Origin of the sequence: Pseudomonas sp. ML96 (assembly GCF_000761545.1) — a bacterium.
GTDB lineage: Bacteria > Pseudomonadota > Gammaproteobacteria > Pseudomonadales > Pseudomonadaceae > Aquipseudomonas.
Genome location: NZ_JPMY01000028.1, coordinates 1 through 53,919, shown reverse-complemented (window position 1 = coordinate 53,919; position 53,919 = coordinate 1). Strand labels below are relative to the sequence as shown.

The 53,919-nt window shown below is 64.5% G+C and carries 66 protein-coding genes, 1 pseudogene and 1 riboswitch (1 of these 68 only partly in view); of the genes and pseudogenes, 18 read left to right on the top strand and 49 right to left on the bottom strand.

Going from position 1 to position 53,919, the window contains the following annotated elements:
* From IP89_RS14845 to nrdR, 3 genes are all read right to left on the bottom strand, one after another.
* Positions 1-8, bottom strand: partial view of a riboflavin synthase gene (locus IP89_RS14845; protein WP_043310361.1) — the start only. Its footprint begins 655 nt before the window's first position; the window shows 8 of its 663 coding nt (coding positions 1-8); it begins with the start codon at positions 6-8; its stop codon lies off the left edge, out of view.
* Positions 9-128: 120 nt separating this feature from the next.
* Positions 129-279, bottom strand: a riboswitch (FMN riboswitch).
* A gap of 87 nt (positions 280-366) precedes the next feature.
* Entirely contained in the window at positions 367-1,458 is a 1,092-nt protein-coding gene (gene ribD / locus IP89_RS14840) for a bifunctional diaminohydroxyphosphoribosylaminopyrimidine deaminase/5-amino-6-(5-phosphoribosylamino)uracil reductase RibD (protein ID WP_156115063.1), read from the bottom strand.
* A gap of 20 nt (positions 1,459-1,478) precedes the next feature.
* The gene (gene nrdR, locus IP89_RS14835) at positions 1,479-1,943 is read right to left on the bottom strand and encodes a transcriptional regulator NrdR (RefSeq protein ID WP_043310359.1); all 465 of its coding nucleotides are present in this window, start codon (positions 1,941-1,943) and stop codon (positions 1,479-1,481) included.
* A gap of 133 nt (positions 1,944-2,076) precedes the next feature.
* Here nrdR and IP89_RS14830 point away from each other — a divergent pair, with 133 nt between their 5' ends.
* The 4 genes from IP89_RS14830 to IP89_RS14815 all read left to right on the top strand — a co-directional run bounded on the left by IP89_RS14830 (position 2,077) and on the right by IP89_RS14815 (position 4,579).
* A complete protein-coding gene (locus IP89_RS14830; RefSeq protein WP_052081093.1) occupies positions 2,077-2,532 on the top strand; it encodes a YbaY family lipoprotein in 456 nt (151 codons plus the stop codon).
* The gene (locus IP89_RS14825; protein ID WP_043310358.1) at positions 2,529-3,182 is read left to right on the top strand and encodes a methyltransferase; all 654 of its coding nucleotides are present in this window, start codon (positions 2,529-2,531) and stop codon (positions 3,180-3,182) included. Before IP89_RS14830 ends, IP89_RS14825 begins: the two co-directional genes overlap by 4 nt.
* A gap of 90 nt (positions 3,183-3,272) precedes the next feature.
* Positions 3,273-4,145, top strand: a complete 873-nt coding sequence (trxA, locus tag IP89_RS14820) for a thioredoxin (protein WP_043310357.1) — start codon at positions 3,273-3,275, stop codon at positions 4,143-4,145.
* Positions 4,145-4,579, top strand: a complete 435-nt coding sequence (locus tag IP89_RS14815; protein ID WP_043310356.1) for a thioesterase family protein — start codon at positions 4,145-4,147, stop codon at positions 4,577-4,579. The genes trxA and IP89_RS14815 overlap by 1 nt, the downstream gene beginning before the upstream one ends.
* Here the strand turns inward: IP89_RS14815 and IP89_RS14810 are convergent, their stop codons facing one another.
* A complete protein-coding gene (locus IP89_RS14810; protein WP_043310355.1) occupies positions 4,580-4,924 on the bottom strand; it encodes a hypothetical protein in 345 nt (114 codons plus the stop codon).
* A 113-nt stretch (positions 4,925-5,037) separates the two neighbouring features.
* Between IP89_RS14810 and IP89_RS14805 the strand changes: the two genes are divergently transcribed.
* From IP89_RS14805 to IP89_RS14785, 5 genes are all read left to right on the top strand, one after another.
* Entirely contained in the window at positions 5,038-5,622 is a 585-nt protein-coding gene (locus IP89_RS14805) for a DUF2796 domain-containing protein (RefSeq protein WP_043310354.1), read from the top strand.
* Between the two features lie 80 nt (positions 5,623-5,702).
* Entirely contained in the window at positions 5,703-6,410 is a 708-nt protein-coding gene (locus IP89_RS14800) for an ABC transporter ATP-binding protein (RefSeq protein WP_043310353.1), read from the top strand.
* A 1-nt stretch (position 6,411) separates the two neighbouring features.
* Positions 6,412-7,674: an ABC transporter permease gene (locus IP89_RS14795; protein WP_043310352.1), complete on the top strand. Its 1,263-nt coding sequence runs from the start codon at positions 6,412-6,414 to the stop codon at positions 7,672-7,674.
* An 8-nt stretch (positions 7,675-7,682) separates the two neighbouring features.
* Complete coding sequence (locus IP89_RS14790) at positions 7,683-8,195, top strand: DUF3299 domain-containing protein (RefSeq protein WP_043310351.1); 513 nt, start codon at positions 7,683-7,685, stop codon at positions 8,193-8,195.
* A 120-nt stretch (positions 8,196-8,315) separates the two neighbouring features.
* The gene (locus IP89_RS14785) at positions 8,316-9,002 is read left to right on the top strand and encodes an OmpW family protein (protein ID WP_043310350.1); all 687 of its coding nucleotides are present in this window, start codon (positions 8,316-8,318) and stop codon (positions 9,000-9,002) included.
* Between the two features lie 68 nt (positions 9,003-9,070).
* Here the strand turns inward: IP89_RS14785 and IP89_RS14780 are convergent, their stop codons facing one another.
* From IP89_RS14780 to IP89_RS14760, 5 genes are all read right to left on the bottom strand, one after another.
* Positions 9,071-10,000 carry an NAD-dependent epimerase/dehydratase family protein gene (locus tag IP89_RS14780; protein ID WP_043310349.1) on the bottom strand — a complete coding sequence of 310 codons (930 nt, stop codon included), beginning with the start codon at positions 9,998-10,000 and terminating at the stop codon, positions 9,071-9,073.
* Between the two features lie 18 nt (positions 10,001-10,018).
* Positions 10,019-10,903 carry a sugar nucleotide-binding protein gene (locus IP89_RS14775; protein WP_043310348.1) on the bottom strand — a complete coding sequence of 295 codons (885 nt, stop codon included), beginning with the start codon at positions 10,901-10,903 and terminating at the stop codon, positions 10,019-10,021.
* Between the two features lie 103 nt (positions 10,904-11,006).
* The gene (locus IP89_RS14770) at positions 11,007-12,365 is read right to left on the bottom strand and encodes a DUF1329 domain-containing protein (RefSeq protein WP_043310347.1); all 1,359 of its coding nucleotides are present in this window, start codon (positions 12,363-12,365) and stop codon (positions 11,007-11,009) included.
* Between the two features lie 15 nt (positions 12,366-12,380).
* Positions 12,381-14,195, bottom strand: coding sequence for a DUF1302 domain-containing protein (locus tag IP89_RS14765; RefSeq protein ID WP_043310346.1), 1,815 nt, complete (start codon positions 14,193-14,195; stop codon positions 12,381-12,383).
* A gap of 141 nt (positions 14,196-14,336) precedes the next feature.
* On the bottom strand, positions 14,337-14,993 hold the full coding sequence (locus IP89_RS14760; RefSeq protein WP_177326884.1) for a TetR/AcrR family transcriptional regulator: 657 nt from the start codon (positions 14,991-14,993) through the stop codon (positions 14,337-14,339).
* Positions 14,994-15,094: 101 nt separating this feature from the next.
* Between IP89_RS14760 and IP89_RS14755 the strand changes: the two genes are divergently transcribed.
* The 5 genes from IP89_RS14755 (at position 15,095) to IP89_RS14735 (ending at position 20,675) form a co-directional block, all read left to right on the top strand.
* The gene (locus tag IP89_RS14755) at positions 15,095-16,675 is read left to right on the top strand and encodes an FGGY-family carbohydrate kinase (RefSeq protein ID WP_043310344.1); all 1,581 of its coding nucleotides are present in this window, start codon (positions 15,095-15,097) and stop codon (positions 16,673-16,675) included.
* The gene (locus IP89_RS14750) at positions 16,672-17,301 is read left to right on the top strand and encodes a class II aldolase/adducin family protein (RefSeq protein ID WP_043310343.1); all 630 of its coding nucleotides are present in this window, start codon (positions 16,672-16,674) and stop codon (positions 17,299-17,301) included. The genes IP89_RS14755 and IP89_RS14750 overlap by 4 nt, the downstream gene beginning before the upstream one ends.
* A gap of 146 nt (positions 17,302-17,447) precedes the next feature.
* Positions 17,448-18,908, top strand: coding sequence for an aspartate aminotransferase family protein (locus IP89_RS14745; protein WP_043310342.1), 1,461 nt, complete (start codon positions 17,448-17,450; stop codon positions 18,906-18,908).
* Positions 18,905-19,522, top strand: coding sequence for a hypothetical protein (locus IP89_RS14740; protein ID WP_043310341.1), 618 nt, complete (start codon positions 18,905-18,907; stop codon positions 19,520-19,522). Before IP89_RS14745 ends, IP89_RS14740 begins: the two co-directional genes overlap by 4 nt.
* A gap of 115 nt (positions 19,523-19,637) precedes the next feature.
* Positions 19,638-20,675: an AraC family transcriptional regulator gene (locus tag IP89_RS14735; RefSeq protein WP_043310340.1), complete on the top strand. Its 1,038-nt coding sequence runs from the start codon at positions 19,638-19,640 to the stop codon at positions 20,673-20,675.
* Positions 20,676-20,798: 123 nt separating this feature from the next.
* On the opposite strand, the gene IP89_RS14730 is transcribed toward IP89_RS14735, so the two are convergent.
* From IP89_RS14730 to IP89_RS14720, 3 genes are all read right to left on the bottom strand, one after another.
* Positions 20,799-22,010: a DSD1 family PLP-dependent enzyme gene (locus IP89_RS14730; RefSeq protein WP_177326885.1), complete on the bottom strand. Its 1,212-nt coding sequence runs from the start codon at positions 22,008-22,010 to the stop codon at positions 20,799-20,801.
* Positions 22,011-22,082: 72 nt separating this feature from the next.
* Positions 22,083-23,468, bottom strand: a complete 1,386-nt coding sequence (locus IP89_RS14725) for a D-arabinono-1,4-lactone oxidase (protein WP_043310338.1) — start codon at positions 23,466-23,468, stop codon at positions 22,083-22,085.
* 1 nt (position 23,469) lies between these two features.
* Positions 23,470-23,850: a cytochrome c5 family protein gene (locus tag IP89_RS14720; RefSeq protein ID WP_043310337.1), complete on the bottom strand. Its 381-nt coding sequence runs from the start codon at positions 23,848-23,850 to the stop codon at positions 23,470-23,472.
* Positions 23,851-24,068: 218 nt separating this feature from the next.
* On the opposite strand from IP89_RS14720, the gene IP89_RS14715 reads away from it, so the two are divergent.
* Positions 24,069-25,466 carry an NAD(P)/FAD-dependent oxidoreductase gene (locus IP89_RS14715; RefSeq protein ID WP_043310399.1) on the top strand — a complete coding sequence of 466 codons (1,398 nt, stop codon included), beginning with the start codon at positions 24,069-24,071 and terminating at the stop codon, positions 25,464-25,466.
* A gap of 50 nt (positions 25,467-25,516) precedes the next feature.
* On the opposite strand, the gene IP89_RS14710 is transcribed toward IP89_RS14715, so the two are convergent.
* The 4 genes from IP89_RS14710 to IP89_RS14695 form a co-directional block, all read right to left on the bottom strand.
* Positions 25,517-27,157, bottom strand: coding sequence for a methyl-accepting chemotaxis protein (locus IP89_RS14710; protein ID WP_043310336.1), 1,641 nt, complete (start codon positions 27,155-27,157; stop codon positions 25,517-25,519).
* A 137-nt stretch (positions 27,158-27,294) separates the two neighbouring features.
* The gene (locus tag IP89_RS14705; protein ID WP_043310334.1) at positions 27,295-27,660 is read right to left on the bottom strand and encodes a DUF3509 domain-containing protein; all 366 of its coding nucleotides are present in this window, start codon (positions 27,658-27,660) and stop codon (positions 27,295-27,297) included.
* A 232-nt stretch (positions 27,661-27,892) separates the two neighbouring features.
* A complete protein-coding gene (locus tag IP89_RS14700; protein WP_043310333.1) occupies positions 27,893-29,983 on the bottom strand; it encodes a TonB-dependent copper receptor in 2,091 nt (696 codons plus the stop codon).
* A gap of 60 nt (positions 29,984-30,043) precedes the next feature.
* Positions 30,044-30,412, bottom strand: coding sequence for a DUF2946 family protein (locus tag IP89_RS14695; protein WP_043310332.1), 369 nt, complete (start codon positions 30,410-30,412; stop codon positions 30,044-30,046).
* A 156-nt stretch (positions 30,413-30,568) separates the two neighbouring features.
* Here IP89_RS14695 and IP89_RS14690 point away from each other — a divergent pair, with 156 nt between their 5' ends.
* Entirely contained in the window at positions 30,569-31,777 is a 1,209-nt protein-coding gene (locus tag IP89_RS14690; RefSeq protein WP_052081092.1) for a nitrogen regulation protein NR(II), read from the top strand.
* A 7-nt stretch (positions 31,778-31,784) separates the two neighbouring features.
* Entirely contained in the window at positions 31,785-32,150 is a 366-nt protein-coding gene (locus IP89_RS14685; RefSeq protein ID WP_043310331.1) for a response regulator transcription factor, read from the top strand.
* Between the two features lie 119 nt (positions 32,151-32,269).
* On the opposite strand, the gene IP89_RS23060 is transcribed toward IP89_RS14685, so the two are convergent.
* The 3 genes from IP89_RS23060 to IP89_RS14670 all read right to left on the bottom strand — a co-directional run bounded on the left by IP89_RS23060 (position 32,270) and on the right by IP89_RS14670 (position 34,486).
* Complete coding sequence (locus IP89_RS23060; RefSeq protein WP_043310330.1) at positions 32,270-32,428, bottom strand: DUF3309 family protein; 159 nt, start codon at positions 32,426-32,428, stop codon at positions 32,270-32,272.
* 156 nt (positions 32,429-32,584) lie between these two features.
* On the bottom strand, positions 32,585-33,082 hold the full coding sequence (locus tag IP89_RS14675; RefSeq protein WP_043310329.1) for a single-stranded DNA-binding protein: 498 nt from the start codon (positions 33,080-33,082) through the stop codon (positions 32,585-32,587).
* Between the two features lie 9 nt (positions 33,083-33,091).
* A complete protein-coding gene (locus tag IP89_RS14670; protein ID WP_043310328.1) occupies positions 33,092-34,486 on the bottom strand; it encodes an MFS transporter in 1,395 nt (464 codons plus the stop codon).
* Positions 34,487-34,676: 190 nt separating this feature from the next.
* Here IP89_RS14670 and uvrA point away from each other — a divergent pair, with 190 nt between their 5' ends.
* A complete protein-coding gene (gene uvrA / locus IP89_RS14665; RefSeq protein ID WP_043310327.1) occupies positions 34,677-37,511 on the top strand; it encodes an excinuclease ABC subunit UvrA in 2,835 nt (944 codons plus the stop codon).
* Between the two features lie 57 nt (positions 37,512-37,568).
* Here uvrA and katG read toward each other — a convergent pair whose 3' ends face one another.
* The 30 genes and pseudogenes from katG to IP89_RS23055 form a co-directional block, all read right to left on the bottom strand.
* Positions 37,569-39,716, bottom strand: coding sequence for a catalase/peroxidase HPI (gene katG, locus IP89_RS14660; RefSeq protein WP_043310326.1), 2,148 nt, complete (start codon positions 39,714-39,716; stop codon positions 37,569-37,571).
* Between the two features lie 239 nt (positions 39,717-39,955).
* Positions 39,956-40,345: a 50S ribosomal protein L17 gene (rplQ, locus tag IP89_RS14655; RefSeq protein ID WP_021702687.1), complete on the bottom strand. Its 390-nt coding sequence runs from the start codon at positions 40,343-40,345 to the stop codon at positions 39,956-39,958.
* Positions 40,346-40,390: 45 nt separating this feature from the next.
* Positions 40,391-41,392, bottom strand: a complete 1,002-nt coding sequence (gene rpoA, locus IP89_RS14650; RefSeq protein ID WP_043310325.1) for a DNA-directed RNA polymerase subunit alpha — start codon at positions 41,390-41,392, stop codon at positions 40,391-40,393.
* Between the two features lie 22 nt (positions 41,393-41,414).
* Entirely contained in the window at positions 41,415-42,035 is a 621-nt protein-coding gene (gene rpsD / locus IP89_RS14645) for a 30S ribosomal protein S4 (RefSeq protein ID WP_043310324.1), read from the bottom strand.
* Positions 42,036-42,051: 16 nt separating this feature from the next.
* A complete protein-coding gene (rpsK, locus tag IP89_RS14640) occupies positions 42,052-42,441 on the bottom strand; it encodes a 30S ribosomal protein S11 (RefSeq protein WP_021702690.1) in 390 nt (129 codons plus the stop codon).
* A 30-nt stretch (positions 42,442-42,471) separates the two neighbouring features.
* Entirely contained in the window at positions 42,472-42,828 is a 357-nt protein-coding gene (gene rpsM, locus IP89_RS14635) for a 30S ribosomal protein S13 (protein ID WP_021702691.1), read from the bottom strand.
* 133 nt (positions 42,829-42,961) lie between these two features.
* A complete protein-coding gene (gene rpmJ / locus IP89_RS14630; RefSeq protein ID WP_043217073.1) occupies positions 42,962-43,078 on the bottom strand; it encodes a 50S ribosomal protein L36 in 117 nt (38 codons plus the stop codon).
* Between the two features lie 31 nt (positions 43,079-43,109).
* Positions 43,110-44,438, bottom strand: a complete 1,329-nt coding sequence (gene secY, locus IP89_RS14625) for a preprotein translocase subunit SecY (protein WP_043310322.1) — start codon at positions 44,436-44,438, stop codon at positions 43,110-43,112.
* A complete protein-coding gene (rplO, locus tag IP89_RS14620; protein ID WP_043310321.1) occupies positions 44,439-44,873 on the bottom strand; it encodes a 50S ribosomal protein L15 in 435 nt (144 codons plus the stop codon).
* 2 nt (positions 44,874-44,875) lie between these two features.
* Entirely contained in the window at positions 44,876-45,052 is a 177-nt protein-coding gene (gene rpmD / locus IP89_RS14615) for a 50S ribosomal protein L30 (protein ID WP_043310318.1), read from the bottom strand.
* Positions 45,053-45,054: 2 nt separating this feature from the next.
* Positions 45,055-45,582, bottom strand: coding sequence for a 30S ribosomal protein S5 (gene rpsE / locus IP89_RS14610; protein WP_052081091.1), 528 nt, complete (start codon positions 45,580-45,582; stop codon positions 45,055-45,057).
* 3 nt (positions 45,583-45,585) lie between these two features.
* A complete protein-coding gene (rplR, locus tag IP89_RS14605; protein WP_043310316.1) occupies positions 45,586-45,936 on the bottom strand; it encodes a 50S ribosomal protein L18 in 351 nt (116 codons plus the stop codon).
* Between the two features lie 10 nt (positions 45,937-45,946).
* Positions 45,947-46,480, bottom strand: a complete 534-nt coding sequence (rplF, locus tag IP89_RS14600; protein WP_043310315.1) for a 50S ribosomal protein L6 — start codon at positions 46,478-46,480, stop codon at positions 45,947-45,949.
* A 12-nt stretch (positions 46,481-46,492) separates the two neighbouring features.
* Entirely contained in the window at positions 46,493-46,885 is a 393-nt protein-coding gene (gene rpsH, locus IP89_RS14595; RefSeq protein ID WP_043310314.1) for a 30S ribosomal protein S8, read from the bottom strand.
* A gap of 175 nt (positions 46,886-47,060) precedes the next feature.
* Positions 47,061-47,366 (bottom strand): 30S ribosomal protein S14, encoded by a 306-nt coding sequence (rpsN, locus tag IP89_RS14590; protein WP_043310313.1) that lies wholly within the window; start codon positions 47,364-47,366, stop codon positions 47,061-47,063.
* A gap of 14 nt (positions 47,367-47,380) precedes the next feature.
* Complete coding sequence (gene rplE / locus IP89_RS14585) at positions 47,381-47,920, bottom strand: 50S ribosomal protein L5 (RefSeq protein ID WP_043310312.1); 540 nt, start codon at positions 47,918-47,920, stop codon at positions 47,381-47,383.
* A 19-nt stretch (positions 47,921-47,939) separates the two neighbouring features.
* Positions 47,940-48,254: a 50S ribosomal protein L24 gene (rplX, locus tag IP89_RS14580; protein ID WP_043310311.1), complete on the bottom strand. Its 315-nt coding sequence runs from the start codon at positions 48,252-48,254 to the stop codon at positions 47,940-47,942.
* Positions 48,255-48,266: 12 nt separating this feature from the next.
* Complete coding sequence (gene rplN, locus IP89_RS14575; RefSeq protein ID WP_003243907.1) at positions 48,267-48,635, bottom strand: 50S ribosomal protein L14; 369 nt, start codon at positions 48,633-48,635, stop codon at positions 48,267-48,269.
* Positions 48,636-48,657: 22 nt separating this feature from the next.
* Positions 48,658-48,924 carry a 30S ribosomal protein S17 gene (rpsQ, locus tag IP89_RS14570; RefSeq protein WP_043310396.1) on the bottom strand — a complete coding sequence of 89 codons (267 nt, stop codon included), beginning with the start codon at positions 48,922-48,924 and terminating at the stop codon, positions 48,658-48,660.
* A 2-nt stretch (positions 48,925-48,926) separates the two neighbouring features.
* Positions 48,927-49,118 carry a 50S ribosomal protein L29 gene (gene rpmC / locus IP89_RS14565; protein WP_021702703.1) on the bottom strand — a complete coding sequence of 64 codons (192 nt, stop codon included), beginning with the start codon at positions 49,116-49,118 and terminating at the stop codon, positions 48,927-48,929.
* Positions 49,118-49,531, bottom strand: a complete 414-nt coding sequence (gene rplP, locus IP89_RS14560) for a 50S ribosomal protein L16 (RefSeq protein ID WP_043310310.1) — start codon at positions 49,529-49,531, stop codon at positions 49,118-49,120. The genes rpmC and rplP overlap by 1 nt, the downstream gene beginning before the upstream one ends.
* Before the next feature lie 12 nt (positions 49,532-49,543).
* Positions 49,544-50,230, bottom strand: a complete 687-nt coding sequence (gene rpsC / locus IP89_RS14555) for a 30S ribosomal protein S3 (RefSeq protein ID WP_043310309.1) — start codon at positions 50,228-50,230, stop codon at positions 49,544-49,546.
* A 13-nt stretch (positions 50,231-50,243) separates the two neighbouring features.
* On the bottom strand, positions 50,244-50,576 hold the full coding sequence (rplV, locus tag IP89_RS14550) for a 50S ribosomal protein L22 (protein ID WP_003210077.1): 333 nt from the start codon (positions 50,574-50,576) through the stop codon (positions 50,244-50,246).
* Between the two features lie 13 nt (positions 50,577-50,589).
* Entirely contained in the window at positions 50,590-50,865 is a 276-nt protein-coding gene (gene rpsS / locus IP89_RS14545; protein ID WP_043310308.1) for a 30S ribosomal protein S19, read from the bottom strand.
* Positions 50,866-50,881: 16 nt separating this feature from the next.
* Complete coding sequence (rplB, locus tag IP89_RS14540; RefSeq protein ID WP_043310307.1) at positions 50,882-51,703, bottom strand: 50S ribosomal protein L2; 822 nt, start codon at positions 51,701-51,703, stop codon at positions 50,882-50,884.
* Between the two features lie 14 nt (positions 51,704-51,717).
* On the bottom strand, positions 51,718-52,017 hold the full coding sequence (rplW, locus tag IP89_RS14535; protein WP_021702707.1) for a 50S ribosomal protein L23: 300 nt from the start codon (positions 52,015-52,017) through the stop codon (positions 51,718-51,720).
* The gene (gene rplD, locus IP89_RS14530) at positions 52,014-52,616 is read right to left on the bottom strand and encodes a 50S ribosomal protein L4 (protein ID WP_043310306.1); all 603 of its coding nucleotides are present in this window, start codon (positions 52,614-52,616) and stop codon (positions 52,014-52,016) included. The genes rplW and rplD overlap by 4 nt, the downstream gene beginning before the upstream one ends.
* 14 nt (positions 52,617-52,630) lie before the next feature.
* Positions 52,631-53,266: a 50S ribosomal protein L3 gene (gene rplC, locus IP89_RS14525; protein ID WP_043310305.1), complete on the bottom strand. Its 636-nt coding sequence runs from the start codon at positions 53,264-53,266 to the stop codon at positions 52,631-52,633.
* Between the two features lie 83 nt (positions 53,267-53,349).
* Complete coding sequence (rpsJ, locus tag IP89_RS14520) at positions 53,350-53,661, bottom strand: 30S ribosomal protein S10 (RefSeq protein WP_003103876.1); 312 nt, start codon at positions 53,659-53,661, stop codon at positions 53,350-53,352.
* A gap of 155 nt (positions 53,662-53,816) precedes the next feature.
* A pseudogene (locus IP89_RS23055) lies at positions 53,817-53,919 on the bottom strand (elongation factor Tu); the annotation flags it as partial.

Here is a 53,919-nt window from a genome sequence, read left to right as displayed (position 1 = left end):
GTGAACATGCGTCCTCCCGGTGAATGGTGCAATGCAGCATGGATGATCTCCTGTTTTGGTCAAAAACAGGGCAATGCCGATCGATAGGGATTTTCGCGGACGCAGACGGACGGCGCCCCGGAAGGGAATCCCGCTCTCTCTTTATCCGGACTATACCGTCGGCCCCGGAATCACACCGGGTCTGCTGACCTCGCGCGGCAGGTGCCGTGGCGAGCGCTCGCGGGCTAGGCCTGAGCCATTACCGCCGGTGGGGAATCACACCCCGCCCTGAGAACGTTGCAGCCACCAGAGCGGCCGCGGCTGGCTTTTTACCATATTTGCTGCGCCGCTGCATGGCGGCGCTTCGATCAAAGCTATCGAAATGCCTCAGCGCGGCTTGGGCACAGCGGTGATCCGCCAGTCGCCGCCGACCGCACGGATATCGCGAATCTCCAGGTCCTGCGCCTCGGCCATGCGCGCCAGCGGCCAGTCCAGCAGCGGGCGCGCGCTGGAGCCGAGGAACTTGGGCGCGACGAACAGCTGGTACTCGTCGACCAGCTCGGCGCGGGCAAAGGCACCGGCCAGCTTGGGCCCGGCCTCGACCAGCACCTCGTTGGCGCCCCGCCCCGCCAGCTCGGTGAGCAGCTTGCGCAGGTCGACATGGCCGTTGATGCCGGGCAGCGCCAGCAATTCGTGGCGCTCCTCGGTGAAACGCTCGCGGGCAGAAGCCGCCGCACAGGTGGCGACCAGCGCCGGGCCGGCCTGGAAGAAGGGTGACGCCAGCGGCACACGCAGGCGCCCGTCGACCAGCACGCGCAGCGGCGGGCGATCGATGGCCAGGGCGGTCAGCTCGGCGTTCAGGCCCAGTTCCTCGGCGCGCACGGTCAGCCGCGCCTGGTCGGCGAGCACGGTGTCGGCGCCGGTGATCACCACACTGGAACGAGCGCGCAGGCGCTGCACCGCGGCGCGCGCCTCGGGACCGGTGATCCACTGGCTCTCGCCGCTGGCCATGGCGGTGCGGCCATCCAGGCTCATGGCCAGTTTGACCCGCACGAACGGCAGGCCCTGTTCCATGCGTTTGATGAAGCCGGCATTGAGCTCGCGCGCCTCGGCCTCCAGCACGCCGCTGTGCACGGCGATGCCGACACCCATCAGGCGCAGCAGGCCGCGCCCGGCGACTTGTGGATTGGGATCCTGCATAGCCGCCACCACGCGGGCCACGCCGGCGGCCACCAGCGCATCGGCGCAGGGCGGCGTGCGGCCGTGGTGACTGCAGGGCTCCAGAGTGACGTAGGCGGTGGCACCACGCGCCTTGTCGCCGGCCTGGCGCAGCGCGTGCACCTCGGCATGCGGCTCGCCTGCCTTGGCGTGCCAGCCCTCGCCGACGATCTTGTCGCCCTGGACGATGACGCAGCCGACGCGCGGATTGGGATGGGTGGAATACAGCCCCTTGCGCGCCAGCTCCAGCGCGCGGGCCATGAATTGCTGATCGACCACGCTCACTCCTTGGAAGGCTCGCGGGCCAGACGCTCGATCTCCTCGCGGAACTCGTTGAGGTCCTGGAAGCGCCGGTAGACCGAGGCGAAGCGGATATAGGCGACTTCGTCGAGCTTCTGCAGCTCGGTCATCACCAGCTCGCCGAGCACCCGCGACTTGATCTCGCGCTCGCCGGTGGCGCGCAGGCGATGCTTGATGTGGGCGATGGCCTCCTCCAGGCGCTCGATGCTGACCGGGCGCTTCTCCAGCGCGCGCTGCATGCCGGCACGCAGCTTGTCTTCATCGAAGGGCTGGCGGCTGCCATCGGACTTGATCAGGCGCGGCATCACCAGTTCGGCGGTCTCGAAGGTGGTGAAGCGCTCGCCACAGGCCACGCATTCGCGGCGCCGGCGCACCTGGTCACCCTCGGCGACCAGGCGGGAGTCGATGACCTTGGTGTCGTTGGCGGAGCAGAAGGGGCAGTGCATGGCAGGCGGGCAATCCATGAAAAGGTGGCCCATGGTAGCGCATGGTCCCGGCAAGACAAGCCGCAGGCTTTGCGGTATACAGGCGCCCGCTTTTTGCGCTATTTCAGCATTACCCGCCGCATCGGATGCCGCCATGTCCCGCCGCCCTGCCCTCGCCTGCCTGTTTTTGCTGCTGGCCGCCTGCGCCAGCGAGCCGCCCAAGCCCGTCACACCGCCCGCGCCCGCCAAACCAGCGGCAGCGAGCACGCCAGCCGCACCGATCGAGCAGGAGCTGCCAGCGCATATGCGTGAGCTACGCGGCAGCCTGCTGACGCCGCCGGCCGGCAGCGAGGTGGAGATGGCCCTACTGGTAGTGGACGAGCGCGACCGCCCGCAACAGCTGCTGGGCAGCCTCAAGCTGGCGGGCAACGGCCAGGCGCTACCCTTCCGCCTGCCGTTCAATCCGCAGTATTTCCCAGTCGGTGCGCGGGTCGAACTGCGCGCGCGCATCAGCCAGTCCGGCCGCCTGATCCTGCGCCTGCCGCCGCAACGGGTGACTCAGGCCGACAGCCGCGACTTCGGCGCCCTGGCCCTGGTGAGCGCACCATGAACGCGCCCGCCGCCCTGCAGGACGCCCTGCAACAGCTGCTCGGCGACGCCCGCCTGAGCGCCGAGACCCTGCCCGGCACCGATATCCGCCTGTGGCTGGTCGACCCAAGCAACATGGACCGCAGCTTCAGCCCGGAAGAGACCCGGCGCATCCTCGAGGAGCCGCCGTACTGGAGCTTCTGCTGGGCCAGCGGCCTGGCCCTGGCGCGCTGGCTGGCGGAGAAGCCGGAATGGGTGCGCGGCAAGCGCGTGCTGGACTTCGGCGCCGGCTCCGGCGTGGCGGCCATCGCCGCCGCCAAGGCCGGCGCGGCGGAAGTGGTGGCCTGTGACCTCGATCCGCTGGCCATCGAATCCTGCCGGGCCAACGCCGAGCTGAATGGCGTGCAGCTGAGCTACTCGCTGGACTTCTTCGCCGAGGAAGATCGCTTCGACCTGATCATCGTCGCCGACGTGCTCTACGACCGCGCCAACCTGCCGCTGCTCGACGCCTTCCTCACTCGCGGCCAGGAAGCCCTGGTGGCCGACTCGCGGGTCAAGGACTTCCAGCATCCGCTGTACCAACGCCTGGGCCTGCTCGACGCCTGCACCTGGCCGGATCTGGCCGAGCCGGCGGAGTTCCGCAGCGTCAGCCTGTATCACGCGAAACGCTGAGCCGCCGTGGCCCGGATGCACGCCGGGCTTGTTTCCGCCGGGCAGTGCCCGCATTTATAGTTCCAGTCTTTCGCCTCTCCGAGAAAAACCATGAGCGATACCCCCTACATCTTCGACGTATCCGGCGCCGCCAACTTCGAGCAGCTGGTGATCCAGAATTCCTTCCACAAACCGGTGCTGGTGGACTTCTGGGCCGAGTGGTGCGCGCCGTGCAAGGCGCTGATGCCGCTGCTGGCGAAGATCGCCGAGGAGTTCCGCGGTGAGCTGCTGCTGGCCAAGGTCGACTGCGATGTGGAGCAGGACATCGTCGCCCGCTTCGGCATCCGCAGCCTGCCCACCGTGGTGCTGTTCAAGGACGGCCAGCCGGTCGACGGCTTCGCCGGTGCGCAGCCGGAATCGGCCATCCGCGAGATGCTCAAGCCACACGTAGCCGAGCCGGCGCCGCTGGCCGCCGACCCGCTGGAGACCGCCCAGGCGCTGTTCGCCGAGGAGCGCTTCGGCGAGGCCGAGGCCCTGCTCAAACAGGTGCTGACCGAGAACAACGAGAACGCTGCGGCGCTGATCCTCTATGCGCGCTGCCTGGCCGAACGCGGTGAGCTGGGCGAAGCCGAAGCGGTGCTGGGCGCGGTCAAGGGCGACGAGCACAAGCAGGCCCTGGCCGGTGCCAAGGCGCAACTGACCTTCCTGCGCCAGGCCGCCGACTTGCCGGATGGTGCCGAGCTGAAGAGCCGCCTGGCACAAGACCCGAACGACGACGAGGCGACCTACCAGCTGGCCATCCAGCAGCTGGCGCGCCAGCAATACGAGGCAGCGCTGGACGGCCTGCTCAAGCTGTTCGTGCGTAATCGCAGCTATGCCGAGGGCATCGCTCACAAGACCCTGCTGCAGGTGTTCGACCTGCTGGGCAACGATCACCCGCTGGTGACCCTGTACCGCCGCAAGCTGTATCAGGCGATCTACTGATGGCGCCCTTCCGCCTGCTGCTGCGGGTGCGCTACGGCGAGTGCGACGCCCAGCAGGTGGTGTTCAACGCCCGCTATGGCGACTACGTCGACGTGGCGGCGACCGAGTTCTACCGCGCCGTGTTCGGCAGCTACCAGGCCCTGCTGGAGCAGGGCCTGGACAGCCAGGTGGTGCGGATGGTCACCGACTGGAGCGCACCGGCGCGCTTCGACGACGTGCTGCAGCTGGAAGTCAGCAGCCTGCGCCTGGGCAACAGCTCCTTCACCCTGCAGGTGGACATTCGCCGCCACGCCGACCAGGCAGCCATCGCCCACAGCGAGATCACCTATGTGATGGTCGATGCCCAAGCCTTCACCAAGACACCGATTCCCGATGCCATTCGCGCGCAACTTGAACGCGGCGCACCGGGCGTGACGGTCAATCAGGCCGGCTGATCAGCCGATCCAGCGATACAGCGGCGCCTCGGCGCCGTTTTCTATCTGCACCTGCGGGGCATGGCGCAGGCGCACCAGCAAGCGTTTGCCAGCCGCCTCACCGCCAGCCAGGGCAGCCAGCTCACCGAGCAACTGCGGCCCCTCCATGCTGCCAGCGGCCTGCAGCAGCTGCAGGGCCTGCGGCCACAGATCGTTGCTCGGGCCGGCCGCGGGTGCGGCTTTCTCCACGGCGGGTGGCGCCGCCTCCAGCGGCAGATGGGCGGCCAGTTGCGCCCAGTCCTCGGCATCCATCTCCACCGTCAGGTCCACCGGCCAGTCACCGACTCGCCCCTTGATTCGCAGCATCTCGCCCACTCCAGAACATCAGGCCGCCATGCTGCCATGCCGACCGGGGCTGGCCAATCACAGCGATTAAGTGTTACAACATAACCTAACAATTGATCGCCGGAGTTTGCCCCATGCGTCGCACCCTGCTCGCCCTGCCCTTCGCTCTGCTGCCCTTCGCCATCGCCCAGGCCGACAGCCATGAGCATGTGCACGACCACGATCATGCCCATGAGGAGCACGGCAGCCTCGGCACGCACGAGCACGGCGTGGCCAGCCTCAATGTGGCGCTGGATGGCCAGACCCTGGAGATCCAGCTGGAGAGCCCGGCGATGAACCTGGTCGGCTTCGAGCACGAAGCCAAGAGCGATGCCGACAAGGCCAAGGTCGCCAGCGCGCGCAAACACCTGGAGCAGCCGCAGGCACTGTTCGCCCTGCCGATCGAGGCCAAGTGCGCGCTGCAGGACAGCGAGCTGGAGAGCCCGCTGTTCGGCTACGCCGAGCACGCAGAGCATGAGCACGGCGACGAACACGGCCACAGCGACATCGACGCCAGCTACCACTTCACCTGCGCTAATGCCGAGGCGCTGAAGACCCTGGAGCTGGGCAGCTTCTTCGGCACCTTCCCCGGCACCGAGAAGCTCGAAGTGCAGCTGATCGGCCCGGGCGGCCAGCAAGGCGCCGAGCTGACCCCGAGCAACTCGCGCTTGAGCTTCTGACACATCGCGGCGCACCTGCCGGGTGCGCCGTCTGTCTACTTGCCTTTAAGCTGTCGCCCTCTCCGACGCGCGAATCGCCCATGCCCGACGCACTGATCGAACTCAACGACCTCGGCTTCGCCTGGCCCGGCCAGGCCGAGCTGCTGGATATCCCCGCCTTCACCCTGCAACGTGGCGAGAGCCTGTTCCTCAAGGGCCCCAGCGGCAGCGGCAAGACCACCTTGCTCGGCCTGCTCGGCGGCGTGCAGAAGCCCGGCCGCGGCAGTCTCAAGCTGCTCGGCCAGGAGCTGGCAACGCTTTCCTCCGGCGCCCGCGACCGCTTCCGCGTCGATCACACCGGCTACATCTTCCAGCAGTTCAACCTGCTGCCGTTCATCTCCGTGCGCGAGAACGTCGAGCTGCCCTGCCGCTTCTCGAAGAGCCGCGCGCAGCGGGCCAAGGAACGCCACGGCAGTGTCGATGGGGCCGCCGCGCAACTGCTCGAACATCTGGGGCTGAAGGCCGAGTTGCTGGAACGCCGCGCCGACTCGTTGTCCATCGGCCAGCAGCAACGGGTGGCTGCCGCCCGCGCGCTGATCGGCCAGCCGGAGCTGGTGATCGCCGACGAGCCGACCTCGGCGCTGGACCATGACGCCCGCGAGGCCTTCCTGCAGTTGCTGTTCGCCGAATGCCGCGCCGCCGGTGCCAGCCTGCTGTTCGTCAGCCACGACCAGAGCCTGTCGCCGCTGTTCGACCGCAGCGTATCGCTGGCCGAACTCAACCGTGCCGCCAAGCCGGTGGAGGTCTGACATGCATCTGCTCCGCATCGCCCTGGCCAGCCTGGCCAACCGCCGCTTCACCGCGCTGCTCACGGTATTCGCCATCGCCCTCTCGGTATGCCTGCTGCTGGCTGTCGAACGGGTGCGCACCGAGGCGCGCGCCAGCTTCGCCAGCACCATCAGCGGCACCGACCTAATAGTCGGCGCGCGTTCGGGCTCGGTGAACCTGCTGCTGTACTCGGTGTTCCGCATCGGCAACGCCACCAACAATATCCGCTGGGACAGTTTCGAGACCCTGACCAAACACCCGCAGGTGAAGTGGGCAATCCCGCTGTCGCTGGGTGACTCGCACCGTGGCTACCGGGTGCTGGGCACCGACCCCGGCTACTTCGAGCACTACCGCTACGGCCGCGCCCAGCCGCTGCAACTGGCCCAGGGCAAGCCCTTCACCGACCTGTTCGAGGTGGTGCTCGGTGCCGAGGTGGCCGAGGCGCTGAATTACCAGCTCGGCGACCAGATCGTCCTGGCCCATGGCGTGGCCACCGTCAGCCTGACCCAGCACGACGACAAGCCCTTCACCGTGGTCGGCATCCTCGCTCGCACCGGCACGCCGGTGGACCGCACCCTGCACATCTCGCTGGAGGGCATGGAAGCGCTGCACGTCGACTGGCAGAACGGCATGCCGGCGCGCGGCAACGCCAAGGTCTCGGCCGAACAGGCGCGCGACATGCACCTGCAGCCCAAAGCCATCACTGCCGTGCTGCTCGGTCTGAAGAGCAAGGTCGCCACCTTCGCCGTGCAACGCCAGGTCAACGAATTCCGCGGCGAGCCGCTGCTGGCGATCCTCCCCGGCGTGGCCCTGCAGGAGCTGTGGAGCCTGATGGGGACGGCGGAGAAGGCGCTGTTCGTGGTCTCGCTGTTCGTCGTGCTGACCGGCCTGATCGGCATGCTCACCGCCATCCTCACCAGCCTCAACGAACGCCGCCGCGAGATGGCCATCCTGCGCTCGGTGGGCGCACGGCCCTGGCATATCGCCGGGCTGCTGGTGCTGGAGGCACTGGTGCTGGCCGCGGCCGGTGCGGCTCTGGGCCTGGCCCTGCTGTACGGCGGCATCGCCGTCAGCCAGGGCTGGGTGCAGGCGCAATATGGCCTGTATCTGCCGCTGGCGCTGCCCAGCGCCTATGAGTGGAGCCTGCTCGGCGCTATTCTGGGCGCCGCCCTGCTGATGGGCGCTGTGCCAGCCTGGCGCGCCTATCGGCAGTCGCTGGCCGACGGCCTGTCCATTCGTCTATGAGGTTGCCCATGCGCCATCTGTTGTTCGCCCTGCTGCTCGCCATCGCCAGCCCGCTGTGGGCCGCTGAAACCCGCGAGCTGACCTGGAGCGAGATGGTCCCGGCAGATGCACCGCCGCAGCCGGCGCAGCAGGCGCCGATGCACGATCTATCGCAACTGGCCGACGCCCTGGCCGCCGAGAGCGCCCCGGCCGCCCAGCAGTCGGCGCCGGACGCGCCGGTGGTCGAGGAGCTGGATGGCCAGCGCATCAAGCTGCCCGGCTATATCGTGCCGCTGGACGTGACCGAGGAAGGCCGGGTAACCGAGTTCCTCTTCGTGCCCTACTTCGGCGCCTGCATCCATGTGCCGCCGCCGCCGTCCAACCAGATCGTCCACGTCACCAGCGAGCTGGGCGTGCTGATGGATGCGCTGTACCAGCCGTTCTGGATTGAGGGCTCGCTCAAGGTCGGCGCGCACAGCAGCGAGATGGGCACCGCCGGCTACCAGATGGAAGCCGAGAAGATCTATCCCTACGAAATGTAGTGCGACAGGCCGCCGCACCTTGCCGTGCGCGGCCATTGAGCCAGGTCAAGAGATCATCCATGGCGCTCCGTAGCATGACAGTCAGCCAACACACATTGCTGACTCCCTCGGAGCCCCAAGATGAAGAAAACACTGCTCGCCACTTCCCTGATTGCCCTTGCCCTGGCCGCCCCGCTGGCCCAGGCCCACAAGGCCGGTGACATCATCCTGCGCGCCGGCGCCGTGACCGTCGACCCGCACGAAAGTAGCAGCGACATCTGGGTCGGCGCCCTCAACACCGACGTGGCCGGCACCAAGGCCACTCTGGACAGCGACACCCAGCTGGGCCTGAACTTCGCCTACATGGTCACCGACCACGTCGGCGTCGAACTGCTGGCCGCCACTCCGTTCACCCACAACGTCGGCGTCAAGGGCATGCCCGGCCCGTTCGCCGGTCTCAACGGCAAGCTCGGTGAGCTCAAACACCTGCCGCCGACCCTGAGCGTTGTGTACTACCCGCTGGATGCCGCCTCGGCCTTCCAGCCCTATGTCGGCGCGGGCATCAACTACACTTGGTTCTTCGACACCGAGCTGACCAGCGAAGCCGAGAACAAGGGCTTCAGCGGCTTCGACCTGGACGATTCCTGGGGCCTGGCCGCACAAGTCGGCATGGACTACATGCTGACCGACAACGTGATGGTCAACGCCCAGGTGCGCTACATCGACATCGACACCAAGGGCAGCACCAACTACGGTGGTCGTGAGGTCGAGGTGGATGTCGACGTCGACCCGTTCGTCTACATGATCGGCCTGGGTTACAAGTTCTAAGTTTCCGGCCTGCCCGTACAACAAAAAGCCCCGCGGATGCGGGGCTTTTTGTTGTACGGGCGAAACCGTTATTTACCCAGCAGGTGCGCCAGGCCATCGCGCAGCGGCGTGGCCGGAGCCAGCTGGTAGCGCTGCTGCAGCAGCGTGTTATCGGCCTTGGAGTGGCGGATATCGCCAGCCCGCGCCGGACCATAACTGACCTCTGGCAGACCGCCGAGTACCTCGCCGATAGCCTGCAGCAGTTGGTTGAGGCTGACCGACTGATTGTGCCCGACGTTCACCGCACCGGGCTCGGCCGTGTCCTTTTCCAGCGCCTGCACCAGCAACGGCACCAGATCGGCGACATAGAAGAAGTCGCGGGTCTGCTCGCCATCGCCGAACACCGTGATCGGCACACCATTCTGGGCACGCTCGGTGAAGATGCTGATCACCCCGGAATAGGGCGAGGACGGGTCCTGGCGCGGGCCGAAGATATTGAAGAAGCGGAAGATCGCCGGCGTGAAGCCATGCTCGCGGCGATAGAAGTCCAGGTAGTGCTCGCTGGCCAGCTTGTCGGCGGCATAGGGCGTGAGCGGCGCCTTGGCGGTGTCTTCGCTGACCGCCACGCCCTCGCCGTTGTTGCCGTACACGGCGGCGCTGGAGGCGAACACCACGCGGCGCACACCCGCCTCGCGCATGGCCTCGCAGACATTCAGGGTGCCGACGAAATTGCTCTGGTGGGTGCTCACCGGGTCGTCCACCGAGGCCTGCACCGAGGCCACTGCGGCCAGGTGCACCACCGCACTGCAATCGGCCATGGCGCGGCGCACCAGCGCGGCGTCGGCCACGTTGCCCTCGATCAGTTCCAGACGCGTGTCATGCAACGCCAGGTTGCTGCGCTTGCCGGTGGACAGGTCGTCCAGCACGCGCACCCGATGACCGGCCACCAGCAGTGCATCGCACAGATGGGAGCCGATGAAGCCGGCGCCGCCGGTAACCAGGATCAGAGAGTCGGACATGGGGTTCTCGAAAACGAATCAGACGTGACGATAGTAGCGGCCCAGCAGGGCCGGCAGGCTGGCGCGCCAGGCCCGCGGCTTGATGCCGAAGGTGTGCAGGATCTTCTTGCAGGCCAGCACCGCGTGCTGCGGCTCCTCGGCGGCATCGGCGCGCGCGGCGTGAGCCTGGGCACCGACCTCGTGCACCTTGAGCGGCTGCAGGCCACGCGCCTCGCCGATCAGCGCCTGGCCCAGGGCCAGCGGCGTGGTGGCCTCGTGGCCGCCGTAGTGATAGACGCCCCACAGCGGGCTCTGGCAATCCAGCTGCTTGAGCACCGCGAGGATCACCCGCGCGGCGTCATCGACCGGCGTCGGGTTACCGCGCCGGTCATCGGCCATCAGCAGTTCCTCACCGTGCTCGGCGCGGCGCAAGAAGCGCCCGAGCAGGCCCTCGGCACTGTCGTCGAGCAGCCAGCCGAAGCGCAGCAGCACATGCCGCGGGCAGGTAGCGCGCACGCATTGTTCGATACGCAGCAGGGCCTGGCCACGCAGACCCAGCGGCACGGGCTCGTCCTTCTCGCTGTAGGCGGTGGCGCGCGAGCCGTCGAACACCCGGTAGCTGGAGGGCTGCAGCAGGACGATGTTGTGGTGCTGGCAGAGCTCGGCGAGGCGCTCCATGGCGCGCTCCTGCACGGCGAAACGCGCCGCGTCGAAGCCCTCGGCCTGGAACCAGTCGAAGTAGTAGGCGAGGTTGATCACTGCATCCGGGCGGGTCTCGTCGAGCAGCTGGGTCAGGCTCGCGCGGTCCCAGCCACCTTCCGGCGGACGTGGCGCAAGGAAGCCGATGTCTTCCTCGGCACCCTGGCGCACCAGCGCCTGGCCCAGGGCATTGCCCCCTCCCAGCAGTAACAAGCGCATTCGCATATCTTAAGAAAGAGCCCCGACTGACCCGACGAAAACCCCGGACGAATCCGGGGCGAAAGGGCCATTTTGCGGGTTTCAGGGCGGTACGTCACTACCGCTTGGCCTACTGGGTGCCCTTGCGGCGCAGGCTGGCCGGGGTGAAGTAGTTCTCCGGCGGCGGCGTGAGGAGGAACTGGCGCGGCGCCTTCTCGTTGTTGCGCAAGCCGATCACCGTGTAGGTGCGGGCGATCAGGTCGTGGTAGACCAGGTTCACCGGGGTGATGCTGGGCACCTCGTAGGCGTTCTTGCTGAAGGCCAGGTTGACGTGCCACAGCTCGCCGCGGGCGTCGTAGTTCTCCACCATCAGGGCGTACCAGCTGTCCTCGTCCAGGTAGAAGCGGCGCTTGGCATGCACGTGGCGCTGGCCCGGACGCAGGGTCGCCTCGACCACCCACACGCGGTGCATTTCCCAGCGGCTCAGGTCGCTGTTGAGATGGCCGGGCTTGACCAGCTCGTCGACCTTCAGCCCCGGTTTCTCCATCGCATAGTTGTGGTAGGGCACCAGTAGGCTCTGCTTGCCGACCAGCTTCCAGTCGTAGCGGTCGGTGGCGCCGTTGTACATGTCGGTGTCGTCGGCGTAGATGCCGTCGATCGGCGTGTCGTAGGCCAGGGTCGGCGCGCGGCGCACGCGGCGCTGGCCGGGGTTGTAGATCCACGCCGAGCGCGGCTCGGCGACCTGGTCGATGGTCTCGTGCACCAGCAGCGCCCGGCCGACGTCGCGCGATGGCGGCAGCAGTTCGCTGGCGAAGGAATACAGCATGTTGTCCAGGCTGCCGGCGTTCTTCTTCGGGTTGTAGTAGTTGGAGAGCAGCTGGATGCGCTCGCGCAGGATGGAATAGCTGCCGCTGGTGGTGACCTGGGCGGTCACCGACACCTCGTCGATGTAGCGACCCTGCCAGCGGGCGATGTGGTTCCAGATCGCCTCGCGGCCATCCGCCGGGATCGGGAAGGGAATGCCGGCATAGGCGTCCTTGAGCCCGTTGCCGCCCTCGGCCAGGGTCGCCTGCTCGGCATTACGGCGAGTGTTGGCAGCGATGTCGCTGGGCGCGGCGAAGCTGCGATGGCTGGGATACACCGGCACCTTGAAGCTCTGCGGGTAGGCCTTGAGCAGCGCCTTCACCCCGGGACTGAGGTTGCCGTCATCGGCCGCCATGTTCTGCGCATCGATGACACGCAGCGGCTGCTCGCCGGCGAAGGGGTCGACATGGAAGCCACCCGGGCTGTAACCGGCCGGCGCCTGCAGGCCAGTACCCGCATCAGGGATGCCCTTGGCGGCATCGCCCTGACGCTCGGCGCCGAAGGCCGTCAGGCTGGTTCCGAGCTGCGCCGCCTGCTCGGCACTCACCTTGGCCTGGGCCGCCAGCGGCAGCAGCAGACCGAGGGAGAGCAGGACGGAAGAGGCACACAAAGCTGTTCTGATCATGGTGATATTCCGCCGTCAGAAGGAGTAGGAGACGTTGAGGGCGACGTGGTCGCGGTCGATCAGCGCGTTGTCCTTGCGCGCGCCCCAGAACGAGGTGTACGCCAGCTTGCCGGCCAGCTTCTGGCCGTACTTGGCACCCAGCTCGAGGGTGGCGGACTTGCGCCCCTGGATGAAGTTCTCGTTGAGCGCCGGCGAGGTGCCGGACACGTCCTGGCGGAAGGTGATGCCAGGCATCAGGTCGAAGTTGGGCTTCACGTCCTGGATCAGGCCGGAGAGGTTCACCGTGTAACCCCAGGCGAAGGAGTCCAGGTACGCGTAGTTGGGCGTATCCAGCAGGCTGCCGGGGATGTAGTTGAAGGCGGCCTCGGCCAGCAGCATCAGGTCATCCAGCCCGCCCGTGGGGCCGAAGGTGTGGATGATGGACAGCGAGCCGGTGAACAGCTCGTCGCGCTTGTACAGGTCAATGTAGCGGCGCGGGTCGTTGGCCGAGCCATCTCCGAACACACCCAGGTCGATACTGCCGCCACTGGCGCCACCTGCCCCCAGCGCGGCATTGGCCATCTGCTCCAGCTCATAGGTCATCGCCGGCTCCAGTGGCGCATTGGGCCGGTAGGTCAGCTCGCCAGCGACGCTGGTGTCGCCCACAGTGCCGGACACGCTCAGGCCGAACAGACGGATGTCTTCGGGATAGATGAAGTCGTAATAAGTGCTGTCGAGCAGAGCCAGGCCATCGGTCAACCCGAACAGAGCTGGGTCGAGAGTCAGATTTGCCAGTCCACAGAGATCGGTGAAACGACCACCGGTACCACCACCACTACAGGCAAAGGATTCGCCCTTCTGTACCCGCAGGAAGGGCACCTTGCTGTGGTAGTTGAGGTAGTAGAGGCTGAACTCGGTGTTGTTCCAGTCCTCGGCCAGGTAACGCAGAGCCACACCGAACTGACCGTCGTCGCGGGCGTCATGCTCACGGCCGTAACGGGCACCGGCGACGATGCCGTCTTCGCCGTTAAGCCCGGGCACCAGCATGTCGGGTATCCCCAACATAGCCAGGTCATTGCGCAGATCGGCCAGCACGCCGTTACTGCCCTTGCCGAAGTAGTCCTGGTTATTGAGGAAGGCGCCGGTCGGAATCAGCTCATGGCCCTTCCACTCCAGGCCATAGAACGCCTCGACGTTGAGCGCATCGGTCAGGCCGAGCTGGCCGGAAATCATGTTGGTCGGCAGCAGCGCATCCTTGAGGCTGGCGTTGGGCAACACCACGCGACCGATGTCCACCGGGTTGATCACGTTGAGGCCGTCGGCATAGAAGATGCCCTCGCCCCAGTTGATCACCTGCCGCCCCAGACGCAGGCTGTAAGGCATTTCGCCGACATAACGGTTGGTATAGAGGTAGGCATCGAGCAGCCGCGCGCGATGGCCGGCGCGGTTCTCCAGGTCGGAGGGATAGCGCTCGTCGCTGTCGGTGTTGTGCGTCGCGAAGCCGTCACCCGTGGGATCGTGATCCATGATCTGGGTGTCGTACCAGGCGGTACCGCGGACGAACAGGCCGTCCTGTTCGGTACGCACGTGCAGCTCCGAAGTCAGCTTGAACTCGTTGGAGACAAAGCCGGTGTCGTAGTACTCGCTGCCGTCGTTGTTGTTGATGAAGACGTTCTGCCCACCCTGCTCGATGCGCTCGGGCGAACTGGTGCGATACACCGAGGTGAACTCGGCGACACTCTCCAGCGACGTAGTGACATTCGGCCCGGTGTCGATCTCGAACGCCTGGGCCTGCATCCCCCAGATACCTAATCCAACTGCCAGCGCTATCTTGCTCTTGTTATGCGACATGCTGCTGTCCCCTAGCGGTGATGTGGCGAAACTAGCTGACTTGCTAAAACCTCCATGGGGCCAAGGCGGACAAAAAAAGACGCCGAAAAGGCCCTTGAAACATTTCCACACAGGTACCGCGCAACCCTCTGCGCAGCCCCACTACACCTGTCGGGCGAAGGCCTCGAGGCTGCTGTTGTAGATGAACTGCAGGGTGCGTTTGAGCTGCTGCACCCGCTGCTGGCGCTGCTCGGCCGGCAGGGTCAGGGCCAGCTTGGTCACCGAGCTGCCGCCCTCGCACAGCACCAGCGCCAGACCCTCGGCCTGCTCCGGATCGACATGCGGATGCGCGCTGCGAATCGCCATGGCGACCATGCTGGCGGTGGCCAGGGTGTCGGCCTGATTCAGCTCGCGCAGCTCCGGCGCCGCGGCCACGCAACCCCACACCTCGACGAAGCCAGGATGGCTGACCTGGATCTCCACCATCAGGTCGATCAGGCGCTCGATCAGCAGGCCAGCATCACCACCGCCCTCAGGGTCGATGATCAGCTGCAGGTCCGCCTGCAGACGCTCGCTAACGCTGCTGGTGTAGCGCTGCCAAACCTCCTGGACGATCGCCAGCTTGGTCGGGAAATACAGGTACAGCGAGGCGATCGGCATGCCCGCCTCGCGAGCGATTTCGCGCATCGACACCGCCTCGTAGCCACGCGCCGCGATCAGCTCGAGGGCGACCTTGAGGATCGACTCGAAGCGCGCCTGGCTACGCTCCTGCTTGGGAGCGCGCGGGGTGCGAGGTTTCGCTTCGGGGGTGCTTGACAAGTTTTTGTTGGCCACAGCATTCTCGAAAACATGAGCAATGCTTATGTTTTAGCGCGACTCTCGGAGAATGGGAAGAGGCCGATGCAAACGAGGCGAAAAACGTGACTGAGCTGGTACTGGCCGTGGACCTCGGCAGCTCCGGCTGCAAGACCGCACTGGTCGGCCTGGATGGCCGGGTGCGCGCCTTCGCCTTCCGTGCCGTGAGCAACCACTTGCTGCCCGGCTCCGGCGTCGAGCAGTGCCCGGAAGACTGGTGGCGCGCCTTCGAGGACAGCGCCGCCGAGGTGCTGCGGCGCCCCGAGATCAACCGTTCGAACATCGTCGCCATCGCCTGCTCCTGCCAGGGCGAGGCCACCGTGCCGGTGGACCACGATGGCCAGCCGCTGGCCCGTGCCCTGCTGTACCTGGACATGCGCGGCCAGGCTGCCGTGCAGCGCCAGGTCGGCGGCGCCCTGCCGCGCGTAGCCGGCTACGACCCGCTCAAGCTGTGGCGCTGGCTGCGCCTCACCGGCGGTGCGCCGGCGCTGTCCGGCAAGGACCCGTTCGGCCACATCGCCTTCATCCGCGACGAGATGCCCGAGCTGTACGCGCGCACCGCCAAGTTCCTCAACGTCCTCGACTTCATGAACCTGCGCCTGACCGGGCGTACCGCCGCCACCGTGGATTCGGCGCTGACCACCTGGGCCACCGACAACCGTGACCCGGCCAATATCCGCTACGACGACGGCCTGCTGCGCCTGGCCGGGCTGAACCGCGAGCAACTGCCGGAGCTGGTGCGTTGCAGCGATATCCTCGGCACCCTGCGCCCGGCCGTGGCGGAGAAGCTCGGCCTGCCGGCCAACCTGCCGGTGGTGGCCGGCGCAGTGGACAACACCGCCGCCGCGCTGGGCTCCGGTGCGGTGGCGGACAACGCCCTGCACCTGTACGTCGGCACCTCGTCGTGGATCGGCGCCCATGTGCCGCGCAAGAAGACCGACGTGCGCCGCCAGCTCGCTGCCGTGCCCTGCGCCCTGCCCGACCGCTACCTGATGATGGCCATGCAGTCCGCCGCCGGCGCCAACCTCAGCTTCCTGCGCGACCGCATCCTCTACGCCAAGGATGCGCTGCTGCAGAACGAGGCCGGCCCGGACGTCTACCGCATCCTCGACGAGATCGCCGCCGGCGTACCGGCCGGTGCCCGCGGCCTGCTCTACCTGCCCTGGCTGATGGGCGAGCGCACCCCGGTGGACGACAGCAACCTGCGCGCCGGCCTGCTCAACCTGACCCTGGAGCACGCCCGCGAAGACATGGTGCGCGCCTTCCTCGAAGGCGTGGCGCTCAATACCCGCTGGATGATGGAGTCGGTGCGCAGCTTCCTCGGCACCCGGCCGGACAGCATCACCCTGGTCGGCGGCGGCGGTCAGTCCGATGTATGGAGCCAGATCTTCGCCGACGCCCTGGACATCAGCGTGCTGCAGCCCGAGCAACCGATCCAGGCCAACGCCCGCGGCGCAGCCTTCCTCGCCGCAGTCGGCATCGGCGCCATGAAGTTTTCCGACATCCCCGAGCGGGTCGCCATCCGCCGCCGCTTCGAGCCGCAGGCCGTGCATCGCCAGCGCTACGCCGACAGCTACGCCACCTTCCGCGCCGCGCACAAGGCGCTGGCGCCCTTCTACGCCAAGCTCCATGGAGGCCAACGATGAACGAGCGCCAAGCCCGCGAGGCGGTGGTGCGTACCGCCGTGGCCCTGGCCGATCAGGGCTACCTGGCCGGCGTCGGTGGCAACCTGGCGCTGCGCATCGACGCCGAGCGCTTCGCCGTCACGCCCTCGGCCAGCGACTACTACGCGATGAGCGCGGACGATATCTGCGTACTGCGCCTGGACAGCCTCGAGCAGATCTCCGGCACCGGCAAACCCTCGGTGGAAAGCGGCCTGCATGCCCGCGCACTGCAGGCGCGGCCGGACTGCATGGCCAGCGTGCACACCCACCAGCCGGTGGCCAGCGCCTTCACCCTGCTCGACCAGCCACTACCGATGCACGGCGCGGAGGCGCGCCGGCTGATCGGCGCCGAGGTGCCGATGTGCGCCTACGCGCCCTCCGGCACCAGTTGGCTGGCCGCCAACGTCGGCAAGCGCATCCGCGCCGATCTCAATGCCTACCTGATGCGTAACCACGGCGCCGTCTGCCTCGGCGCGACCCTGGAAGATGCCTGCGCCGTGGTGCGCCTGCTGGAGCAGGAAGCCATCGCCTGGTTCCGCCGCGCCCTGGCTGCGCAACCCGATAACCGCCTGCACCGACAGACGCTCGAATTCCTGGCAGACGGTTGAAACGTAGGCGAGGCAGGCTGGCCTAGGCAAAAGCGGCCGAAAAAAGCGCAGTTTACGCGCTGTAAATGAGCATTTTTGAGGCCGGTTTTAACGACGGCCAGACCACGCAGGTAGTTTCAACCGCCTGCCAAAGAAGAGGATCAGCCATGAACGCCTCCACCGAACTGACCAGCACCTCCGGCATCAGCCACTGGCCGGACACCGATGCCATCGACGCGCGTCTGAAGACGCTGATCAAACAGCCGATCCGGCCGATCCGCCGCGAGCACATGGACAAGGTGCTCGGCTACTTCGAGCAGCAGTGCCAGGGCTCCAAGCACCTGGCCGAGCAGGCCGCCACGGTGATCCCCGGCGGCGTGCAGCACAACCTGGCGTTCAACTACCCCTTCCCGCTGGCGATGAAGAGTGCCCAGGGCGCGCACCTGGAGGACGTCGACGGCAACCGCTACATCGACTTCCTCCAGGCCGGCGGCCCGACCCTGCTCGGCAGCAACGATGCGGTGGTGCAGGAGAAGATCATCGAGACCCTGCGCGACTGCGGCCCGGTCACCGGCCTGCTGCACGAGTACGAGGTCAAGCTGGCCGAACTGGTGTGCCGCATGGTGCCGTCGGTGGAGATGTTCCGCATGCTCTCCTCCGGCACCGAGTCGGTGATGGGCGCCATCCGCCTGGCCCGCGCCTACACCGGCAAGAAATGGGTGATCAAGATCGGCGGCGCCTACCACGGCTGGAGCGACCAGCTGGTGTACGGCATGCGCATCCCCGGCACCGGCCGGCGCGAGGCCATCGGCATTCCGCGCGGCGCCACCTCGCACACCCAGGAGAGCTTCCCCAACGACCTGGCTGCCATTCGCCGACGCCTGCAGATCAACCGCCTGCGCGGCGGCACCGCGGCGATCATCGTCGAGCCGCTCGGCCCGGAGAGCGGCACTCGCCCGGCACACCGCGAGTTCAACGCCAACCTGCGCAAGCTGTGCGACGAGTTCGGCGCGCTGCTGATCTTCGACGAAGTGGTCAGTGGCTTCCGCGTCGGCCTGTCCGGCGCCCAGGGCTACTTCAACGTGCGGCCTGACTTGACCATCTTCGGCAAGTGCCTGACCGGCGGCTACCCCATGGCCGGCGGCATCGGCGGCCGGCGCGAAGTAATGATGCTGCTGGCCGGCGGCATCGGCGGCAAGCAGACCAAGCGCGCCTTCGTCGGCGGCACCCTGACCGCCAACCCACTGTCCTGCGTGGCCGGCTACCACAGCCTGCTGGAGATCGAGCGACGCAACGCCCCTGCCATCGCCGGCCGCGCCGGTGACCGCCTGACCGCTGGCCTCGGCCAGATCATCGAGCGTCTGGGCCTGCCTTATGTGGTCTACAACCAGGGCTCGGTGGTGCACCTGCAAACCTCCGGCGTGCTGCTGCTCAACGTGCGCAACCCGATCCAGCTGCTGCGCGAGGTCAACCCACGCAAGCACATGATGGAAGAGATGGGCGCCGCCTACATGGCCCACGGCCTCGTAACCCTGGCCGGCAGCCGCATGTACACCAGCGCCGCCGACAGCGACGAGATCATCGACGAGGCGCTGAACCGCTTCGAAGACGTGTTCAAACTGGTATGAGCCTGCACGACGAGCTGCACCAGGCCAGCCAGCGCCTGGCCGCCAAGGGCCTGTTCAACGACGCCGGCGACAGCCTGTCGCTGCTGCTGCCCGGCACCGGGCGCATCCTGCTGCAGGTCTATGGCGAGGCGCCGCGCGAGGTCGAACTGGGCCAGGGTGATGCTGGCGTGGCCGGCCTGCACGCGCGGCTCTACCGCCTGCGCGGCGATATCGGCGCAGCGGCGCTGCTCAGCCCGCGCTGGAGCCTGCAGCTGCAGCAACTGGGCGAGACGATGCCCTCGGTGTTCGATGAACAGGCGCGGCATATCGGTCGCTCCTGGGCACCAGCGAGCAGCGAGCAGCTGCCCAAGCTGCTGGCCGGCGGCGGCAACGCCGGGCCGCTCGAAGGCCGCCTGCTGGCCCTGGGCGTGACGCGCAACCGCATGCTGTTCAACGCCGAGCTGTTCGAGAAATGCGCCATGGCCTATGTGCTGGCACGCCTAGGCGGCGGGAAGGTGAAGAAGGTGCCCTGGTGGGTACGCCTGATCGCCGGCCAGCGCCTGCGCCAGGACCAGGCCCGCGCCGCCAACAGCCATGCCGCTGGCGAGCAGGCCGCCGAACTGGGCGCCTACTAGCCCGGCGTACGGGCACCGTGCTAACTATGCAACCCGGCGCGCAGACGCGCGCCGCATAACAACAAGAACCAGGCGCCCGCCGCCGCTCAACGACTTCCCTGCTGGGAGCGTGACCATGAAGCCCATCGCCGATCCGCGTTACTCGGAGGCCTCGGCCCCGCCGCAGATCTCCCGTTTCCTCCTGCAGCACGTGGCCGCCCTCGGTCGCGACCCGGCCATGCTCTGCCGCGGCCTGGGTTTCGAGCCGGACGACCTCAAGCAACCCGACTATCGCCTGTCCTACCGGCAGAGCTACCTGCTGGTGCGCCGCGCCCTGCACAGCCTGGGCGACAGTGGCCTGGGGCTGGCCGTGGGCAGCCGGCAGACAGCCGTGTCCTGGGGCCTGGTCGGCATGGCCATGCTCGCCAGCCCGACCCTGGGCGAGGCGCTGGACCTGGCCATCCGCTACCAGCGCCACACCGGCGCCCTGCTCGACTGCGAGATGGAGATACGCGGCGGGCGTTGCCGGATGCAGGCCAGCACGCGCTTCTTCGATCCGGAGGTCTCGGTGTTCTACCTGGAGGAAGCCTTCTCCAGCGCGCTGGCCATCGTCCGTCATCTGTCCGGCCAGGACCTGACCCTCGACTGCGTCGAACTGGAATATCCGCGCCCGCCCCACGCCGAGCGCTATGCGGACATCTTCCGCTGCCCGCTGAAATTCGCCGCCGGGCACAACCTGATCCAGTTCGACGCGCGCCTGTTGGAGTTGCCGCTGCCGACCCGCGACGACTACGTCGCCGCCGAGATCGCCGAGCTGCTGGACAGTGCACGCTGGGGCGACCAGGGTATGTCCGACCTGATCGAAACCATCCAGCGCGAGGTGCGCAAGAACCTCGGCAACCCGCCGCAGCTGGCCGAGCTGGCGCAGCAGCTCAACCTCGGCGAACGCACCCTGCGCCGGCGCATCGGCGATGCAGGACTGTCCTACCACGGCATCGTCGACTCGCTGCGCCGGGCCAAGGCCCTGGCACTGCTCAGCCACCGCGACAGCCGGCTGATCGACGTGGCCGCCGAGACCGGCTTCAGCGACGTGCGCAACTTCCGCCGCGCCTTCAAACGCTGGACCGGCGTGGCCCCGCGTGCGGCGAAGCAGCGGATCGCTCAGCTCGATTGAGAACGCTTAGAGCAGATGCCCTCTCCCCCTGGGAGAGGGCTAGGGTGAGGGATTTGCAGGCAACTCGGAGTGGTCGGCGAGCCCCTCCCCCCCGGCCCCTCTCCCAAGGAGAGAGGGGAGGATTTACTCCGAATACACCGGCCAGCGCTCGACGATCTTGCCGCCGCGCACGGCCAGCAGATCGCCGAACTGCAGCAGCACCGCCTCGCTCTGGACCGGCCGCAGGAACACCTGGTCATCCACCGCCAGGCCCACCGCCGGCGAGCCGTTGACCAGTTCCTGGTTCGAGCTACGCCCGTACAGGCCACTCAGCTGCAGCCCGGCAGGCGAGGCCAGGTCGGCCTGCCAGTTGCCGCCGTAGATGAAGAAGGTCTCGCGCTGGTTGACGTCCCACCAGGAGAACAGCCGCGACTTCTCATCCAGCGCCGGAATGCGCAGCGCGCCCGTGCGCTTGAGCACCGGCGTGGCGATGTACACCGCCGGCTGATGCTCGGCCAGCGATGGCAGGTCGTAGTGGCTGGGCTTGAGCAGGCCGGTGCCGATGGCCACCTCGCTACTCAACCGCTCCTGTTCGTGAGCCCGGTAGCTGGGGCTGCCGGCGGTATTCAGGGTCAGGCCCTCGCGCCACAGCGCCGGGAAGCGCTGGCGGGTGAAGTCGACATAGCCCTGGTACAGAGCCATGACCTTGGCCAGCAGTTCGTCCTGGCTGCCGAGCACGGAAGGCAGGTTCATGCCGACGAAGGGGTCGTAACCCATGAAGCCGGCGAACTCCAAGTGCTGTGGGTTATCCGCGATCAGCTGCAGCAGCTGCCCAAGCACCTGCGTATCGCTGACTCCGCCGCGATGCAGGCCCACATCGAGTTCGATGTTGATGCGTAGCCGCGTGCCCAGGCCCTGGGCCAGCGCCAGGTACTGCTGCAGGCGCTCGGGAGTGTCGATCAGCCACTGCAGTTGTTTTGCCGGATCGAAGGGGCCGCGGTGCTGCTGGTAGAACAGCTGCGCCGAGCGCACCGGCAGCGGCTTGCCGAGCAGGATGTCAGCCTCGGGGAACAGCTGTGCATCGTGATTGAGGAAGGGCTGGTGGAAGGACATCAGCCGCCGCGTGCCGATGCGCTCGCCGACGTAGCGCAGCAGGTCGGGCGCCGGCAGCGATTTCTCCACCAGGCGCAGCTGTTTGCCGCTGCGGGCGAGGAACTGGCGCACCACCTCGATATTGTGGTCGAGGCGGTCGAGGTCGATCAGCAGGCTCGGGCGCATTGGCCCGTTGGTCTTGAGCTCCTGGTTCAGCGCCTGGAAATAGGCATCGTGAGGCTGGCCCCGGTCACCGGGGCGCAGCCAGGCGGCGGCCAGCAATCCGCCAGCGCCCAGGCCGGCCAGCACGAGTGTGCGTCGCTTCATGGCGCCCCCTTATCCAATGTTGAGGCCGAACACACCGGCCAAATGCGCATTGACGAAGCGCCCGTGCGGATCGATTTCCTGGCGCAGCTCGGTGAACTCCTTCCAGCGTGGATACAGCGCCGCCAGCTGGCGCGCGCCCAGGCTATGCAGCTTGCCCCAGTGCGGCCGACCCGCATATTTCCAGAAGATCGGCTCGATGGCGGCGAAGAAGTCGCGATGGTCCATCGAGTGGTGCTGGTGGATCGAGATCGCGCAGCTATCGCGGCCCTCGAACATGCTCAGGGGAATGTCGTCGGCCTTCACGTAGCGGTACTCGACCGGCATCCAGGTGCGCAGGTTGCCATCGTCGATGCGCTTGAGGATCTCGCGCAGGCAGGCCGGGCCGTGCTCGGCCGGCACCGAGTACTCCATCTCGTTGAAGCGCACGTTGCGCACGTTGGCGAAGATCTCGTAGGAGGCATCCACCCGGTCGTCAAAACTGGCCAGATGGCGCATGTTGTTGAGCAGGCTGCGGCGCAGATCGGGCGACTCGTTCAGGTACTTGTCCAGGCCCTCGATGAAGTCGATGAAGCCGTTGCCGCCCTCCTCGTCCGGCGACACCGGCGGCGTGCTCGGGTCCTCGGTCTCGTTCAGCGCCACCGCCAGGGCGTAGTCGGAGTGGGTCACCACCAGCATCTCCCAGTGCTGGTTGTCGCGCTTGAGGTTGTCGATGTCCTCCAGCAGCTCCTCGGTCTTGCCCAGCCACTGGCGCTCGCGCAGGCGGAAGGCGGCGCGGTTCTGCATGCGCACCTTGGTCACCACGCCCAGCGCGCCGAGCGAGACACGCGCCGCATTGAACAGCTCGGGATGCTGCTCGCGGCTGCAGTCGAGCACCTCGCCGGCGGCGCTGACCAACTGCAGGCCGCAGACATTGGAAGAGTAGGAACCGAAGCCGATGCCGGTGCCGTGGGTCGAGGTGGAAATCGCCCCGGCCAGGGTCTGGTAATCGGTGTCGGCCATGTTGATCAGCGCCTGGCCGACCTCCTTGAGCGGCGCCCCCATGGTCGACATCGGCGTGCCACTGCCGAACTCCGCCTGCAGGCTCTGCGCATCATGCGCCAGCAGCCCGGTGAAGTTGGCCAGCGACAGCAGGGTGTCGTCGGTGGGCACCAGCGCGCTGAAGGAATGTCCGGAGCCGACCGGGCGAATCTTGCCCGAGGCCTTGCGGATGACCTGCACCAGCTCGTCCAAGCTCTTCGGCGCCAGGCGCTCCAGCGGCAGACAACTCTGCACGCCAGACCAGTTGCGCCAGGGAATCGGCCGCGGCGTTTCCGCGGCCCACAGCGAGCGAGCCGGCAAGGCCAGGCAGGCGCCCAGCAGGCTGGCGCGTTGCAACAGCTGACGACGGGAAACCATATCAGTGGCCCTCCGCAGGCTGCGGCGCGGCCGCCATGAATGCGATCAGCGCGCTGAAATCGGCCTCCGTGCACTGCATGCACAGGCCCAGCGGCGGCATGCCCTGGAAGCCGTTGATGCTGTGATCCAGCAAGGTGCCCATGCCCTTCTGCAGGCGCGGCGCCCAGGCTGCGGTATCGCCGGTCAGCGGCGCCCCGGCGGCCGGGTTGGCGTGGCACTGCTTGCAGCTGGCACCATACAGCTGGGCCAACGCCGTATCCTGCGGCACGCTCTGCGCAGCATTCGCCTGCGCTGGCGGAGCCTCGTCACCACAGCCCACCAGCAGCGCACACAGCCCCAGCACCATGGCCAGACCGCGCCCCCCGTTTCGCCCTGCCCGCATACATCCCTCCGAGCGTCTGCTCATCTCGATGACGCCACACTAAAGCAGCGGCGCCTGGCGTATGAGGTCTCAAACGGACAGCCAACAACCGGATAACGGCCAAAACCCGGTGCGCGGTGGCTGGCCGCTGCTGCCCTCTTTCGCGGCCACTGCGCCCCTGCCGAAGCGACGCTGGCTTGGCTAAGGTGAACGCAGCCACCACCCGCGCGGAGAGCATCGTGAGCCCAGTGAATGACATTCAGGATTGCGGCGATGCCGTGTGCATCATCGGCGCCGGCCCGGGCGGGCTGTGCATGGCCCGCGCGCTGAAGCGCCAGGGCCTGACCTACGAACAGTTCGAGCGGCACAGCGCTGTCGGCGGCGTGTGGGACATCGGCAATCCGGGCACGCCGATGTACGAGTCCGCACACTTCATCTCCTCGCGCGATCTCTCCGGCTTCCTCGATTTTCCGATGCCCAAGCACTTCCCCGACTACCCGAGCCACCGGCAGATCCTCGAGTACGTGCGCGCCTTCGCCAAGGCCTTCGACCTGCACGACAAGGTCCGCTGCAACACCGCGGTCGGGCAGGTGACCAAGCGCGAGGACGGTCGCTGGCTGGTCACCCTGGCCAGCGGCGAGCGGCGCTGCTACCGCGCCGTGGTGTGCGCCACCGGCTGCAACTGGGACCCGAACATGCCGGCGGTGAAGGGCCAGTTCAACGGCGAGATCCGCCACTCGGTGACCTTCAAGAAGGCCGAGGAATTCAACGGCAAACGGGTGCTGATCATCGGCGCCGGCAACTCCGGCGCGGACATCGCCTGCGATGCTGCGACACATGCGCAGAAGGCCTTTATCAGCCTGCGTCGCGGCTACCACTTCATCCCCAAGCACCTGTTCGGCCTGCCCGCCGACGAAGTCAGCGAGAAGGGCCCGCACCTGCCGATCTGGCTGATGCGCCCGGTGTTCGGCCTGATCCTGCGCCTGATCAACGGCGACCTGACCCGCTTCGGCCTGCCCAAGCCGGACCACAAGCTGTTCGAGAGCCACCCGCTGCTGAACACCCAGCTGCTGCACTACCTGCAGCACGGCGATATCCAGGCCAAGCCAGACCTCGACCATTTCGACGGCGATTACGCAGTGTTCAAGGATGGCAGCCGCGAGCAGATCGACCTGGCGCTGTACGCCACCGGCTACAAGTGGAGCTGCAAGTACGCCGCCGACTACTTCGAATGGAAGGGCGGGCGGCCGCAGCTGTACCTGTCGATCTTCAGCCGCCAGCACCACAACCTGTTCGGCATCGGCTACCTGGAAACCAACTCCAGCGCCTACAAGCTGTTCGACAACGAGGCCCACGCCATCGCCAGCTACCTGCGCGACCAGCTGCAGCGCCCCGCGCAGGCACGCCAGTTCGAACAGCTGATCGCTAGCGATGATCCGGACCTGTCCGGCGGCATCGACTTCATCCAGTCGCAGCGCCATGAGGTGTACCTGGAAGTGCACGCGCTGAAGACCTACCTGCACAAGCTGCGCCGGCAGATGGGCTGGGGCGACCTCGCCGAGGGCTATTACGCAGGCCTGCGCAGCACCAGCAGCGCGTCACCGGCGCCATTGCCACAATCGCAGCAAGCCGTCTGAACTGGCGGAAGTGAGAGCACCGGGGCCGCCGCAAGCACCCCGGCTGTCACTCAGGTGCGGAACACCCCCAGCCCGCCCTTCAGCGCGCGGGCGGTGTCGCCGAGTTCGGCGGCGGAGCGGTTGATCTCGGCGACGTCCTGGCGGGTGTGTTCGAAGGCGTCGCGCATGCCGCCAAGGCGGCCGGACATGTCGGCCACGGCGTGCTGGATTTCCTCGCTGCTGACCAGCGCCTGGTCCACCGTGCTGCTGACCTGGCCCATCTGCTGCACCAGCGCATCGAGCGCCTCCAGCGCCTCGTCGGCATCGCCGGCCAGGGCTCGCGAGCGCTCGGCGGTGCTGCCCATGCGCTGAGCGATCACGCGGATCGCACCGGTGACCTTGTCGATCACCTGGTGCGCCTCGCCGAGCACGGTCTGGGTCTGCCCGGCCAGCTTGCGCACCTCGTCGGCGACCACGGCGAAGCCACGCCCGGCCTCGCCGGCGCGGGCGGCCTCGATGGCGGCGTTAAGCGCCAGCAAGTTGGTCTGCTCGGAGATGCCGGCGATCATCTGCAGTACCTGACCGATCTGCTCGGCCTCGCGGCTGAGGCCGTCGAGGTCCGTGGCCAGTTCGACGTTGGCCGAGGTGCTGCCGTGCACATCGCCGATCAGCCGCTGCAGCTCGTGGTGGGCGCGGCTCAACTCGCCGCTGGCGCGTTCCAGGTTGGCGCGCACGGCGCCAGCCAGGCTGGAGGAATGCCCGGCCGCGTGCTGGATCGACTGGCCGTGCTGGTCGACATCGGCCAGCTGCCCGGCGGCCTGCTGGATCTGCCGGGTGATGTCGTCAGCGCGGTGCAGGAAGGTGTCGGCCAACTGCTGGTTGCTGTCGGCCATGCCGGAGGCGCCGGACAGGGTCTGTCGCAGGTCCTGCAGCAGGCCGGACAGGCGCGTGCCCATCTGCCCCAGCTCGTCGCCGCTGAGCAGGGAGATCGGCCGCGAGAGGTCACGCTGCTCGGCGATATGGTTGAGCTGGCCGGTGAGCTGGAGAATTCCGTGCACCAGCATGCGCGCCGCCAGCCAGGACAACAGCAGGCCGACGCCGAGGGTGGCGGCGCCGATCAGCAGCAGGCTGCGCATGCTCTCGGCAATGGCCTGGTCGAGGCTGTCGAGGGTGACGTCCACACCGACCACGAAAGGCTGGCCGCTGGCCGTGCGCAGCGGCAGGAAGATCGAGCGGAAGCTGCCGTAGCTGTCGGTGTATTCGTCGAACTGCGCCTGGTTGCTGCGCGCCGCGGCGGTCACCGCCGGGCTGGCGTCGGTGTAATGCTCCAGGTGCTTGGCATATTCGCCGGAGGCGATGTCCGCAGCGCCGGCACCGTCGGAGAGGTAGAACACCTGGCCGGCGCCATCCACCATCATGGTGTAGGCGAACTTGAGCTCGACCTCGACGGCATATTCGCCGAGGTTGCGCACCTGGGCCAGGTACTCGCCGTCCTTCAGACCGTCGGCGCTACGCGCGCGGTCCAGGTAGTCATCGCCGAGCAGGCGTGGCACCGCATGGGCGGCGGCGCGCAGACGGTTGTCCATCTGCGCGCGGATGTCCTGGGTCTTGGCGTATTGGGCGTAGCTGATGAAGGCGGCGATGCTGATCAGGTTGACCAGGGTGAAAGCCAGCAAAAGCTTGGTTTGCAGGCTGAGATTGCGCAGCGGCATGACGGCAGTTCCATCCGATGGTAAGTGGCCGCGACTGGCGGCGGCCTCCCTACTGTGGCGGTTGTCGTCAGGAAATCTTTAGTGGCCAATTGCCTGCCGACCACCACGGGGCCGCCATGCCGCAGACCGAGGTCGGCTCAAACCGCAACGGCCTCGCGGCTCTGCTTACGCATCAGCTCCAGCTTGCGCTTGTGCACCAGCATGCGCGAGGCGGTGATGTGGATCGGGTTGCCGGTGAAGGTCGGCAGGTCACGCAGGCCCCAGCGGTCGCCGTCGCCCTTGTCTATGCTCTGCCCGTTGGCCAGCTTGAGGCTCAGGGTCACATCGAAGATCAGCTCGCGCACGCTGTCGCGGTTGAAGATCGCGGCGCTGTCGATGGCCTTGCTCAGCGGCACTTCGTTCGGCTTGCGCAGGGTTAGCAGCAACATGCCGTCCGGACGCGGGGCGATGGAAACCTTGTGGGCTGGAAAGGCGTCGAAGAATTCCTTGATTGCGAGTTGCATCGTTCTTCTCCCTATCGAATGTCTTATGTGTGTGTCGGGACCTATGCCAGTGCAGCGCCCATGCCAACCTTGGAGAATCGACAAAAACCTATAACAATCATCTAGTTAGATAAACGAAGCAGCAAAACGACAGCATGCAGAATGCACGACAGAGCCGATGCGCTTTGCAGATTGCACGGTGCACATATGCGAAGCCCGCCTTGCGGCGGGCTCCTGTCAGCGGGCGGAGAGATCAGAAGTCGAAGTCGACCTTGGCCCACAGGGTGCGGCCCGGCTCGTCGATGGCCACCGGATCGGCCGGGTAGCCGAACCCGGCATCGCCGGCCAGGTTGAGGTGCTCGGCGTAGTCCTTGTCGAACAGGTTGTCGACGCCGGCGCTGAGCTTGACGTTGTCGCTGAAGCGGTACGCGCCGTTGAGCGAGAACACACCGAAGCCGGCACTGCTGCCGAAGTCCTGGCCGACCACGTTGCCCTTGCCCTCGTCCACGCGGTTCTGCGCCGCCACCAGGCGCCACAGCGCGCCGGTGCTCCAGGCGCCGCGCTCGTAGGTCAGGCCGAAGCGCGCCTCCAGCGGCGGCATCTGCGGCAGGGCCTCGCCGTCGGAGCTGTTCTTGCCCCAGGCATAGGCCAGAGTGGCGTCGGTCTTCCAGTTGTGGCTGAGGTCGTAGGCCACGCCCAGCTCACCACCCATGATCCGTGCGTCGATGTTATCGGCGCGCGAGCCGCCCATCGCGCCGGCGCTGTAGTCGAACAGGATGTAGTCGCGCACCTGGCCGACGTAGCCAGAGGCCCAGGCCTGCAGACCCTCGCCGGCGTACTGCACGCCGAAGTCGAGCTGGGTGGTCTTCTCCGGCTCGATGCCGTCGAAGGCGTTGACCTCGCCGGCCGGGCCGCGGCTGGGCGAGAACAGCTCCCAGTAGTCGGGGAAACGCTGCACATGGCCGAGGCCGGCGTAGAGCGTGGTCGGCGAGTCGGCCAGATCGTACTCGTAGCGGGCGAAACCGCTGGGCAGCGTCTCGGCACGGGTCTGGTCGGCGGTCGGGTTGGGCATGCTCATCATCATGCCGCTGATGCTCTGCCGGTAGTCCTTGGCCGAGGCGCGATCGACACGAGCGCCGCTGACGACCCGGCGGCGCTCGGCGACCTGCCAGGTCAGCTCGGCGAAGGCGCCGTAGTTGTGCATCACCGCGTCCTTGCTCCAGGGGAAACGGTCGGTGTCGGTGTAGGTATCGCTCATCATGTCGTAGTCGGAGTTGCGCTCGCGGTGTTCGCTGCGCAGCGCATCGACGCCGGCGACCAGTTGCACCTCGCTCCAGGCGAAGGTGGCGGCGAAGCGCCCGCCGAGCGTGCGGCGGTCGACCTGCGAGGCCATCGGCCCGGCCATCATGCTGGTCGGGTCCGGCATGCGCAGGCTGAAGTTGTCCATGATGTGGTCGGCGTAGTTGTAGTAGAGCTGCGCTTCCAGCTTGTCGAGGACGCCGCCGAGGTTGGACTTCTCGAAGCGCAAACCGAGGCTCTCGCGCTCGAATTGCGCACCGTCCATGCCGCGCCCGGCATAGCGCGCCTCGCCATCGCCGCGGCCGGCGGACAGTTCGATCAGGGTGTCAGCATCCGGCGTCCAGCCGATGGCCAGGTCGCCGTTCCACTTCTTCCAGCGCGACGGCACGCTGTCGCCGTCGCCATCTTCGTAGTCGTCGGCCTGGGCCTGGTTGCCGGTGAAGCGCAGATAGCCCTGCTCGCCACCGACGGCGCCATCGAGCACCTTATCGAAGCGCCCGTTGGAGCCGGTCAACACGCTGGCATGCAGGCGCGAACCCAGCTCGCCGAAACGCTCCGGTTCGCGCTCGAACAGCACCGTGCCGGCCGAGGCGCCCGGGCCCCAGAGCACGGTCTGCGGGCCCTTGATCACGGTGAGCTTGTCGAAGGTCTCCGGCGAGATGTACGAGCTCGGTGCGTCCATGCGGTAGGGGCAGGCGCCGAGCATCAGGCCGCCATTGGTACGCAGGTTGATGCGCGAGCCGAACATGCCGCGCAGCACCGGGTCGCCGTTGCTGCCGCCGCTGCGGATGGCGGAGAAGCCGGGGATGGTCTTCAGATAATCGGTGGCATCGCTGGCAGGCACCGGCTGGCGGGCGTCCTTGGGATCGGCGATCACGGTCAACGGCGAGCTCTGCTGCACAGCGGTGACCACGCTGGGAGCCAGCTCGGCATCGGCGACCTCCTCGGCAAAGGTCGGCATGGCCATGGCCAGGGTCAGGGTCAGGGCAGACAGAACGAACGGCAGGCGCCCGGCACGTGCCGGCACGAAAACGGATGGAGTCATGGTGTTTCCTGAATGATGAACAGCGCTATGCCCTCGCAACGAGGGCCACTGATGACGACTTCAGGAAAGCGACGGCGGCGCCCTGCCGGGCGGCGCGACCAGGAACGGCGGGCTGAGGCTCAGCGCCTCGGCAAAGCGCGGCCGCTGCGCGGGAGCGATGGCGGGTGTGGGCGGGGTATACGGGAAGAACTGCAGGCTGGCGACATGCACGCCACATTGCACGCAGGGCATCTGCTGGGAGGCACCCGCCTTGCCCTCCTCGCCCAGCTGCCACTGCATGCCCTGCGAGGTACACATCAGCATGAAGCCGCCTTCGCTCATCTGCGGCAGCGCCCATAGCGGCATGCTCACACGCAGGAGCATGCCCACCAGGGCAAAGGCATAGAGCCAATCGCGGAAATTACGGCTGAGTGGATTCAGGGCGGGCATCCTTGTTTGTCGCGGATTCTAGTCGATGCCCGGCGAAGCTGCTGCGGACAAGGCGTCGCACCCGCCGGCGACCGGTGAGCGGGCGGCAGACAGCGCGGCGGCCGTGGCTCTACACTGCATACTCAGTGGCGCCCCAGAAACCGGATCGAGAACAGCATGAGCGACGAACCCCAGCGCCTCTCCGGCGGCCTGACCGAACGCAGCTACGAGTTGCTGGTGCGGGCCGTGGTCGACTACGCCATCTACATGCTCGACCCGCAGGGCCGGATCATGACCTGGAACACCGGGGCGGAACGGATCAAGGGCTACCGCGCCGACGAGGTGATCGGCCAGTCACTGAGCATGTTCTTCCCCGAGGAAGACCGCCGCCAGGGCAAGCCGCAACAGCTGATCGCCACCGCCCTGCGCGAGGGCCGCGCGCATGACGAGGGCTGGCGGCTGCGCAAGGACGGCTCGCGCTTCTGGGCGCTGGTAGTGCTCGACGCCATCCATGACGACGCCGGCAACCTGGTCGGCCTGGCCAAGATCACCCGCGACATCACCGAACGCCACGAGGCCCAGCTCCATCTGGACGAGGCGCGCGCGCAACTGTTCCAGGCGCAGAAGATGGAAGCCCTCGGTCAGCTCACCGGCGGCATGGCGCACGACTTCAACAATCTGCTCACGGTGATCATCGGCGCCAGCGACATGGCCCGCCGCAGCGACAGCCCCGAGCGCATCCAGACCCTGCTGGCGAGCATCCACGAGGCCGGCCTGCGCGGCCGCGAACTGACCGCCAACCTGCTGACCTTCGCCCGCCGTCGCGATTTGCAGGCGCAGCGCCTCGATACCGGCACCACGCTACGCATCGCCTCGGCGCTGTTCGCCCAGGCGCTGCCCGAGGGTATCGAACTGGTGCTGGAAATCGACGGTACTCCTGATCCGATCCTGGTCGATCCCAACCAGCTGGAGATGGCCCTGCTCAACCTGGTGTTCAACGCGCGCGACGCCATGGAGTGCCGCGGGCGCATCCACCTGCAGGCGCGCAACGAGCACCTGGACGGCAGCTGGGAAGGCCTCAATGGCGACTTCGTGCTGCTCTCGGTGATCGACGAGGGTCCCGGCATCTCCGCCGAGTTGCAGACACGCATCTTCGAGCCCTTCTTCACCACCAAGAAGTTCGGTAAGGGCACCGGCCTTGGCCTCAGCCAGGTCTACGGTTTCGCGCGCAACGCCGGCGGCTCGATCCGGGTCGACAGCGCGCCCGGCAAGGGCACGTGCATGACGATCTACCTGCCGGCTGCCACACTGCCCGAGCAGGCGCAGATAAATAGTGAACCCGAGTGCGGGTTTGCGAGCCTGACCGATATCAAGACGTACGAATGAGCCGCACATGAAGACCATCCTGATAGTCGATGACGAGCACCTGATCGCCAACATGCTCGGCTATGCACTGGAGGATCAGGGCTATCGGGTGGTCAAGGCGGGCGACGGCCAGCATGGCCTGGAGCTGCTGGAACAGGAGCAGCCCTCGTTGGTCATCACCGACTTCATGATGCCGCAGATGGATGGCATGGAGCTTGCCCAGGCCATCCGCAGCCGCCTGAGCGCCGCGGAGCTGCCGATCCTGCTGATGAGCGGCGCCCACGGCAACCTCGGCCGCGCCACGCCCGAGCTGTTCACCGCAGTGTTCGACAAACCCTTCGAAGTCTCGCAGATGGTCGCCAAGGTCTGCGCGCTGGTCGGCCCGGGCGACTGAGCCTGGCCTGACTGCCCCTGGCAATACCCCCACATCAAAGCGACTGACCGCTGCCAGCCACTCGCCGCGACTCATGACGGGTACTGGTCGGCCCAGTGCTAGGCCGACCAGGTCTGACGCTATACGTAACCCAGTAGCAACAGGATCAGCACGATCGCCACCACCAGGCCGATGCCGCCGGAGGGGCCATAGCCCCAGGCACGGCTGTGCGGCCAGGCCGGAATGGCACCGATCAGCAGCAGGATCAGGACGAGCAGCAGTATGGTTCCCAGGGTCATGGCAGCTTCCTCGTGGTTGGGCCGGGAGGCGATACCTCAATGGCCTTACACAGATGTCGACCCACCCGCTGCCGCCGCGGTTCGGACTATTTGCACCACCCGGAAATGCAAGAGCCCGCCAATAAGGCGGGCTCTCTGCGTACTACGCGACTCGACTTAGAACGGGATGTCGTCGTCGAAGCTGTCGTAGTCCGGGGCCGGCTGCTGGGCGGCCGGTTGCGGCGCCGGGCGCGGCGCGGACTGCTGCGGAGCCGGGCGCGACTGCTGCTGGCGCGGGGCGTATTCACCGCCGCCTTCGCTGTTGTTGCCACCACGGCCGCCGAGCAGTTGCAGGGTGCCGTTCATGTCGACCACGATCTCGGTGGTGTAGCGCTTGACGCCGTCCTTCTCCCACTCGCGGGTCTGCAGGCGGCCTTCGACGTAGCACTGTCCGCCCTTGCGCAGGTATTCGCCAGCGATCTCGGCGAGCTTGCCGAAGAACACCACGCGGTGCCATTCGGTACGGTCCTGCTGCTGTCCGGTCTGCTTGTCCTTCCAGCTGTCGGTGGTGGCGAGGGTGATGTTGGTCACCGCATTGCCGTTGGGCAGATAACGGGTTTCCGGGTCGCCGCCGACGTTGCCGATCAGAATGACTTTGTTAACCCCACGGGCCATTTCGTTCTCCTAAGCTTTCTGCGTATCCGCGGCCTCTTCGAGCACTCGCTCGAGCAACACGCGGTCCAATTGTTGGGTATCCACTTTGATGTACAACGCGGCCTCCTCGGCCACCACGATAGCGTCGCTGACGCCGGGTATCGCGAGGAGTCGCCCCACCAGTGCGCTATCGGCCACGGCATGGGCCGTGAGCGGCCGGCGCAGGCTGGTCACATAAGGCGGCTCGCGCATAGTAGCAGCTGCCGCCAGCCAGAGAAGCCCCAGCAGCGCACAGCCGACGAACACGAAGGCGAGGCCACCATGCTGGTACAACCAGCCACCGAGAATGCCGCCCACGGCGGCGCCGAGGAACTGGCTGGTGGAGTACACGCCCATGGCCGTGCCCTTGCCGCCGGCCGGAGCGACCTTGCTGACTAGCGAGGGCAGCGAGGCCTCCAGCAGGTTGAAGGCGGTGAAGAACAGGATGAAGCCGCACACCAGCGCCGACAGGCTGTGGCCGAAGATCCAGAAGAACAGTTCGCAGAGCACCAGCGCCAGCACCGCGCCGGAGAGCACACGCTTCATCTGGCGTTTCTTCTCGGCGTAGATGATGAACGGCACCATGCCGAAGAAGCCGATCAGCAGCGCGCTGAGGTAGACCCACCAGTGTTCTTCCTTGGGCAAACCGCCCTGGTCGACCAGCGCCAGCGGCAGCACCACGAAGCTGGCCATGAGGATCGCGTGCAACACGCCGATGCCCAGGTTCAGGCGCAGCAGCTCGGCGTTGCGCAGGGTCGGCAGCAGCGCCTGGCGCGCCACCCCGGACTCGCGATGCTGCAGCGCGCTGGAGGCACGCGGCACGAACAGGGCGATGATCAGCATGCCGACCAGGGCCATGCCGGCAGTGGCCCAGAACAGCCCGGACAGGCCGAAGGCGCGGGTCAGCAGCGGGCCGACCACCATGGCCACGGCGAACGACAGGCCGATGCTCATGCCGATCATGGCCATGGCCTTGGTGCGGTGCTGCTCGCGGGTCAGGTCCGAGAGCAGCGCCATCACCGCCGCCGAGATAGCGCCAGCGCCCTGCAGCACGCGGCCGGCGATCACGCCCCAGATCGAGTCGGCGTTGGCCGCCAGCGCCGCACCGGCGGCGAAGATCAACAGGCCGAAATAGATCACCGGCAAGCGGCCAATGCGGTCGGAGATCACGCCAAAGGGAATCTGCAGCACCGCCTGGGTCAGGCCGTAGGCGCCGATGGCCAGGCCGATCAGCGCCGGGGTGGCGCCAGCCAGGTCGGTGCCGTAGGTGGCCAGCACCGGCAGGACCATGAACATGCCCAGCATGCGGAAGGCGAACACCAGGGCCAGGCCACCGGCGGCGCGCGTTTCGCTGGCGCTCATGCGTTCGCTGTGCGGATCGTGCATGGAAAAACCCTGAACAAAGAGGCCGGCGATTCTATCAGTGATGGCAGGGGCTGTAGACGTTTTGTCGGCACCCGGCGCCGGTGCAAAACGTCGCATCGGACCCGGCCGTTACAGCATCGCCGCGCTTTGCCGCGCGCCATCCAGCGGCCGTATACTTTGCCGTTTCCGCCCGCCACCTGCGAGGCCGTTCGTGGACAAGATTCTGATCCGGGGTGCGCGCACCCATAACCTGAAAAACGTCGACCTGACCCTGCCGCGCGACAAGCTGATCGTGATCACCGGCCTGTCCGGTTCCGGCAAGTCGTCGCTGGCCTTCGACACGCTCTACGCCGAGGGTCAGCGCCGCTACGTCGAGTCGCTGTCGGCGTACGCCCGGCAGTTCCTGTCGATGATGGAGAAGCCCGACGTCGACACCATCGAGGGCCTCTCCCCGGCCATCTCCATCGAGCAGAAGTCGACCTCGCACAACCCGCGTTCGACCGTCGGCACCATCACCGAGATCTACGACTACCTGCGCCTGCTCTACGCCCGCGTCGGCATCCCGCGCTGCCCGGACCACGACGTACCGCTGGAAGCGCAGACCGTCAGCCAGATGGTCGACCAGGTGCTGGCCCTGCCCGAGGGCCGCAAGCTGATGCTGCTGGCCCCGGTGATCCGCGAGCGCAAGGGCGAGCACCTGGCGGTGTTCGATGAGCTGCGCGCCCAGGGCTTCGTGCGTGCGCGGGTCAACGGCAAGCTCTACGAACTGGACGAACTGCCCAAGCTGGACAAGCAGAAGAAGCACTCCATCGATGTGGTGGTGGACCGCTTCAAGGTGCGCGAGGACCTGCAGCAGCGCCTGGCCGAGTCCTTCGAGACCGCCATCAACCTGGCCGACGGCATCGCCCTGATCGCGCCGATGGACGACGAGGAAGGCGACGAGATCATCTTCTCCGCGCGCTTCGCCTGCCCGCACTGCGGCCACTCGATCAGCGAGCTGGAACCCAAGCTGTTCTCCTTCAACAACCCGGCCGGCGCCTGCCCGACCTGCGACGGCCTGGGCGTGAAGCAGTTCTTCGACGGCAAACGCCTGGTCAACGGCGAGCTGACCCTGGCCGAGGGTGCGATCCGCGGCTGGGACCGACGCAACGTCTACTACTTCCAGATGCTCGGCTCGCTGTCCGCGCACTATGGCTTCAGCCTGGAGGAGCCGTTCGACGAACTGACCGCCGAGCACCAGAAGTTCATCCTGTTCGGCAGCGGCACGCAGAACGTCGACTTCAAGTACCTCAACGACCGCGGCGACATCGTCAAACGCTCGCACCCGTTCGAGGGCATCATCCCCAATCTCGAGCGCCGCTACCGCGAGACCGAGTCGGCCACCGTGCGCGAGGAACTGGCCAAGTTCCTCAGCACCCAGCCCTGCCCGGACTGCCGCGGTACTCGCCTGCGCCGCGAGGCGCGCCATGTGTGGGTGGGCGACCGCACCCTGCCGGCCGTTACCGGCCTGCCGGTCGGCGAGGCCTGCGACTACTTCGGCGGCATGCACCTCACCGGGCGCCGCGGCGAGATCGCCGAGAAGATCCTCAAGGAAATCCGCGAACGCCTGCAGTTCCTGGTCAACGTCGGCCTCGACTACCTGACCCTGGATCGCAGCGCCGACACCCTGTCCGGTGGCGAAGCGCAGCGTATCCGCCTGGCCAGCCAGATCGGCGCCGGCCTGGTGGGCGTGATGTACATCCTCGACGAACCTTCCATCGGCCTGCACCAGCGCGACAACGAGCGCCTGCTGGGCACCCTCACCCACCTGCGCAACCTGGGCAACACGGTGATCGTCGTCGAGCACGACGAGGACGCCATCCGCCTGGCCGACTACGTGGTCGATATCGGCCCCGGCGCCGGCGTGCATGGCGGCCGAGTGGTCGCCGAGGGCACCCCGGACGAGGTGATGAACCACCCCGATTCGCTGACCGGCAAGTACCTCTCCGGGCGCGAGAAGATCCGCTATCCGGCGACGCGCACCCCGCGCGACAAGAAGAAGCTGCTCAAGCTCAAGGGCGCGCGCGGCAACAACCTGCGCAATGTCGATCTGGAGATTCCGGTCGGCCTGCTCACCTGCGTCACCGGCGTGTCCGGCTCGGGCAAGTCGACGCTGATCAACAACACCCTGTTCCCGATCACCGCCACCGCGCTGAACGGTGCCACCACCCTGGAGACGGCGGCGCACGACTCGTTCGACGGCCTGCAGCACCTGGACAAGGTGGTCGACATCGACCAGAGCCCGATCGGCCGTACGCCGCGCTCCAACCCGGCGACCTACACCGGCCTGTTCACCCCGATCCGCGAGCTGTTCGCCGGCGTGCCGGAGTCGCGCTCGCGCGGTTACGGCCCGGGCCGTTTCAGCTTCAACGTCAAGGGCGGCCGCTGCGAGGCCTGCCAGGGCGACGGCGTGATCAAGGTGGAAATGCACTTCCTGCCGGACATCTACGTGCCGTGCGACGTGTGCAAGGGCAAGCGCTACAACCGCGAGACCCTGGAGGTGAAGTACAAGGGCAAGAGCATCACCGAGGTGCTCGACATGACCATCGAGGAAGCACGCGAGTTCTTCGATGCCGTGCCGGCCCTGGCGCGCAAGCTGCAGACCCTGGTCGACGTCGGCCTGTCCTACATCAAGCTGGGGCAGAGCGCGACCACCCTGTCCGGTGGCGAGGCGCAGCGGGTCAAGCTGAGTCGTGAGCTGTCCAAGCGCGATACCGGCAAGACCCTGTACATCCTCGACGAGCCGACCACCGGCCTGCATTTCGCCGATATCCAGCAGCTGCTCGACGTGCTGCATCGTCTGCGCGACCACGGCAACACCGTGGTGGTGATCGAGCACAATCTCGACGTGATCAAGACCGCCGACTGGCTGGTGGATCTGGGCCCCGAAGGCGGCTCCAAGGGCGGCATGATCATCGCCACCGGCACTCCGGAGGATGTGGCCGCCAACCCGGCGTCGCACACCGGGCACTTCCTCAAGCCCCTGCTGGAGCGTGACCGCGCCTAAGTGACGGCAAAACGAAAAAGCCCCGCAATAGCGGGGCTTTTTCTTGGTGCGGGTGAATCAGGCCAGATCGAAACGATCCAGATTCATCACCTTGGTCCAAGCAGCGACGAAGTCCTTGATGAACTTCTCCTTGCCGTCGGTGCTGGCATACACCTCGGCGTAGGCACGCAGGATCGAGTTGGAGCCGAACACCAGGTCGTTGCGCGTCCCGGTGTACTTCACCTCACCAGTCTTGCGGTCGCGGCCCTCGAACAGCTCGGTATCACCGCCCACCGGCTTCCACACCAGGCCCATGTCCAGCAGCTTGACGAAGAAGTCGTTGGACAGCACGCCGGGCTGGCTGGTGAACACGCCATTCTGGCTGCCGTCGTAGTTGGCCCCCAGCACGCGCAGGCCACCCACCAGTGCGGTCAACTCCGGACCGGTCAGGGTCAGCAGTTGGGCACGGTCGATCAGCAGAGACTCGGTCGGTGCACCGCTCTTGTCCTTGCGGTAGTTACGGAAGCCATCGGCATCCGGCTCGAGCAGCTCGAAGGACTCGACATCGGTCTGGTCCTGGCGAGCATCCACACGCCCGGCGGAGAACGGCACGCTGACATTGACGCCGCCAGCCTTGGCCGCCAGTTCGACACCGACGTTACCGGCCAGCACGATCACGTCGGCCAGCGACGCCTTGCCGGAAGCCTTCTGGATCTCGCTCAGCTTCGGCAGCGCCTTGACCGCGACCTGGTTGACCACCCAGTCCTTCTGCGGTGCCAGTGCCAGGCGCGCGCCATTGGCGCCACCACGCTTGTCGCCGCCACGGAAGGTCGAGGCCGAAGCCCAGGCCACCGAGACCAGCTCGCTGACCGACAGGCCGGACGCGGCGATCTGGGTCTTGAGGTCAGCGATGTCGGCCGCCGTCGGTTGATGGGTGGCCGCCGGCAGTGGGTCCTGCCAGAGCAGATCTTCCTTCGGAATCTCCGGGCCCAGGTAACGGGCCTTCGGCCCCATGTCGCGGTGGGTCAGCTTGAACCAGGCACGCGCGAAGGCCTCGGCGAAGGCCTGCGGGTCCTCGTAGAAGTGCTTGGAGATCTTGCCGAACTCGGGGTCGAAACGCAGGGTCAGGTCGGTGGTGAGCATCTTCGGCTTGTGGAACTTGCCCGGCACGTGAGCATCCGGGATGTTCTCCGGCGCATCCTTGGCCACCCATTGCTTGGCTCCTGCAGGACTCTTCTCCAGCTCCCACTCGTACTTGAACAGGTTCTCGAAGAAGTTGTTGCTCCACAATGCCGGGGTCTTGGTCCAGGTCACCTCGAGGCCACTGGAGACGGTGTCCTTGCCGTGACCGCTACCGAAGTTGCTGGTCCAGCCCAGGCCCTGATCTTCCATCACCCCGCCTTCCGGATCGGCGCCCTTGTGCGACTCGGGGGCCGCGCCGTGGGTCTTGCCGAAGGTGTGGCCGCCGGCGATCAGGGCGACGGTTTCCTCGTCATCCATGGCCATGCGGCTGAAGGTGGCGCGGATGTCCTTGGCGGCAGCCATGTAGTCGCCGCTGGCATTAGGGCCTTCCGGGTTCACGTAGATCAGACCCATATGGGTCGCCCCAAGGCCCTTGATCAGCTCGCGATCGCCCTCGAAACGCTTGTCATCACCGAGCCAGGTGGTCTCCCCGCCCCAGGCCACGTCCATGTCAGGTTCCCAGACATCTTCACGCCCGCCGGCGAAACCGAAGGTGCGGAAGCCCATGGACTCCAGAGCGACGTTGCCGGCCAGGATCATCAGATCGGCCCAGGAAATCTTCTGCCCGTACTTCTGCTTGATCGGCCAGAGCAGGCGGCGCGACTTGTCGATGTTGACGTTGTCCGGCCAGGAGTTGAGCGGCGCGAAGCGCTGCTGGCCACGACCGCCACCGCCACGACCGTCAGTGGTGCGGTAGGTGCCGGCGCTGTGCCAGGCCATGCGGATCATCTGCGGACCGTAGTGGCCGAAGTCGGCGGGCCACCAGTCCTGGGAGTCGGTCATCAGCTTGACCAGGTCGGCCTTGAGCGCCTTGTAGTCGAGCTTCTTGAATTCATTGGCGTAGTTGAACTTCTCGCCGAGCGGGTTGGATTTCTCGGAATGCTGGTTGAGCAGATCGACTGCCAGCTGATTGGGCCACCAGTCCTTGTTGCTCGTGCCGGCGCCGGCCACGCGGTGGAATGGGCATTTACCTTCGTTGGACATTGCTCTCTCCTTTCTCCTCATCGGGTCGGTCTCGTGACAACTCGGCCGACAGTGGGAAAAGACTAGACCCGCCCTACCAAAGGGGCCAATTTATGAAAGACAATGATTCAATAGTTTTTTTCTACTAGCTGATAGATTTCCGCGCACGCCCGCCAAATACGCCACCCGCCTTCCCAAAGCGCTTTCCGGAAAACAAAAAACCGGGCGCTAGGCCCGGTTTCTTGTGCAGCAAAAGCAGCTTATTCGGCAGCTTCTACAGCTTCGCCAGCGACCTGACGGTCAACCAGCTCGACGTACGCCATAGGGGCGTTGTCGCCAGCGCGGAAGCCGCACTTCAGGATGCGCAGGTAGCCGCCCTGACGGGTGGCGTAACGCTTGCCCAGATCGTTGAACAGCTTGCCGACGATGGCTTTCGAACGGGTACGGTCGAAGGCCAGACGACGGTTGGCAACGCTGTCTACCTTGGCCAGGGTGATCAGCGGCTCGGCAACGCGGCGCAGTTCCTTGGCTTTCGGCAGGGTGGTCTTGATCAGTTCGTGTTCGAACAGCGACACCGCCATGTTCTGGAACATGGCCTTGCGGTGGGCGCTGGTGCGGCTCAGGTGACGGCCACTTTTACGATGACGCATGATTGAAATTCCTTACCAAACTTTCGGTTCGGTGATTACGGACGATTAGGCAGTAGCCTTATCGTCCTTCTTCAGACTTGCCGGCGGCCAGTTGTCGAGGCGCATGCCGAGGGACAGACCACGGGAGGCCAGAACGTCCTTGATCTCGGTCAGGGACTTCTTGCCCAGGTTCGGAGTCTTGAGCAGCTCTACTTCGGTGCGCTGGATCAGATCACCGATGTAGTAGATGTTCTCCGCCTTCAGGCAGTTGGCCGAACGTACGGTCAGCTCGAGGTCGTCAACCGGACGCAGGAGGATCGGATCGATCTCGTCTTCCTGCTCAACCACTACCGGCTCACTGTCGCCCTTCAGATCAACGAAGGCCGCCAGTTGGTGCTGGAGGATGGTTGCGGCACGACGGATAGCCTCTTCAGGATCCAGGGTGCCGTTGGTTTCCAGGTCGATGACCAGCTTGTCCAGGTTGGTACGCTGCTCGACGCGGGCGTTTTCCACCACGTAGGCAACACGACGGACCGGGCTGAACGAGGAGTCCAGTTGCAGACGACCGATGCTACGGCTTTCGTCTTCATCGCTCTGACGGGCGTCAGCCGGCTCGTAGCCACGGCCACGACGCACGGTGAGTTTCATGTTCAGAGCGCCGTTGTCCGCCAGGTTGGCGATTACGTGATCGCCGTTGACGATCTCGACGTCGTGATCCAGCTGGATATCGGCAGCAGTGACCACACCCGAGCCCTTTTTGGCCAGAGTCAGGGTGACTTCGTCACGACCGTGCAGCTTGATAGCCAGACCTTTCAGGTTGAGCAGGATTTCAATGACGTCTTCCTGCACGCCTTCGATGGCGGAGTACTCATGGAGTACGCCGTCGATCTCGGCCTCGACTACTGCACAGCCAGGCATGGAGGACAACAGGATGCGGCGCAGCGCGTTGCCCAGGGTGTGACCAAAACCACGCTCGAGAGGCTCGAGAGTGATCTTGGCGCGGGTCGAACTGACCGCCTGAACGTCGATGTGACGGGGGGTCAGGAACTCATTTACCGAAATCTGCATGGATGCACCTATTTCCTAGCCCTTACTTGGAGTAGAGCTCGACAATCAGGCTTTCGTTGATGTCGGCGGACAGATCGCTGCGAGCCGGGACGCTTTTGAACACGCCAGACTTCTTCTCAGTATCTACGTCAACCCACTCAACGCGACCACGCTGGGCGCACAGGTCAAGAGCCTGGGCAACGCGCAGCTGGTTCTTGGCCTTTTCGCGAACGGCCACGACGTCACCAGCTTTGATCTGGTAGGACGGGACGTTCACGGTCGAACCGTTCACGGTGATGGCTTTGTGCGATACCAGCTGACGGGATTCGGCGCGAGTAGCACCAAAGCCCATGCGGTAAACCACGTTGTCCAGACGGCATTCCAGCAGCTGCAGCAGGTTCTCACCGGTAGCGCCCTTACGACGGGCAGCTTCTTTGTAGTAACCGCTGAACTGACGCTCCAGTACGCCGTAGATACGACGGACTTTCTGCTTCTCACGCAGCTGGGTACCGTAGTCGGACTGGCGACCACGGCGAGCGCCGTGCTGGCCAGGAGCCGCTTCGATGTTGCACTTGGATTCGAGCGCGCGCGCACCACTCTTCAGGAAGAGATCGGTGCCTTCACGGCGAGACAGTTTGCACTTGGGACCAATGTAACGAGCCATTCTTCACTGTCTCCTATTACACGCGACGCTTCTTCGGCGGACGGCACCCGTTGTGCGGGATCGGCGTCACGTCGGTGATGCTGGCGATTTTGTAGCCGCAGGCGTTCAGAGCACGCACAGCGGATTCGCGACCAGGACCTGGGCCCTTGACGTTAACGTCGAGGTTCTTCAGGCCGTATTCCAGGGCTGCTTGACCAGCACGCTCGGCAGCCACCTGGGCAGCGAACGGAGTGGACTTACGCGAGCCACGGAAACCGGAACCACCGGAGGTAGCCCAAGACAGGGCATTACCTTGACGGTCGGTAATGGTAACGATGGTGTTATTGAAAGAAGCGTGGATATGGGCGATGCCATCCACCACTGTCTTTTTGACTTTCTTACGAGTACGAGCAGCAGGCTTAGCCATGACTTAATTCCTGTCGATTCGCGGGCGCAATTACTTGCGGATCGGCTTACGCGGGCCCTTACGGGTGCGCGCGTTGGTCTTGGTGCGCTGACCGCGGACCGGCAGGCCACGGCGGTGACGCAGACCGCGGTAGCAGCCCAGGTCCATCAGACGCTTGATCTTCATGTTGATTTCGCGGCGCAGGTCACCCTCGGTGGTGAGTTTGGCGACTTCGCCACGCAGCTGCTCGATCTGCTCGTCAGAGAGATCTTTGATCTTCGCCGCCGGATTTACACCGGTGGTTGCACAGATTTTCTGCGCAGTGGTGCGACCAACACCGTAGATGTAGGTCAGCGAGATAACAGTGTGTTTGTTATCCGGAATGTTGACGCCTGCAATACGGGCCATTCAGTGGAACTCCAATTGACAGCTACCCACGCCCTGGAAGCCAAGAAATAGGGCGCGCGATATTAGCGCTGTAATAACAAAGAATCAACCCGGCAGCGCACTAGCTGCCGGGCTCATTACGCGTGAATCACACTCAGCCTTGGCGCTGTTTGTGACGCGGCTCCGCGCTGCAGATCACGCGCACGACGCCGTCGCGACGGATGACCTTGCAGTTACGGCACAGCTTCTTGACCGATGCACGAACTTTCATCAGTAACTCCTAGAACCTTACGGCAACCATGTCAGCGGAGCATGCCGCTGCCATGACCCTTCAGGTTGGCTTTCTTCATCAGGGATTCGTACTGGTGCGAAACGAGGTGCGATTGTACTTGGGCCATAAAGTCCATCACAACCACGACCACGATCAGCAACGAGGTCCCGCCAAGGTAGAACGGAACGTTGGCTGCCACCTGCAGGAACTGCGGGAGGAGGCAAACGGCCGTCATGTAAAGAGCACCGAACATGGTCAAGCGGGTCAGCACGCCATCGATATAGCGCGCGGATTGCTCGCCCGGACGGATGCCCGGAATAAAGGCACCGGACTTCTTCAGGTTTTCCGCTACGTCTTTCGGGTTGAACATCAGCGCCGTGTAGAAGAAGCAGAAGAAGATGATCCCTGCACTAAACAGCAGAATGTTCAACGGCTGACCGGGAGCGATCGCCTGCGAGATGTCCTGCAGCCAGCCCATACCTTCGGACTGACCGAACCAGGTCCCCAGCGAAGCCGGGAACAGCAGGATACTGCTGGCGAAGATGGCCGGGATTACGCCCGCCATGTTCACCTTCAGCGGCAGGTGGCTGGTCTGCGCAGCGAAGACCTTGCGGCCCTGCTGACGCTTGGCGTAGTGCACCGCAATGCGACGCTGACCACGCTCAATGAACACCACGAAACCGATGATCGCTACCGCCAGCAGGCCGATGGCAATCAGAGCGAAGATATTGATATCGCCCTGACGAGCAGACTCGAAAGACTGCCCGATTGCCGACGGCAGACCGGCCACGATGCCCGCAAAAATCAGCATCGAGATACCGTTGCCGACACCGCGCTCGGTGATCTGCTCGCCCAGCCACATCATGAACATGGCGCCGGCCACAAAGGTCGTCACCGCCACGAAGTGGAAGCCGAAATCAACCGAGAACGCTACGCCCTGGCTCGCCAGGCCGACGGACATGCCGACAGCTTGAACGATCGCCAGGACGAGAGTGCCGTAGCGGGTGTACTGGCTGATCTTGCGACGGCCAGCTTCACCTTCCTTCTTCAACTGCTCCAGCTGCGGGCTGACGGCGGTCATCAGCTGCATGATGATCGATGCCGAGATGTACGGCATGATCCCCAGTGCAAAGATGCTCATCCGCTCCAGCGCGCCGCCGGAAAACATGTTGAACAGGCTAAGAATGGTCCCCTCGTTCTGCCGGAACAGGTCGGCCAGCCGGTCAGGGTTGATTCCGGGCACCGGAATGTGCGCGCCGATCCGATAGACGATGATCGCCAGGAACAGAAAACGCAGTCGAGCCCAGAGCTCGGACAACCCGCCATTGCTGAGCGCGGAGAGAGCACCTTGCTTAGCCATTTAGTCCTCGAACTTACCGCCAGCTGCTTCGATGGCCGCACGCGCACCCTTGGTGGCGGCGATACCTTTCAGGGTGACCGCACGAGTAACCTCGCCGGACAGCATGACTTTCACACGCTGTACGCTTTGGTTGATCACGTTGGCATCCTTCAGCGACTGCAGAGTTACGACGTCGCCGTCCACTTTGGCCAGCTCGGAAGTGCGCACTTCAGCGCGATCCATGGCCTTCAGGGAAACGAAGCCGAACTTCGGCAGACGACGGTGCAGCGGTTGCTGACCACCCTCGAAGCCCGGAGCGATGGAACCACCGGTACGGGAGGTTTGACCTTTGTGGCCACGGCCACCGGTCTTACCCAGACCGCTACCGATACCACGGCCCGGACGGTGCTTTTCGCGACGGGCACCCGGCGCGGAACGCAGATCGTTCAGTTGCATGATTAACCCTCCACCTTCAGCAGGTAGTAAGCCTTGTTGATCATGCCGCGGTTTTCAGGAGTGTCCTGAACCTCAACGGAGTGACCGATGCGGCGCAGGCCCAGGCCTTTGACGCAAGCTTTATGGTTGGCCAGACGGCCGTTGGTGCTCTTGATCAGAGTAACTTTTACGGTAGCCATGATCAGAGGATCTCCTCGACGCTCTTACCACGCTTGGCAGCCACGGATTCCGGGGACTGCATGGCTTTCAGACCCTTGAAGGTGGCGTAAACCACGTTCACCGGGTTGGTGGAGCCATAGCACTTGGCCAGAACGTTCTGCACACCAGCCACTTCCAGCACGGCACGCATGGCGCCGCCGGCGATGATGCCGGTACCTTCGGAAGCCGGCTGCATGAACACGTGGGACGCGCCATGGACGGACTTCATCGGGTATTGCAGGGTGGTGCCGTTCAGGTCGACCTGAATCATGTTGCGACGCGCAGCTTCCATCGCTTTCTGGATGGCGGCCGGCACTTCGCGGGACTTGCCGCGGCCGAAACCGACGCGACCTTTACCATCACCTACCACGGTCAGCGCGGTGAAGGTGAAGATACGGCCACCCTTAACGGTTTTGGCAACACGGTTTACCTGGACCAGCTTCTCGATGTAGCCATCGCTCTGGGCATCGTCACGGTTACCGCGATCGCGCTTTTGCTCGTTATTTGCCATAACTTAGAACTCCAGCCCGCCTTCACGAGCAGCATCAGCCAGCGCTTTCACACGGCCGTGGTACTTGAAGCCAGAACGGTCGAACGCCACCTGGGTGACGCCAGCGGCTTTCGCGCGCTCGGCAACCAGCTGACCGACTTTCTTGGCCGCGTCGACGTTGCCAGTGGCGGCGTCACGCAGTTCTTTGTCCAGGGTCGAGGCGCTGGCCAGAACCTTGGCGCCGTCGGCCGAAATGACCTGGGCGTAGATGTGCTGGGAAGAGCGGTACACGCAGAGGCGTACGGTTTCCAGCTCGCGCATTTTCAGGCGTGCCTTGCGAGCGCGACGCAGACGAGTTTCTTTCTTTTCGCTCATTTGCTATGCCCTACTTCTTCTTAGCTTCTTTGCGACGTACGACTTCGTCGGAATAACGCACGCCTTTGCCTTTGTACGGCTCAGGACGACGGAAGTCGCGGATCTCCGCAGCTACCTGACCAACCAGTTGCTTGTCGATGCCCTTGATCAGGATATCGGTCTGGCTCGGGGTCTCGGCAGTAACGCCCTGCGGCAGTTCGTAGTCGATCGGATGGGAGAAGCCCAGCGCGAGGTTCAGCACCTGGCCTTTGGCCTGGGCTTTATAACCCACACCAACCAGCTGCAGCTTGCGCTCGAAGCCTTGGCTCACGCCAATGACCATGTTGTTGACCAGTGCACGAGTGGTACCGGCCATGGCTTTGTTCTGCTGATCACCATTGCGAGCAGCGAAACGCAGTTCACCAGCTTCCTGGGTCACTTCCACGGACGAGTGCACGTTCAGTTCGAGGGTGCCCTTGGCGCCCTTGATCGAAAGCTGTTGGCCTGCGAGTTTGACCTCGACACCAGCCGGCAGCTTTACGGGGTTCTTAGCAACGCGAGACATGCTTATCCCCCCTTAGAACACGGTGCAGAGCACTTCACCGCCGACACCGGCAGCGCGTGCAGCGCGATCAGTCATCACACCTTTGTTGGTGGAGACGATGGAAACGCCCAGACCGCCACGTACTTTCGGCAGCTGATCAGCAGGCTTGTACTGGCGCAGGCCAGGACGGCTGACGCGTTTAACTTCTTCGATAACCGGACGGCCTTCGAAGTACTTCAGCTCGATGGACAGTTGCGGCTTGGCGTCGCCACTGACCTGGTATCCCGCGATGTAGCCTTCGCTCTTCAGAACGTTGGCAACTGCCACCTTCAGCTTGGAAGACGGCATGCTTACTACCGACTTTTCAGCCATCTGGGCATTACGGATACGAGTTAGCATGTCCGCTAACGGGTCCTGCATACTCATGGGCTTGATGCTCCTAAAACAAAAAGAACAGCCTTTCGGCTGGAACCATCCTCGAGCCCGACAAACGCCAGGCTCAGGAGAGCCGGACATTCTAGAGATCGATCAAAAATGAATCAAGCCCCAAAAGGGGCTTGATCAATAGAACAAAGCCGGCTCTAGGCCGGCTTCGCTTTTATTACCAGCTGGCTTTCACCAGGCCTGGTACATCACCGCGCATCGCAGCTTCGCGCAGCTTGTTACGGCCGAGGCCGAACTTGCGGTACACGCCGTGCGGACGGCCGGTGATGCGGCAACGGTTACGCAGGCGGCTGGCGCTGGCGTCACGCGGTTGCTTTTGCAGGGCTACCTGGGCTTCCCAACGCTGCTCCGGAGTGGAGTTAGGGTTGGCAATAGTAGCTTTCAGCTCGGCACGCTTTTTGGCGTACTTGGCTACCGTTTGCTGACGCTTCAGCTCACGGTTTTTCATGCTGGTTTTGGCCATGATCCAAACTCCAATCAGTTGCGGAACGGGAACTTGAAGGCGCGCAGCAGAGCGCGACCTTCATCGTCCGTACGGGCGGTGGTAGTCAGGGTGATATCCAGACCACGCAGCGCATCGATCTTGTCGTAATCGATTTCCGGGAAGATGATCTGCTCTTTAACGCCCATGCTGTAGTTGCCACGGCCATCGAAGGACTTGGCATTCAGGCCGCGGAAGTCACGCACGCGCGGCAGGGAGATGGAGAGCAGGCGATCCAGGAACTCGTACATACGATCGCGACGCAGGGTCACCTTGACACCGATCGGCCAACCTTCACGAACCTTGAAGCCAGCAATGGATTTGCGGGCGAAGGTCACGACAGGCTTTTGACCGGTGATCTTTTCCAGGTCGGCAACGGCGTTTTCGATGATCTTCTTGTCACCGATCGCTTCGCCAAGACCCATGTTCAGGGTGATTTTGGTAACGCGCGGAACTTCCATCACGTTGCCCAGCTTCAGCTCTTCCTTCAGCTTGGGAGCGATTTCTTTCCGGTAAATCTCTTTCAGTCGTGCCATGGTGTTTTACCTATGATTCTCAAGCGCCAACCGGCTTTTGGGTGGACTTGAAGACACGAATTTTTTTGCCGTCTTCGACTTTGAAACCAACGCGGTCAGCCTTGTTGGTTTCGCTGTTGAAGATAGCGACGTTGGAAACGTGCAGCGGCGCCTCTTTCTCGACGATACCGCCCTGAACACCAGCCATCGGGTTCGGTTTGGTATGACGCTTGACGAGGTTGATGCCGCCGACGATCAGACGATCGTCAGCCAGCACTTTCAGCACCTTGCCACGCTTGCCCTTGTCTTTGCCGGCGATGACGATGATCTCGTCGTCACGACGAATCTTTTGCATGACGGCTTCTCCTTACAGCACTTCAGGGGCGAGCGAGACGATCTTCATGAACTTCTCAGAACGCAGTTCACGAGTCACCGGCCCGAAGATACGGGTGCCGATCGGCTCTTGCTTGTTGTTCAGCAGAACAGCAGCGTTGCCGTCGAAGCGGATGATCGAGCCGTCGGCACGACGTACGCCGTGACGGGTGCGGACCACAACAGCGGTCATCACTTGGCCTTTCTTCACCTTGCCGCGCGGAATCGCTTCCTTCACGGTGACCTTGATGATGTCGCCAATACCGGCATAACGACGGTGCGAACCACCCAGGACCTTGATGCACATAACGCGACGAGCACCGCTGTTGTCAGCGACGTCGAGCATGGATTGAGTCTGAATCATATCTTTCTCCGACCCTTAGTCCTTAGACTTCCACGGCACGTTCGACGACTTCAACCAGAGCCCAGTTCTTGGTCTTGGCCAGCGGACGGGTCTCACGAATGGTGACCTTGTCGCCGATCTTGCACTGGTTGGTTTCGTCGTGGGCGTGCAGCTTGGTCGAGCGCTTCACGTACTTACCGTAGATCGGGTGCTTAACGCGACGCTCGATCAGAACGGTGATGGTCTTGTCCATTTTGTCGCTGACCACGCGGCCGGTCAGCGTACGGACGGTTTTCTCTGCTTCAGCCATGATCACTTACCTGCCTGCTGGTTGAGCACAGTTTTCACGCGAGCGATGTCGCGCTTCACTTGCGAGAGCAGGTGAGACTGCCCCAACTGACCAGTCGCCTTCTGCATACGCAGATTGAACTGGTCGCGCAGCAGGCCGAGCAGTTGCTCGTTCAGCTGCTGAACCGATTTTTCACGGAGTTCTTTCGCTTTCATCACATCACCGTCCGCTTAACAAAGGAGGTGGCGAGGGGCAGCTTTGCAGCAGCCAGGGCGAAAGCCTCACGCGCCAGCTCTTCCGGAACACCTTCGATCTCGTACAGCACCTTGCCCGGCTGAATCTGGGCTACCCAGTACTCGACGCCACCCTTACCTTTACCCATACGAACTTCGAGGGGCTTTTTGGTAACTGGTTTATCCGGGAACACACGGATCCAGATTTTACCGCCACGCTTAACGTGACGAGTCAGGGCACGACGGGCCGATTCGATCTGACGAGCAGTCAGGCGACCACGGGAAACAGCTTTCAGGGCGAACTCGCCGAAGCTGACCTTGCTACCGCGATGAGCCAGACCACGGTTGTGGCCAGTCATCTGCTTGCGGAATTTTGTACGCTTGGGTTGCAGCATGTTGCGTACTCCTTACTTAGCAGCTTTCTTACGCGGCGCCGGGGCGGCAGGTTTGGACTCTTCCAGCTGGCCACCGATGACCTCGCCTTTGAAGATCCACACCTTCACACCGATCACACCGTAGGTGGTGTGCGCTTCGTAAGTGGCGTAGTCGATATCGGCACGCAGGGTGTGCAGAGGCACACGACCTTCGCGATACCACTCGGTACGGGCGATTTCTGCACCGCCAAGACGGCCGCTCACCTGGATCTTGATGCCCTTGGCACCAATACGCATGGCGTTTTGTACGGCACGTTTCATGGCGCGGCGGAACATCACACGACGCTCCAGCTGCTGAGCAACGCTCTGCGCTACCAGCATACCGTCGAGCTCCGGCTTGCGGATCTCTTCGATGTTGATGTGCACCGGCACACCCATTTGCTTGGTCAGGTCCTGACGCAGCTTCTCAACATCTTCACCTTTCTTGCCGATCACGATGCCGGGACGAGCGGTGTGGATGGTGATGCGTGCAGTCTGAGCCGGACGAGCGATGTCGATACGGCTTACGGACGCGCTTTTTAGTTTGTCTTGGAGGTACTCACGAACCTTCAGGTCGGCAAACAGATAATCAGCGTATTGACGCTTGTCTGCGTACCAAACGGAGGTGTGCTCCTTGACGATTCCCAGGCGAATGCCAGTGGGATGTACTTTCTGACCCATCTGATCGACTCCGTTACTTGTCCGCAACCTTGACAGTGATATGGCAAGACCGCTTGACGATGCGATCAGCGCGGCCTTTGGCACGCGGCATGATGCGCTTCAGCGAACGCCCTTCGTTGACGAAAACGGTGCTGACCTTCAGGTCATCAACGTCTGCGCCTTCGTTGTGCTCAGCGTTGGCCACGGCCGACTCCAGCACTTTCTTGATGATCTCGGCGGCTTTCTTCGAGCTGAAAGCCAGCAGGTTGAGCGCTTCGCCCACCTTCTTCCCGCGGATCTGGTCGGCGACCAAGCGGGCTTTCTGGGCGGAGATTCGAGCGCCCGACAGCTTAGCGGCTACTTCCATCGTTCCTTACCCCTTAACGCTTGGCTTTCTTGTCCGCAGCGTGCCCACGATAGGTGCGGGTAGCAGCGAACTCGCCGAGTTTGTGGCCGACCATGTCTTCGTTCACGAGGACCGGGACATGTTGACGACCGTTATGCACAGCAATGGTCAGACCGACCATTTGCGGCAGAATGATGGAGCGACGCGACCAGGTTTTAACCGGCTTGCGATCGTTCTTTTCCACCGCCACTTCGATCTTCTTCAGTAGGTGAAGATCGATAAAAGGACCTTTTTTCAGAGAACGCGGCACTGTCGTATCCCTCTAATTACTTACGGCGGCGAACGATCATGTTGTCGGTACGCTTGTTCGCACGGGTCTTCGCACCCTTGGTCGGGAAGCCCCACGGCGAAACCGGGTGACGACCACCAGAAGTACGACCCTCACCACCACCATGTGGGTGGTCAACCGGGTTCATGGCAACACCACGAACGGTCGGACGAACGCCACGCCAACGCTTGGCACCGGCTTTACCCAGGGAACGCAGGCTGTGCTCGGAGTTGGAAACCTCACCCAGAGTTGCACGGCACTCAGAGAGAACCTTGCGCATCTCGCCGGAGCGCAGACGCAGAGTGACGTAGGCACCTTCACGAGCTACCAGCTGGGCGGAAGCACCAGCGGAGCGAACCAGCTGAGCGCCTTTACCCGGCTTCAGTTCGATCGCGTGAACGGTCGAACCAACAGGGATGTTGCGCAGCGGCAGGCTGTTACCGGCCTTGATCGGAGCAGCAGCACCGGATACCAGTTGATCGCCAGCACTCACACCTTTCGGGGCGATGATGTAGCGACGCTCACCGTCTGCGTATTTCAGCAGGGCGATGTGGGCGGTACGGTTCGGATCGTATTCCACGCGCTCAACGACGGCAGGGATGCCATCCTTGTTGCGACGGAAGTCGACCAGACGGTAGTGCTGCTTGTGGCCACCGCCGATGTGGCGAGTGGTGATACGACCGTTGTTGTTACGGCCGCCAGTTTTCGACTTCTTCTCGAGCAGCGGAGCATAAGGAGCGCCTTTGTGCAGCTCCTGATTGACCACTTTGACCACGAAACGGCGGCCAGCGGAAGTCGGTTTGCATTTAACGATTGCCATGATGCGCCCCTACCTTACTCAGCACTGCTGGTGAAATCGAGATCTTGGCCCGCCTGGAGGGAGACATACGCCTTCTTCCAGTCGTTACGCTTGCCCAGACCGCGAGCGGTACGCTTGGTCTTGCCCTGTACGTTGACAGTGCGGACCTCGTCCACTTTCACGCTGAACAGGCTTTCAACGGCCTTCTTGATTTCCAGCTTGGTTGCATCAACGGCAACCTTGAAAACGAATTGGCTCTTACCATCTGCCAGCACGGAGGCTTTCTCGGAGATGTGCGGGCCAACCAGCACTTTGAATACGCGTTCCTGGTTCATGCCAGCAGCTCCTCGAATTTCTTCACGGCCGACACGGTTACCAGCACTTTGTCGAAGGCGATCAGGCTGACCGGATCGGTGCCTTGAACGTCACGAACATCAACGTGCGGCAGGTTGCGCGCAGCCAGGTACAGGTTCTGATCAACGGCTTCGGTAACGATGAGCACGTCGGTCAGACCCATGCCGTCCAGCTTGCCCAGCAGAGCCTTGGTTTTCGGGGCGTCGACGGCGAAGTCTTCAACCACGACCAGGCGATCCAGACGGACCAGCTCGGAGAGGATGGAGCGCAGAGCAGCGCGGTACATCTTCTTGTTCAGCTTTTGGCTGTGATCTTGCGGCTTAGCAGCGAAGGTCACGCCACCGCCACGCCAGATCGGGCCAACACTGGAGCCGGAACGAGCACGACCAGTGCCCTTCTGACGCCACGGCTTTTTGCCACCACCGGTGACTTCAGCGCGAGTTTTCTGAGCACGGGAGCCCTGACGACCGCCAGCCATGTAGGCGACGACAGCCTGGTGCACCAGAGTCTCGTTGAACTCACCACCGAAAGTGCGCTCGCTGACTTCGATAGCCTGAGCGCCATTTACATTCAGTTGCATCTCAGCTTCCCCTATTAACCGCGAGCTTTGACAGCCGGACGCACCAGCACGTCGCCACCGGTAGCGCCCGGAACGGCACCCTTGACCAGCAGCAGATTACGCTCGGCGTCGACACGGACCACTTCGAGGGACTGCACGGTCACGCGCTCGGCGCCAAGATGACCGGACATTTTCTTGCCCTTGAATACACGACCAGGAGTCTGGCACTGGCCGATGGAGCCCGGAGCGCGGTGGGAAACGGAGTTACCGTGGGTATTGTCCTGACCGCGGAAGTTCCAGCGCTTGATGGTACCGGCATAGCCTTTACCCTTGGACTCACCGGTAACGTCTACCAGTTGGCCAGCTTGGAACAGTTCGGCAGTGATCTGATCGCCAGCCTGGTAATCGCCTTCTTCCAGACGGAATTCCCAGACGCCACGACCAGCAGCGACATTAGCCTTGGCGAAGTGACCGGCCTGAGCCTTGGTAACGCGGGAAGCACGACGCTCGCCCACGGTTACCTGCACAGCACGGTAGCCATCGCTTTCTTCGGATTTGAACTGGGTGACGCGATTCGGCTCGATCTCAATGACCGTAACCGGAATGGAGACACCTTCTTCGGTGAAAATACGGGTCATACCCGCTTTCCGACCGACTACACCAATAGTCATGTTGTAAACCTCATGAGTGTACGGGGCTTTCACCCGCTATGGCCGCCCATTTCAGAGCGTTACACGACTAAAACCGCAAGGTTTTAGCCGAGGCTGATCTGCACTTCCACGCCAGCAGCAAGGTCGAGCTTCATCAGCGCATCGACGGTTTTATCCGTCGGCTGGACGATGTCCAGAACACGCTTATGAGTGCGAATCTCGTACTGATCACGCGCGTCTTTGTTGACGTGCGGGGAGATCAGAACGGTGAAACGCTCCTTGCGAGTGGGCAGCGGAATAGGACCACGCACCTGAGCACCAGTACGTTTCGCGGTTTCCACGATTTCCTGGGTGGATTGATCGATCAGGCGATGGTCAAAAGCCTTCAACCGAATACGGATTTGTTGGTTTTGCATTTTGACCTCAGACTCTATCTCTGCTTTCCCTAACGGACGGACTACGCCCGTTAAAAGGAGGCGTGATTGTACGGATGCCCCTAGGGGGTGTCAACTTTTAACCAATCACAAAGAAAAAGGGCCCCGAAGGGCCCTTTTTTCTCAACAGCCGTCGATTACTCGATGACTTTGGCAACCACGCCAGCACCAACGGTACGGCCGCCTTCGCGAATTGCGAAACGCAGGCCGTCGTCCATGGCGATCGGCTTGATCAGGGTG

Bases quoted from the DNA above. Each gene is read 5' to 3' on its own strand.
- IP89_RS14725 (WP_043310338.1), bottom strand. From the start codon at position 23,468: ATGGTTTCCCGTCGTCAGCTGTTGCAACGCGCCAGCCTGCTGGGCGCC.
- IP89_RS14745 (WP_043310342.1), top strand. From the start codon at position 17,448: ATGAACGCCTCCACCGAACTGACCAGCACCTCCGGCATCAGCCACTGG.
- rpoA (WP_043310325.1), bottom strand. From the start codon at position 41,392: ATGCAGATTTCGGTAAATGAGTTCCTGACCCCCCGTCACATCGACGTT.
- rpmC (WP_021702703.1), bottom strand. From the start codon at position 49,118: ATGAAAGCGAAAGAACTCCGTGAAAAATCGGTTCAGCAGCTGAACGAG.
- rplD (WP_043310306.1), bottom strand. From the start codon at position 52,616: ATGCAACTGAATGTAAATGGCGCTCAGGCTATCGAAGTCAGCGAGCGC.
- rplB (WP_043310307.1), bottom strand. From the start codon at position 51,703: ATGGCAATCGTTAAATGCAAACCGACTTCCGCTGGCCGCCGTTTCGTG.
- IP89_RS14770 (WP_043310347.1), bottom strand. From the start codon at position 12,365: ATGATCAGAACAGCTTTGTGTGCCTCTTCCGTCCTGCTCTCCCTCGGT.
- rpsQ (WP_043310396.1), bottom strand. From the start codon at position 48,924: ATGGCTGAAGCAGAGAAAACCGTCCGTACGCTGACCGGCCGCGTGGTC.
- IP89_RS14690 (WP_052081092.1), top strand. From the start codon at position 30,569: ATGAGCGACGAACCCCAGCGCCTCTCCGGCGGCCTGACCGAACGCAGC.
- IP89_RS14775 (WP_043310348.1), bottom strand. From the start codon at position 10,903: ATGCGAATGCGCTTGTTACTGCTGGGAGGGGGCAATGCCCTGGGCCAG.
- IP89_RS14710 (WP_043310336.1), bottom strand. From the start codon at position 27,157: ATGCCGCTGCGCAATCTCAGCCTGCAAACCAAGCTTTTGCTGGCTTTC.
- IP89_RS14795 (WP_043310352.1), top strand. From the start codon at position 6,412: ATGCATCTGCTCCGCATCGCCCTGGCCAGCCTGGCCAACCGCCGCTTC.
- trxA (WP_043310357.1), top strand. From the start codon at position 3,273: ATGAGCGATACCCCCTACATCTTCGACGTATCCGGCGCCGCCAACTTC.
- rpsJ (WP_003103876.1), bottom strand. From the start codon at position 53,661: ATGCAAAACCAACAAATCCGTATTCGGTTGAAGGCTTTTGACCATCGC.
- IP89_RS14805 (WP_043310354.1), top strand. From the start codon at position 5,038: ATGCGTCGCACCCTGCTCGCCCTGCCCTTCGCTCTGCTGCCCTTCGCC.
- rplP (WP_043310310.1), bottom strand. From the start codon at position 49,531: ATGCTGCAACCCAAGCGTACAAAATTCCGCAAGCAGATGACTGGCCAC.
- IP89_RS14810 (WP_043310355.1), bottom strand. From the start codon at position 4,924: ATGCTGCGAATCAAGGGGCGAGTCGGTGACTGGCCGGTGGACCTGACG.
- rpsE (WP_052081091.1), bottom strand. From the start codon at position 45,582: ATGGCAAATAACGAGCAAAAGCGCGATCGCGGTAACCGTGACGATGCC.
- rplQ (WP_021702687.1), bottom strand. From the start codon at position 40,345: ATGCGTCATCGTAAAAGTGGCCGTCACCTGAGCCGCACCAGCGCCCAC.
- IP89_RS14785 (WP_043310350.1), top strand. From the start codon at position 8,316: ATGAAGAAAACACTGCTCGCCACTTCCCTGATTGCCCTTGCCCTGGCC.
- IP89_RS14695 (WP_043310332.1), bottom strand. From the start codon at position 30,412: ATGCCCGCCCTGAATCCACTCAGCCGTAATTTCCGCGATTGGCTCTAT.
- IP89_RS14735 (WP_043310340.1), top strand. From the start codon at position 19,638: ATGAAGCCCATCGCCGATCCGCGTTACTCGGAGGCCTCGGCCCCGCCG.
- rplV (WP_003210077.1), bottom strand. From the start codon at position 50,576: ATGGAAGTAGCCGCTAAGCTGTCGGGCGCTCGAATCTCCGCCCAGAAA.
- rplX (WP_043310311.1), bottom strand. From the start codon at position 48,254: ATGCAAAAGATTCGTCGTGACGACGAGATCATCGTCATCGCCGGCAAA.
- rplO (WP_043310321.1), bottom strand. From the start codon at position 44,873: ATGCAACTGAACGATCTGCGTTCCGCGCCGGGTGCCCGTCGCGAAAAG.
- IP89_RS14700 (WP_043310333.1), bottom strand. From the start codon at position 29,983: ATGACTCCATCCGTTTTCGTGCCGGCACGTGCCGGGCGCCTGCCGTTC.
- IP89_RS14705 (WP_043310334.1), bottom strand. From the start codon at position 27,660: ATGCAACTCGCAATCAAGGAATTCTTCGACGCCTTTCCAGCCCACAAG.
- IP89_RS14675 (WP_043310329.1), bottom strand. From the start codon at position 33,082: ATGGCCCGTGGGGTTAACAAAGTCATTCTGATCGGCAACGTCGGCGGC.
- IP89_RS14765 (WP_043310346.1), bottom strand. From the start codon at position 14,195: ATGTCGCATAACAAGAGCAAGATAGCGCTGGCAGTTGGATTAGGTATC.
- IP89_RS14685 (WP_043310331.1), top strand. From the start codon at position 31,785: ATGAAGACCATCCTGATAGTCGATGACGAGCACCTGATCGCCAACATG.
- nrdR (WP_043310359.1), bottom strand. From the start codon at position 1,943: ATGCACTGCCCCTTCTGCTCCGCCAACGACACCAAGGTCATCGACTCC.
- rpsH (WP_043310314.1), bottom strand. From the start codon at position 46,885: ATGAGTATGCAGGACCCGTTAGCGGACATGCTAACTCGTATCCGTAAT.
- IP89_RS14790 (WP_043310351.1), top strand. From the start codon at position 7,683: ATGCGCCATCTGTTGTTCGCCCTGCTGCTCGCCATCGCCAGCCCGCTG.
- IP89_RS14830 (WP_052081093.1), top strand. From the start codon at position 2,077: ATGTCCCGCCGCCCTGCCCTCGCCTGCCTGTTTTTGCTGCTGGCCGCC.
- rpsC (WP_043310309.1), bottom strand. From the start codon at position 50,230: ATGGGTCAGAAAGTACATCCCACTGGCATTCGCCTGGGAATCGTCAAG.
- IP89_RS14825 (WP_043310358.1), top strand. From the start codon at position 2,529: ATGAACGCGCCCGCCGCCCTGCAGGACGCCCTGCAACAGCTGCTCGGC.
- IP89_RS14670 (WP_043310328.1), bottom strand. From the start codon at position 34,486: ATGCACGATCCGCACAGCGAACGCATGAGCGCCAGCGAAACGCGCGCC.
- katG (WP_043310326.1), bottom strand. From the start codon at position 39,716: ATGTCCAACGAAGGTAAATGCCCATTCCACCGCGTGGCCGGCGCCGGC.
- IP89_RS14780 (WP_043310349.1), bottom strand. From the start codon at position 10,000: ATGTCCGACTCTCTGATCCTGGTTACCGGCGGCGCCGGCTTCATCGGC.
- rplE (WP_043310312.1), bottom strand. From the start codon at position 47,920: ATGGCACGACTGAAAGAGATTTACCGGAAAGAAATCGCTCCCAAGCTG.
- IP89_RS14750 (WP_043310343.1), top strand. From the start codon at position 16,672: ATGAACGAGCGCCAAGCCCGCGAGGCGGTGGTGCGTACCGCCGTGGCC.
- rpsM (WP_021702691.1), bottom strand. From the start codon at position 42,828: ATGGCCCGTATTGCAGGCGTCAACATTCCGGATAACAAACACACTGTT.
- rpsN (WP_043310313.1), bottom strand. From the start codon at position 47,366: ATGGCCAAAACCAGCATGAAAAACCGTGAGCTGAAGCGTCAGCAAACG.
- IP89_RS14815 (WP_043310356.1), top strand. From the start codon at position 4,145: ATGGCGCCCTTCCGCCTGCTGCTGCGGGTGCGCTACGGCGAGTGCGAC.
- IP89_RS14800 (WP_043310353.1), top strand. From the start codon at position 5,703: ATGCCCGACGCACTGATCGAACTCAACGACCTCGGCTTCGCCTGGCCC.
- secY (WP_043310322.1), bottom strand. From the start codon at position 44,438: ATGGCTAAGCAAGGTGCTCTCTCCGCGCTCAGCAATGGCGGGTTGTCC.
- rpmJ (WP_043217073.1), bottom strand. From the start codon at position 43,078: ATGAAAGTTCGTGCATCGGTCAAGAAGCTGTGCCGTAACTGCAAGGTC.
- ribD (WP_156115063.1), bottom strand. From the start codon at position 1,458: ATGGCCCGCGCGCTGGAGCTGGCGCGCAAGGGGCTGTATTCCACCCAT.
- rpmD (WP_043310318.1), bottom strand. From the start codon at position 45,052: ATGGCTACCGTAAAAGTTACTCTGATCAAGAGCACCAACGGCCGTCTG.
- rplW (WP_021702707.1), bottom strand. From the start codon at position 52,017: ATGAACCAGGAACGCGTATTCAAAGTGCTGGTTGGCCCGCACATCTCC.
- rplF (WP_043310315.1), bottom strand. From the start codon at position 46,480: ATGTCTCGCGTTGCTAAGAACCCCGTAAAGCTGCCGGCTGGTGTCGAG.
- rpsD (WP_043310324.1), bottom strand. From the start codon at position 42,035: ATGGCTCGTTACATTGGTCCCAAGTGCAAACTGTCTCGCCGTGAAGGC.
- rplN (WP_003243907.1), bottom strand. From the start codon at position 48,635: ATGATTCAGACTCAATCCATGCTCGACGTCGCTGACAACAGCGGTGCT.
- rpsK (WP_021702690.1), bottom strand. From the start codon at position 42,441: ATGGCTAAGCCTGCTGCTCGTACTCGTAAGAAAGTCAAAAAGACAGTG.
- rplC (WP_043310305.1), bottom strand. From the start codon at position 53,266: ATGACTATTGGTGTAGTCGGTCGGAAAGCGGGTATGACCCGTATTTTC.
- IP89_RS23060 (WP_043310330.1), bottom strand. From the start codon at position 32,428: ATGACCCTGGGAACCATACTGCTGCTCGTCCTGATCCTGCTGCTGATC.
- IP89_RS14720 (WP_043310337.1), bottom strand. From the start codon at position 23,850: ATGCGGGCAGGGCGAAACGGGGGGCGCGGTCTGGCCATGGTGCTGGGG.
- rplR (WP_043310316.1), bottom strand. From the start codon at position 45,936: ATGAGCGAAAAGAAAGAAACTCGTCTGCGTCGCGCTCGCAAGGCACGC.
- IP89_RS14740 (WP_043310341.1), top strand. From the start codon at position 18,905: ATGAGCCTGCACGACGAGCTGCACCAGGCCAGCCAGCGCCTGGCCGCC.